Genomic DNA, 57,671 nt, shown 5'->3' with positions numbered 1-57,671 from the left:
AGGAATGGGGTTTTCGAAAGTGAGATTTGTTTCAAAAATTCTTTTGCTAGCTTAAGGGTATTTTCTTCCACAAGCATCTTATTTTTTGATAACTTAGCATTTGGTTATCCCATGGCTGACGGACTAAATAATGAATAAACAGGAAGAAAAGAGACTATTTGATCAAATTCGGCAAAGCGATGAAAAAGCCTTTGAAATAATTTTCAATACCTATTACGCGTCGCTATGTCTATTTGCAAATCAATTTTTTAAGGATAACGAGAAAGCCGAAGAAATTGTCCAGGACTTTTTTGTGAAATTTTGGAGCAAAAGGCAAAAATTGTCGATCGACTCATCGATTAAGAACTACTTGTTTCGATCCGTCAAAAATCACTGTTTAAATCAACTTCAGCACGAAAAAATTAAGGATAAGCATGTTCAATTTGTCCAGGAAAACTTCGACCAGGAGATCAATGAATCAGATTATTTTTTAGAAGTAGGTCTGTCTGAAAAGATCGCCGAAAGCATCGAATCCTTGCCTGAAAAACGACGTAACATTTTTAAACTAAGTCGGGAAGAAGGGTTAAAGTATCAGGAAATAGCCGATCAACTAGGTATTTCAATTAAAACAGTGGAAGCTCAAATGGGGCTGGCTTTAAAGCAACTGCGGGCAAAGCTCGACGATTATAAAGACTATTGGATTGGCTTGGTCATTTTTAGAATTGACCAAAAGTAATTAAGGGTAATTCGGTGCAGCCTTGTCTTGTAAATGATGGGAACAAACAAAAACATATTGCAGAAGGATTGGGAGCAGCTTGCCCGACAACTTTACGAGGAACCGGCAAATCCGGGAAAGGAAGATGTCGAATCCATTCTCGTTGAAGAAGCAGAGAAAAAGCGAATCGCTGAATTGTCTGGAAAAGTTGATCTTTATTTTAAAATCAAGCAATACAATACACCAAAGGCTTACGCAAAGGTGAACACACAAATTCATAGGCGAAAAGCCAGATCAGGGTCTAGAATAGTAACTCTTCGAACTCTAAAAATTGCTGCAGCCCTAGTGTTTGCGTTGTTTGTCGTCTCAACCGCTTATTACGTTGGAAAACAGCAGCTTTCCGGGCAAAATTTAGCCGAGATTAAAGTGGACGACAGCGGACTTTCACAAGTTGAATTGGCTGATGGAACGATTGTGACGCTGAATCGAGATTCAAAGATAAATTATCCCGATCAGTTCGGAAGTAGCAAAAGAGAAGTTTCTATTGAAGGAGAAGCCTTTTTCGAAGTAACACCTGATCCCAGCAAGCCCTTTATCATTCGTGCCGGTGAAGCAACTATTCGTGTTCTGGGAACGAGCTTTACGGTTAATGCTTACCCGGGCAATGATAGGATTGAAGTTATTGTTGCTACAGGGAAAGTGCAGTTTTCAAAAAATGATGTGGATCAGGCTATGAACCGGCTACTTCTTAATCCCGGAGAGAAGGGAACCTTCGAAAATAGGAGTAAACAGCTGATCAAAAGCTTAAATGCCGATCCAAACTATCTGGCGTGGAAAACACGGTCGTTTGTTTTTAGTGAGACTTCATTGAAGGAAGTCATCAGCCAGCTGAATAAAGTGTACCGTGTTCAAATTGAATTGAACGACCTCAGTCTAAACGACCTGCTTTTAAATGCTCACTTTGAAAAGGAACCACTGGATTTCATTCTGAAAGTTATCTCAGAGACCCATGGATTGTCGGTTTCCAGAACTGGTGAGCATTATTTATTGAAGAAAGAAGCCTAATCGTTAAAAACAAATTAAGCCATGAATACAACACGAATAAAAGTCGGTGCTTCAATTTTCATATTGATTCTACTGATCATATATTTTCCTTCACGAGTATACGCACAGGAAGAAAAGCAAGGAGATCCGATTCTGGATCAGAATATCAGTCTTTATGCTGAAAATGAATCACTGTCTAAAGTAATCGAGCAAATATGCGACTACTTCGACCTGGACTATTCATACAACTCGGAATTACTTGAAGGAAAGAATATTACTTTGAATGTTTCGAACAAGCCGATTCGTGATGTTTTGGAAAAGCTCATGAAAGATTTCTATCTCATTTTCGAAATAGAAAACAATCTTCTGGTTGTACGCGATTATGTTCCGCTTCGGGAATCTGTCGATTATGAGAAAAGGATAAAATTTCAACCAAGCAAAAACCGTTTTGAATTTACAGACCGGGGACGCAAATCAGTCACGTTTGAGTTTAAATCTGCCAGCAATCTGATTATTATTCCAGTCAACATCAACGATTCGGACACTCTGAACTTTATTCTGGATACCGGCGTTCGGTTGCCGATTATTACAGAACTGCCTTATGTGAATAAGCTTAACCTGAATATGATGAAGCCCGTGAAAATAAGGGGACTTGGAGAAGGAGAAGGTCTCACCGCATATCGATCAGGAAATAATACGATGAAAATAGGTGGGTTAGTGGCCTGGAACCAGGAAGTACAAATGGTGATTAATGACAATTTTCAGATCTCTCAAATACTGGGTATCCCGGTACACGGACTCATTGGCTTCGACTTGTTCAAGGATTTTGTTGTTGAAATAGACTATGACAATCAGAAAATTACAGTAATCCAGCCGGAGCGTTATCGTGATCGGGTTCGAAACAAAGATATTGTGATGCCTTTACACTTTGAGCACAACAAACCTTTTGTGAGGACAACTATTATGACGGATGACAATGAGGAAGTACCGGTTAAGCTACTCGTTGATACTGGAGCCAGCGATGCCATCTGGCTTTCAACCAAGTCTGATCATCGGATTGATATTCCCAGTAAACATATTGAGACTTTTCTTGGCAGAGGATTAAGTGGTGATCTATATGGAACGAAAGGACGGATTGGCGGAATCTGGGTTGGCCCACTGGTACTAACAGCGCCAATCGTATCTTTCCCGCAAAATGATATGATTGAAGAGTTAATTGTGGCAAACGATAGAAACGGCACACTCGGAGCTGAAATCTTACGGCGGTTTTTTGTGACGCTGGATTACCCGAACCATCAGTTGAAATTACGACCAACAAGTAAAGTGAAGTCCGACTTTAACTACAATATGAGTGGCTTAGATGTTTCAAGCCCCATGCCCGGATTACCTATTTATACGATTGATAATATCCGCAACGGATCGCCGGGTTATCGTGCAGGCTTGAAAGAAAACGATCAAATTATATCGTTGAATAATACAAGCCATAAATCTTTGTCTTTAAATGATATAAATCTTATCTTTCAAAGCAAAGAAGATCGGAAAATTAAGATGAAGGTGTTGAGGGAGGGGACTGAAATACAAACCAGTTTTCATTTAGAAAAAATCTTTTAGTGAGAAATAGTATCCTGTTTGTTTCCTTGCTTTTCGTGTTGCTGCCATTTGCATTGAATGCGCAGGAGAAGCAAGATAACTGCCCGGATATCAACGTCTCGATTCAGATTAAAGACGGAAAATTAATCGATCTGTTTGATCAAATTTCTACTTTAACAGGAGTCTACTTTTCCTATGACCCCAGTTTGGTTGATACCGACCAACCGATCTCAATTGAGGCGAAAAATCAAACGATTGATCAAGTCCTGAGAGCTGTTTTTTCGGATCGATTTTCATTTCGACTTCTAAAAAATCAACTCATCATTACTGTTAATCAACAAGAAGATGGAAGTGGGGATCCAACAGCAAGCATCAAGTCGGGTTTTAAACTAAGTGGAAAGCTAACCGATCGGCAAACACATCAATCAATTCCGTACGCCAGTATTTCAGTGTCCGGACATCCGTTTGGAACCATTTCGAATGGCGATGGGGAATTTCGAATAACAATTCCCAGCGAGTATAAGTCTGAAAAGCTGGTTTTTTCTTGCCTGGGATACAGTCAGCACCTGATTTCGCTGGATACGCTTATGCAAAGTGAATTGGATATTCAACTAACACCGATAAATGTTCAGTTAAAAGAAGTAAAAGTAACAGCGATTGATCCGGTGGATGTGATGGATAAGTTAATCGAAAATATTGAAACGAATTATGCCACTTCGCAACAACTAATGACCTCGTTTTATCGTGAGGTGTTGAAGCAAAATGATGACTACATCAATGTTTCGGAAGCAGTGATGGATATTCTAAAATCGTCTTACGGCAACACCTTACGGCAAGACAATATTCGCTACCTGAAAGGGCGAAAAACGAAGGAAGCCAGACCTTCAGTGCTCATGGTAGATTTTAAAATGCAAGGAGGCCCGTATTACATTACCAAACTTGATGTTGTGAAAACCAGAGATTCGTTCATCGATCCGGAGTTCAGAGAATATTATAAATACAAAGTCGACCGGGTAATTCTGTATCGCGGACGACCAACTGTTGTAATTCAGTTTGAACCTGATGGTCGATTTGACTACCTGACCTATGAGGGAGAGCTTTACATTGATCGGGAAAGCTATGCGCTTGTTTATGCTGCGTTTAGTTTGAGTAGAAATGGTAAGAAAGTAGCTCGGAAATCCTTAATTCGTAAAAAGCCGAGGGGGTTCAACGTTCGCCCCATCGAATTGAATTATAGGGTTTCATATAAAAATCATAATGATCGCTGGTATTTTAATGCCGCTCAGGCATCTGTCAAGTTTCATGTAAAAAGCCGTCGCGATAAAATCAATTCGGTCTTTCACAGTATTTCCGATTTGTTAGTGACCGATTATCGGGAAACCAACCTGAAGCGTTTTAGCCGACATGAAAATTTTAACTCCTCTGAAATTTTCAGTGAGATTATTACTGATTACGATGAAGATTTTTGGGGTGACTACAATATAATAAAACCGACAGAAGATCTTCGGAACGCCTTGAAAAAGGAACCCGCAAAAGAAAGTTCTTTTCATACCAATCAACCAACCAATCAATTAACTTCACAAAAAAGCATGCCATGAAAGCCAGATTATTAGCCATATGTTTTTTCTTATTTTCATTGTCAGCATTTTCGCAAAGCCCCTTGATCAACGAGATTGCTCAAAAGTTGAATGACTATTACCAATTCTATCCGAAGGAAAAGATTCAGTTAACCACAGATAAGGATGTATATGCTCCGGAGGAAATTGTTTGGTTTTCAACCGTGATTACCAATAGCGCGGGGCAATTAGCTAAACCCACCAGCCCGAAATATCATGTAGCGTTGTATTCCAGCAATGGAGTGCTGATTAGTAGTGATACTTACCAGACTAAAGCCGGGGTAATGAAAGGTGATTTGCTAATTCCCAGTGGTTTGGCTGAGGGCAAGTATGCTTTGGTGGCATACACCGACCTGATTTCGAAAGCCAATGAGGCCTTTTGTAAATTGATATCCGTTAACCCAAGAGACAAAGACGCTGTTCGTGTGATCGAAACAGAACGACCACCATTTTTGGTTCCGGGCAGGTCGTTTAATTATTCATTTTTGGTTGAAGAAATGGACGGCTCACCTTTTAAAAAGGAGAAGTTAGAATATGAGCTGTTCGATGGCGATAAGCTAATTTTAGATGATAAAGTAAAGTCGGATGGATCTGGAAAAGTAAGCTTGGAAATAACAATTCCTCAGAAAAATTATTCATCGCCATTAAGTATGAAAATATTCAGCAAAAGGAATGAGCTGAATTATTCGACTATTCTGCCTGTCAAAAATCAAAAAATGGATATTCAGTTTTTTCCTGAAGGAGGAACACTAATTGCCGGAACACAGCAAAAAATGGGGTTTACGGTATTCGATGAAATGGGAAATCCGCTATCAATCACCGGTGATATTTTAGATCAGGATGGGAGCAAAGTACAGACGATAAAAACCTTGCTCCCGGGGTATGGAATCTCTTCAATAACTGCAGAAAGGGGGCAAAAGTACAGTCTGAAGTTGACAAGTGCCTTGGGCGAAAATCAATTGTTTCCGCTACCTGATGCACAAGATGGGCTGATGATGACAATTACAAAAACTGATCAGGAATTTATTTACGCTAATCTCGTGCAAACTGACGATCAATCCAGCATGCTTTATTTGGTTGCCAATCAGAGAGGTTCTGTTGTTTGGGCCTCCGAACTTGAGATGAGTGGGCCGGCACGCCTAAAAATCCCTAAAGAACAATTTCCTGAGGGGATCAGCCTGATTTCGGTATTTGATGAAAATCAACAGGTGCTTGCTCGCCGAATGATTTTTATTGATCGGGAGGATGACACCCATATTGAACTTTCGACCCCGGATCATCTAAAAGCGGGGGAGGTTTTCAAATTTGGACTGAAAGCAAATGTTCCCGAAGATGCCGATTTGCCGATCGTAAACCTGTCGATTAGTTCGATGCAGGAGAAGCTGAATTGGCCTTATAAATGGAACAACTGGCTATTGGTCAACTCCGATTTGGAGAAGGTAATTCCTAATTTGGAGACTCTGATGTCGAAGGAAAACATTGAATCGACCATGAATCATATTTTAGTAGCCAACCAGCTCAAAAATTTCAACTGGGATGAGGTGTTGAATTTCGACCCGGAGCGGGAACAAACGAAGTATCATCAATCCGGACTTTCCGGGCAGGTTGTGAATCAGGAAAATGAACCTGTTCCCAATGCAAAGGTCAGCTTTCTGAATTCACAAAACATGAAGATTCTTCACTTATCAACTGATGAGAACGGTGAATTTTATCAGCAAGCGATTGAGTCGGATCAACTGGACAACTTTGTGATAAAAGCTATGGGGCCAGATGGAAACGAGAACTTAAGGGTGAGGTTTGAAAAGTCTTTATCTGAAGAGATTAAAGTATATGTAATCAATTTTATTCAATCGAATGCTGATCTGGCGCCTGCACAATACAGCAGTGAATTTTATCGAGACAATACGTTTCTATTTTCAGAAAAAGCAGAAGCTCCCAAGCAAAAAACAGAGCCGGCTTATAAAAAATACTTACAATCAGCAACCTCATTGCTGGACGTAATAAAAATGATCAAATCGTTTCGGCTTGATGGTGATTTGATTATTTTCCCGGGTGGAACCAATTCCCTCATGGCGCAGGATGGAGCGTTGATTGTTATTGATGGACAAAAGATGGGAACCAGCGCAAGCGTACTTAATACCGTTAGTCCGTTGGATGTAGAGTCAATTAATATTTCTACCAATCCAGTTGATATTCAACGCCACACAGGACTGAATTCAGTTGGGGTAATTGAGATTGAAACCAAAAGAGGCAAAAGTATAGAAGTTGCTGAACGGGAAGACGTTGAAGATATTCATCAAAACGGTTATCGTGTTGCGCGGGATTTCTGGTTGAAAAAGTCTGAAAAACCAATCATGCAGCCAACCACCCTGTTCTGGAGCCCGGCAGTTCGCATCAACCCTTCCGGCCAGTCCGAATTTGAAGTAATGGCTAGCCAGGTAGTTGGGAAATTTATTATTCAGGCTGACCTGATTGATTTGGATGGAAAGGTGACCAGTGTTTCCAAGGTGATTGAAATTATGCCAAAATAAAGGCGGAGCTAAATCATTAATCCAGTTTTTGTTGAAATAAGAGCACGTTAGGAAATAGCTGGCGCCGAGCGCTTAACAAGCAAGGAGAGATTTTGGAAGGTCAACAAAAAAAGAAAGTTTCTGGAGGATTAAGGAAGCAGATTCTTCTTTCATCGCTTGCGTTTTAATTCTAGTCAGACTCACCCCTGAGTTCATCTCAATCCTGCGGATTACTCTGACTTTTATATTATCCATAGTCTTTTCGCTCGCTATAAACTATCAACCCAACTTCAACCCTTTATTGAAGTTGGGTTTTTTCTTTCCCATACCGTCTGGCGACAATGCTAATGTAGAAGAGTTGAAAGGCGTGATAGATCATTACCGGGACTAAAAATAAGCTGCCGAATGACGATCCGGCAAACAGCACTGCAGCCATGACCGAGCCATGAACCAGTGATTTTTTCGACCCGCAAAACAGAACCGTAATTTGGTCTTCCCGGCCAAAATGAAAAGCTTTCATCAACAACTTCGTTCCTTCGAAAACGAAAAAGAACAGGGCGACGACACTAGCGCCTAAAATCAATAACTCGTGCACTTTTATGCTGGTAAAAACGCCATTCAAAAAAGAATCGCTAAAGCTCCGATACACAATGGTTAGGATAACCGACTTATCGAACAAGCTAAAATAACGTTTATTGCGGATGGCCCAATTCCCCCACCAACGATGTAAGAATAGTCCGATGCAGACCGGAATAAGGATTTGCATGACCAAATCGCCAATCACTTCGGCAAAAGCAAAGGCATCGCTTTGCTTCTCCATAAACAAGCCAACCCACAGCGGTGTGATGATAATGCCAATAATGCCGGAGATACTGGCATTGAAAATAGCACTCGGTATGTTTCCTTCAGCCAGAGAGACCATGACCACTGAAGACGACACTGTAGAAGGCAAAGCAGCCAGAAAGAACACAGCCAGCCAGAGAATTTCGTTTTCAGTACCTGCCAACAGCGGACGAAAAGCAAGCACCACCAAAGGAAATACGATAAAGGTGATGGATTGAATTAACAAATGTAAACGCCAGTTACTGAGATCCTTTTTCAGTTTTTCGGGACTCAATCGTAAGCCATAAAAGAAAAACAAGAGTGAAATGCCATATCGGATCACTACCTTCAACTCAATAGCACTTCCCTCGCTTCCAATTCCGGGAATCAGCCAGGCGAGCAGAATCATCAAAACGATGCCTGCGATAAATCCGTCGGGGAAAAAGCGTTTGAAGTTTTGAAAGCGACTGTTTGCCATAAAATGTCCATTCGTTCGAGCAAAACAAAGATGGCTAATTTCCGCAAGAAGCAGCAAAACATTAAGAAATATTAATAAACATCACAATGGGTTTCGCTGTTGTTTCAATACTTTTGTGTCCCTTACATCAGATCAATTTTATGGATTTTACGAAGATGACCCGATACCAGCCCAAAATGGAATACCGCCGTTTTGGCAAAACCGAGAAGGAATTAAGTGTGATCACCCTGGGAGGCATGCGCTTTAAACATGGCTGGAGCGATCCGCGCCATGAGATCCCTACTGATACGCTTGCTCAGGTGACCAAAACAGTGAAACTCGCGCTAGAGCAAGGCATCAACCTGATTGAGACTGCATATGGGTATAAAAAAAGTGAGACTGCTTTTGGGATTGTATTGAATGAAGAACTGAAGGTAAAACGTGACTCCTATTACCTGATGACCAAAGGAAACGCAAATACCGCAGAGGAGATGCGCACACTGGTGAATGAGCAATTAGAAACTCTGCAAACGGATTATTTCGACTTTTATGGCTGGCATGGCATCAATACCATGGATCTGCAGGAAACCGCCTGTGCTCCCGGTGGGCCGGTTGAGGAACTGCTAAAAATGAAGGAAGAAGGCATAATCGGACATGTTGGGTTTAGTACGCACGGACCTTTGGATGTCATTTTGAAAACCATTGAAACTGATCTGTTCGATTTTGTTAACCTGCATTATTATTACTTTTTCCAACGCAATAAGCCGGCTATCGATTTGGCCGCAGCAAAAGATATGGGAGTATTCATCATTTCACCCAACGACAAAGGAGGACAACTGTTTAATCCACCGCAAAAGCTGACTGATCTCACCGCTCCGTTGCACCCCATTCAGTGGAACGCCCGATTTTGTTTGAGCAATCCGAACGTTCACACCCTATCGTTTGGCATTACCGAACCTGAGCACTTTAACCCGATCAATGGAATCTTCCCGGCATTGGCTCCACTATCTGAAGCTGATGCGAACATTAAACAAAAGCTGGATGAGCAAGTGCGGTCTGATCCGTATGCTCACTACGAAGGCTACGAAATGCTGGGCGATCCGTCGGGCCTCAACATTCCAGAAATATTACGCTTTCGGAAGCTCTGGAAATGCTACGACATGAAAGACTTTGGATTTTATCGGTACAATATGTTTCAGGAAAAAGACCACTGGTTTCCGGGAAATTTTCCCACCTCAGAAAACCTAAAGCAAATTGATAACAGCAAGTGCCCGGATGAAATTCCGCTTATTGAGTTAATTGAGGAAACACATGCCGGCCTGTATAAACCGAAAGAAAAGAAAGCGTAAACATCCGACTTTTGCCTTGCGGTTGTCAATGGCATTTTTTTACTCATTTTTATCGAGGAGTCAGTCAGGACTTTCGAACGCCATGCAACCGTACTTGGATAGTACATATCCAAAAAATCTTGTTTCACCCGGTCTTTTGACTTTTGATCCTTAAAGCCGAATTGAGCTCCCTGATTTCAATAATAGTTTTCAGTAAAGGTTCAAGTGCAGCGAATTGAGGCTCCAATCTTTTGCCTCCATAATAAATCCCTACCTCGTATTCGTATTGCCCTTGCAATGCTGCCTGACGCAGAATTGGGAGCGACTCTTTAATTATTTTATAGATGGCATTCAAGTGAAAAAAGCGGTATTGTAGTTTATCGATTGACAACTTTCCTTTTGGGATTAGCAGATTCGACATTTTGGAATAACCCGAATTAATGCTTTGATACAGCATTGGACTAATTACACAGTTTCTGTTTAAGTCGATATTGTTTTCGGTTACTTTCCTGAAGTACTTAAATCCATAAGGATTGAGACCGTGAATAAATACGACCCCCAGCTCATTGAGCGATAGTCTGCTCAGAATCTTATCAATGAACATGAGTTGAATAGCGCTACCGGTAAACCCTTCAATTCCGTGAAGTCCTGAAGTAAGAACCAGCAATTTTCGGGGTTGCTTCTTTTTCAATAAAAGACTGTTAGTTTTATAGCCAGAAACTGGATTGTATGTTAAAAACTATTCAAAATCATTATAAATTACAAAAAATATTGACATATAGTCTATCCTGATTGGCATGTAAACTTCTGCAACAAATAGAACCGCACTGTTGCTAAATAGCCTATATCGACTGGGATTAAGTAACATTTCGACAATTACCTTAACTGGCCAAACTCAAGCATAACGATTCAAATCCAAGCTAAAGACCATGCTCTTTTTAACAACTGTAAAAATCAAACTACTAATCACGATCACAACAGCTTGGCAATGTTTGCGTTTGTTTGTAGATTCGTACTCCGATTTGACAAGCACATTGCTTAATTTGATTATGCGGAATAATTCTTCGACGTGAAAAGGGATCCGTCAACCGAATTTTATCCAAAACGAAAAGGCGGTGTGAAATACAATACGCGAACAGTACAGATATTATTTAATAAATTATGAAATCGATTTTATTTATCGTTATTTCCTTATTCTGTCTTTCATTTACGAAAACAGAGGAGAAGAAAGAAATCAATAGCGCAAGTGATAATAAATCCGGGTATTACATCCTTGTCGAGGATTATACCGACCGGACAAACCACAAGTATCTGGTTGAATCGAAAGACTCCGTAGATGTCATCTTTAATAACTTCTTTGAATCTCAGCTTGCCCTTGGAAAGATCAACTATCCGATTTCAATTGATAATGGACAAACTAGCTTTTTTGTGGCTCGCGTGAAGCTTTTCGAATCGAGAAATGGAAAGACAAAGTTTAAGCATCTGAAGTATCCAAAGATATATAACAAACGGAAGCAAGAGGATTCAAACAAACGGGAACAACAGGATCCAACAGAGTTTTAGTATTTCTTTTTTGTTGTTGCGAAGTTCTATTTCAACCTACCATTCATCTAAATTATTTCGTATTTAAGCTTGTAAAGCCAGCCTTTTCATTTGCTGTGAAACGTTGACTTCACTCCTGATCTGTATATAAGCAGCCACGAAGGCTTGGCAGGGTACTTATTTTTCAATTCGACTGATCATATCGTTTTTAACAGATTTTGGCTTAGATATTGTTGATTTTTGAATCTCATGCTAAACTTGTCACAATAAAATATTTCATGTTGATTTTGGAAACAGTTGCGGATGGATCAGTTTTGTATTGTTTGGCAGCAAGTGTTTTAAGTGTTAGTTTGGCAGCGAAATTATTAGCTTTTAAAAGGACAAACTTAATTCATTTCAAACTAATATTATTATGGAAAAACTGAGTATATCGAAGATAATAGTTCTTGCTATTGCCATTATTTTGGCCGGATATTTTATTGGCAATATGCATAAAAATGGGATTCAATCGAACAGGCATGTTGAGGTGAAAGGCTTATCGGAACGCGAGGTTGAGGCTGATCTGGCTGTTTGGCCAATTCAAATTACACTCACCGGCAATGATTTAAAGCTGTTGAAAACTGAAATTGAAGATCAGAAAAAACAGGTTCAACAGTTTTTTGTCGATCATGGTTTTACAGCTGAAGAGCTGAGCATGGGATCGACCAATATTGATGATTCCCGTGCGCAAATGTACGGTGGCAACATGCAAAACCGCCAATATCGATATATTGTGAAAACCGAATTTACGGTGCGAACCGACGATGTTAGTCGGTTGCAGGCAGCATTAAGCGAATCTCTCTCATTGATATCGAAAGGAATTGTAATTGGATCGAAAAATACCTGGAGACCAGTGGAGTTTATTTTCACTAAATTGAATGAAATTAAACCGTCAATGATCGAGGAAGCCACAAAGAATGCCCGCGAAGTAGCCGAGAAGTTTGCCATGGACTCGAACTCAAAAGTTGGTAAAATTAAAACCGCTCGTCAGGGTTTATTTACGATTTCAGACCGCGATCAAAACACACCGCATATTAAAATCGTTCGAGTAGTTTCTACCATCGATTATTTTTTGGAAGACTAGCTTTTGAATAATTTGGAAGAGAACCGTGCATGCTTGCCTTCAAAAAAACACTAAATATTCCAATTGGCGCTGAGCGCCATTCCTACTGACTGTAGCCTGACTTTTGCGTAGCCAATATCTTCAAAAGGCAGTTTTAAGTAGGGTTGCAAACTGATGCTGATTTTTGAACTCAGCTGTTGTTGAATGTTTGCCTGAAAATTGAGAACGCTTAGCCAGTGTTGATTCTCGTTAACCAAATGAACATCATCTTGATTTGGACCGTATGGATTAGCATTGGCAAAGTAATATTCTTCGCGAAGCATAAGGTAGGAGGAAACTCCTGTGCCCAGACTAACCGTTGTTTTGCCACGATTGAGAATTGCATAATTGATATTGAGCGGAATATCCAACACGCGACAGTCAGCATCTACGGTTTCGCTGTTACTGCCAGATCCATAATTACTATAAGTGCTCAGATCTGCAGCATATACTTTTTTGGCGTACACTGCTCCGGTGCTGAGGCTCCATTTTTCAGATAATCCCAATGAGATTAGCAGACCAAAGTCACCCCCCACTGAACCCTCTCCTAAGGAATTTACACTATTGTAAGCCGGTGCAACCAATAAGCTAAGAGCAACTGATCGGGATGTACTAGCCTTTTTAGCAGATTCCAGCTCATTGGTAGCAAGTAATGGTTCATCTGTTGGTTCTGTCATTTCTTTGTAACGAACGGTATCAGTCTGCGTGAAACTTGCCGGATTTTCTTCGGGTAAAATTACCTCTGGTGTTTCATTGGAATCGGATGGTGTTTCGGAAATAACTTCAGCTATGTCATCAATGACTTTTTCAGACTCTTGGACAGGAGTTATTCTTTCTTCTTGTTTTGAATTCGTAGGTTCTTTGGTTGTTTGCGTTGAAGCTATAAGCTCTTCACCTCGTGGAGAAGAATTAGGTTCTTCTGTCGCTAATTTCGAATTCGTATTTTCTTTTTCAATTTCAGCGGGGGCACTTTCTTTCTGTTGTTCAGTTATTAATGGCTGATTGAAAGATTCCTGACTGGTTGGCCACAGGGTCCATATTGACAGAGCAATTAATAATAAGGCTGCGATTCCGGCAAGAGGTCGCAACCAGATAATGGCTTTTTGCTTTCTCTCAAACCAGATTAGCCGCTTCTCAAGTTCTGACCAGTTAGTTTCCTTATAAACTACCGGATCAAAATCAGGATTTAATCCTGTCCTGAAAAGTTCATCTATGTTTTTCTGATCTCCGGTTTTCATGGTCGTTTTGTATTGGAATAAAGACTACTTCTATACGTAGAAACCCGAATGGATTTCCTCCACAATGTCCATAGCAGAAGCGCAATAATCGACTGTGGTCGTGCCAGCATTTGCTGTAATTTCTGCCTTGCTTTGTAAAGATTCGATCGCGATGTTCCCGCAGTGATGCCCGTCATATTGGCAATCTCTTCGTGTGTATATCCGTCAATAGCGTAAAGGTTAAATACCATTTGATAAGCTGGTGGAAGTTGGCGTATCGTTTCCAGCAAATCTTCGTAGCCCAATTTTCGCTCTACGCTGGCTTCGTGTCTGAAAAAATCAGACTGATCAAGTGTTTCCATTTGTGACCATTTCAAATTTGCCCTGTAATAATCAATGGATGCGTTATGCATTATTCTGCTCAACCAAGTCTTAAACGACCAGTTTTCATCGTACTTATCAATGTTTGTAAATGCTTTAAAAAAGCCATCGTTAACAATTTCAGCAGCTTCTACTTGTTTTTTGGCAAAGCGCAAACAAATCTTCATCGAAAAACCATAAAGCTTTTGATACACCATTTTTTGGCTCTGCCGATCCCGCTTCCGACAGCCATTAATAAGGGGTTTTAAGTCTTCTTCTACCATAACGAGACTATGATATTCGCAATCGACCAGGACATAATGACTTCGTTTTATCCGTACTTTACAAATCAGTCGAAAACATTTGTACTATATTATATACAACAAAGGAAATTCTCATTTGATTTTATAAATTGACTACCAATCGTAGTTTTCATAATTTTCTTTGAGGGTAAACGTACGGGAGATACTGAAACCCCAACGAAATTCACCATCTCCCCAATTGCTGCTCGTGCTTGGGATAAATTGATTTTCGAGAATGGCAGTTGAGTTGGTAAAATCTAAGCTAAATACGTGTCCTCCTGTTTCAATTTCGAGGCCAACACTTAAGGGATTGTAAAACTTAAATTCCTTACTTCCCAAAAAGTAATCTTTACTCTCCTGACTTCTGAAGCTGTGGAAATAGTCAAAAACTACAGCCATCCGCCTACTTACTTTTAAGCGGCCACCAATACCCAATGCAAATAGGTTGTTCATATCCTGATAAGTCACCAAATTCCGGTGAATATAAGTCGGCAAAAGCACCAGCGATAATTGATCGCTGAATTTTCGTGAAAGAATAAGCTGCAACGTATAACTCATTCGATCGCCAAATTTGTCAAAACTTGTATCGGATGTGACAAGATCAGATTCTTCGGTTGCTGAAACTACGCTATTTCCGAAGAGCGTTAGCGAAACGGGAATATGATTGTCCTTGGTTTGCTGGAGGATGCGCAATTTCCCATCCAGAAAAAATAGCTCACGTTGAAACGTACTGGTTCCGTTGGGTGCACCCTTTGTTCTGCCAATACCAACACTCAGTTGATCTGAAATACCGTACTCAAATCCAATCAAAATATCAGTTGAATTGTCCAACCCGTAAAAAGAAGACAGCCCACCAAAGTCTCCGGCAATATCTCCAAATCGGTGTATGACCATAAATTGCAGATCGTATTTGTGAAGCGTTTCATTGGTTCGTGCATTAATAATCCGGGGAGACTTAAATGTTGATATGACCGGATTTGATTTTTCACTCTGCAACGAATCTTTAAACAATTCACTCATATCGGTTTGTGAAAAAACAGGTGTAAAACAGCTAATCAGTAAAAAAACGGTAAACGTGTTTCGCATCATCTTAATTCTATTTTGTTTTGTACTTCGCCGAAACGGTAACTTCTACAACTTCAGCAATATTTTTGATAACAAGTCTGGGGATCTTAATGTTGTGGTCTGCCAGACTCACTCGAAAAGTTGAATGAGTTGTAATCGTTCCCTTGTTGACCTTTATTTCACCGGAAACCGAGTAGTTTTTGGTTACTCCATGAATGTTCAGGTTGCCAGAAACGTTAACCAAATAAGTTCCCTCCTTCGAAAAATTTATCGGATCAACTATTTTCCCATTGAATTCAGCATGAGGGAATTGATCGCTTTCCAGGTAATTTTCGTTAAAGTGTTCCTGCATCAGGCCTTTTTTGAAATCGAACGACTGGATGGCGATCTTAAAATAGACCTCTTTGGTCTTCGGATTGATCGCGGATAAGCCTTGCTCACTTTTAGCATAAATATCTTCCAGCGGAGCTTTCGAAAAAAAACTAATCATGACATCCCTCGAGCTAATCACTTGTGCCTGACTGAACCCACAAGACATCGTGAAAAGTAATGTTGCTATGCCGTATTTTAATGCATACATGATGATTTAGTTTTGGGGAGCACAGTTCTGAATCCAAACGTTTAATGAGTCTCTCACGGCTTGAGGTAATGGGGCATTTCCTTGCGGCATGTCGGCATTGTCGCTAATTACTCTGGTGGCGAAGAAATCAGAATATGCAGTAACTCCACCATAGCTGGTAAAGTTCCCCGGGCCGGGTGAGTTGCCTGCATAATGACATGAAATACAGTACTTGTCAACGATTCCCTTCACGTAATTATCGTAGGTCACATTCATTTCAGGAAATTGCGGTGTGCAATCGGGTGTTTCTTCATTTTCGTCCGGCATTTCAGGAGCCGTTTCATTCGAACATCCAAAATAAATAAGATTAAAACCAAGCATAAGAATTAAAGCTGTTCTTTTCATCCAATTAAAATTGAAAGTTTTTAAAGGTATTGGATGTAACTCCCTCATTTTAATTAGGCTTGGTTGTGAAGCATTCTTGCATGGTCGTTTCATAGCAATGTGTTTTGATGAGTTCATAATTTTAGTCATTTGTATTTTAGCAGGCCTGCACTTATTTTACTAAGCACTGGCCTCTAATTTCTGTTTAATATCCACTTCCACCTCCGCCATTTGATGGATTTGAACTACCCTTTAATAAAGTCGCTAACATTTCGCCGCCGGGATAAGTGCCAGTATGAATCTGCACATATATTTTCCCGGAAGCTAAATCATTGACTTGGCTTGCTGAAAAAGTAGCTACCCCTGAGGTTGTTCCACTGTCTGAGTCTGGGAATCCTGTAATATCAACAATCACGGGCCCATCATCATGAAAATGCATGGCAACAGCATCAGAGCTTAAATCGAACCATGTAACTGTATAGGCAAATTCCCGGGATTCAGAATCAAGTACCCCCGTGACAGTTCCGCTTCCTGAGGTTGAAACATCATCGGTAGACTCGACAAAGCTGCCTGAATAAGTAACGTTAGTCTCCGTCTCAATATCTGATGATTCATCATCATTACAGGAAATAGTAAGAGTAAAAAGTAAGAGAATAATAAAAATGCCCGGAGTGGCATTTCTTCTTAGCATATGATTTCGTGTTTTCATGATTGTAAATTTTAAATTTCATTTAATTTTCAATTGTTAGTTTGCGCAAACAGTAAAAAAAGATCCTTTTCATTAATTGGATACGTTGGGTTATTGCAAAGCGCTGCCTGATAAAATACTTTTTTGTCTTTTTTTTATTGTCGGGTTGACTTGGGCTTGAGTTAGTAAAAGTTTACTGTTGGGGCTGGAAGAAAGTGGTCGCTTTTATGTGTTGTAATCATTTGTTACAAAAAGAGCAGCTTGTAATAATTTTTTAATGGCTCCTCAATTATCAATATAACAGGAGATTAACAAGAATGTACAAGAAGTATTACAAACCTGTAATCGTTAATTTAATCGTTTTGTAATATTTTATTAACCCGTCTGTAATGCAATAGGTATTCATTTGCCATCGAATTCTGTTAAAGGAGTTTAAAGTTTTATCAATCTTAAGTATATGAAAAAAGTCAATCTTTTGTTATTGGCATTGCTCAGCTTTGCTGTAACAGGAATGTCCCAAACGGACGAGTTTAAACCAGGTGGAAAACCATTTATGAAAATATTTAGTAATTATCACAGTACATTTTCTGATGGGGAATCAGCTTCCGCTTTCGAACTGACCAGGTTGTACCTTGGCTACGAGTACAATTTCAGCGAAAACTTTTCAGCAAAAGCAAATCTGGATATCGGTGATCCCGGTGTTGGTAGTTTGGAAATGACTGCCTACGTGAAAAACGCCTATTTAAGATATAAGGCAGACAATTTCACAGTAAATTTTGGTTTGATTTCAACTACGGCTTTTAAAACTCAGGAAAGTGCCTGGGGGTACCGTTACATTGCGAAATCATTTCAAGATGCCTATAAATACAGCTCGAGTGCTGACTTAGGAGTGAGTGTAGCTTATAAATTTAGCGACTACTTGAGTGCCGATGTCATTGTTACCAATGGCGAAGGATACAAAAAATTACAGTCAGACAGTACTTTCCGCACAGGTTTTGGTATTACTGCTAATCCGGTTGAAAAGTTAACTGCACGCATTTATTACGACTTTATTACCGACAACAATACACAATCTTCATTGGCAACTTTTGTTGGCTATGCCGGCGACAATTTTTCATTAGGAGCCGAGTATAATCAACAGTTTAATGTTAAGTATGTTGAGGATCGCGAGTTGAGCGGTACCTCGTTTTACGGAACAATGAAAGCTTCTTCAAAAGTGAAGGTTTTTGCACGTTACGATAATCTATTTTCCAATACTGTTTCTGGTGGTTCTGCCGACTGGAATCTTTCGAAAGATGGTCAGCTATACATCGCTGGTTTGGAGTATGCTCCGGTGAAAGGTATAAAGCTTTCACCTAACTTCCAGGGATGGAGCCCTGCCGATGAAAGTAAGGAATTTAGTGCTTCAATATTTTTGAATTGTGAAATCAAATTTTAATCAATAAATGATTTAATCATGAGAGTATTTTTATCTTTTATTTTGGCTGTTGTGCTTTTTAGTGCTTGCCAAAACTCAGCAAAAAAATCAAGTTCAAGCGGTGAAAATGTTAGTTTAACTGCTGCTGGTGCAACTTTTCCATTGCCATATTACAACCTGGCATTTAAAGACTATACAAAAAAATCAGGAACCTTGGTTACCTATGGTGGTATTGGTTCCGGAGGTGGTATTCGTAGTTTGAAAGACAAAGTAGTTGACTTTGGAGCTACCGATGCTTATTTGAGCGATGACAAATTAGCGGAGATGCCTGGCGAAGTCGTTCATATTCCTACTTGTATGGGAGCCGTTGTAATTGCCTATAATTTACCTGGAGTTGATGAGTTAAAACTATCGGATGTCTTGTTGGAGAAAATTTTCATGGGTGAAATTACAAACTGGAACGATGCCGAATTGAAAGCAAACAACCCGGGAGTAGCTCTTCCAGATCTGGAAATTACTTTTGTGCACCGTTCGGATGGTAGCGGTACCACTTACATTTTCAGCGATTACATGACTAAAGTTAGCAAAAAATGGGCCGACGAAGTAGGGACAGGAAAATCGTTGAAATGGCCTGTTGGAATGGGAGCAAAAGGAAATCCCGGAGTTGCCGGAACAATCAGTCAAGCTGAAGGTGCTGTTGGTTACATCGGTTCTGAATTTGCTTTCGCACAAAAAATTCAAACCGCTAAAGTACAAAACAGCAGCGGCGAATATATTTTGCCAAGCATCGAAAGTATCAGTGCAGCAGCACAAGGAGAAATTCCTGCTGATACTCGTGTCATGTTGACCAATTCATCTGATCCTGCTTCATACCCAATCAGTGGTTTTACCTGGATTATTTTGTACAAAGATCAGGCGTACGACGGGCGCTCAATGGCGCAAGCCAAAGCAACAGTTGAATTCCTTGATTGGATGGTGAGCGAAGAAGCACAAGCACAGGCTGCAAAAGTAAACTATGCTCCACTTCCTGAAGCGGCTGTTCAAAAAGCAAAAGCAATTCTTCGTAGTGTTACTTACGAGGGCAAAACTATTTTGGAGTAGTAATACACCTCTCAAAACTGGAAAATGAATAGTGATAAAATCACAAAGACCGTTTTATTTTCAGTTTCAATATTAATCTTAATGTTGGCTGCAGGTATGCTATACTCCCTGGTAGGAGGTGCCATACCTGCATTCAAGGAATTTGGGTTGAAGTTTATCTTTTCCGGCGAATGGAACCCAACCGAAGGTGAAGAAAAATATGGAGCTTTGCCGTTTATTGTTGGAACACTGATGACTTCCTTTGGCGCCCTGATCCTTTGTTTGCCATTATCATTTTCCACCTCATTATTTTTGGGTGAATATTTTCGTGGCACTCGCGTTGCTCGAATCCTGGGACTTTTAGTTGATTTATTGGCTGGAATCCCGTCTATTGTTTACGGACTTTGGGGCTTTTACGTTCTGCGCCCGGCATTGATAGAAATTGGATTTGGAGGTCGTGGATTTGGTATTTTCACAGCGGCCCTGATTTTGGCTGTTATGATTATCCCTTACGCAACATCGCTGAGCAACGAAATTATCAGCATGGTGCCCAATGATTTAAAGGAAGCGGCCTATTCTCTTGGCGCAACACGTCTGGAGGTGATTACCTCCGTTACTATTCCAAATGCACGGTCGGGAATTGTGGCCGGGTATATTTTGGCTTTTGGTCGCGCATTGGGCGAAACGATGGCTGTAACCATGCTCATTGGTAACACCAACCAAATACCAACAAGCTTTTTCGGAACGGGTAATACCATGGCCAGTGTAATCGCCAATCAATTTGGCGAAGCTGATGGACTAAAACTTAGTTCGTTGATTGCCATTGGTCTGCTTTTATTCCTGATTACCGGAATAATCAATGCTGCCGGGAAACTGATTATTAAAAAGATGAATTAAGCCGCTATGAAATCGACTTTTGCATGGAAGGATCATACCTCGCGACGATTGCTGAAAGACAAAGCAGTTCTTGTTGGTGTTGTTGTTCTTTCACTCATCACCATATCGCCTATTGTCCTCATCATATCGAAATTGGTTGCGGAGGGATATCAGCAGATTAGTCTTGATTTTTTGATAAAAAATACACCGGATACTTTTGAAGCAATGACCGCTGTAGCCAATGGTGAAAAAATACCAGGAGGAATTGCTAATGGTATTGTTGGTACGCTATTGATGGTGACTTTAGCTTCGGCTATTGCCATACCAATTGGTGTATTAACTGGCATTTATTTGTATGAAAATCAGGGAAAGTTTATGGCCAACCTCACCCGAAATATTTCAGATATTTTGCAAGGGGTACCTTCAATTGTTCTTGGTCTGATTTCATACTTGTGGGTGGTAAAGCATATTACTAATGGCTTTTCGGCTTTAGCAGGTAGTGTTTCTTTGGCAATTATGATGTTGCCAATGATTGTGCGCTCAACCGAGGAAACGCTGAAAATGATTCCGCAAACATTAAAAGAAGCTGCACTGGCACTGGGAGTTCCCTACCATAAAGTGATTTTAAAAGTGTTGGTTCCAACTGGATTTAGTGGACTGTCAACCGGAATATTACTTGGGATTTCTCGTATTTTGGGTGAAACAGCTCCCTTGTTGCTTACAGCTTTGGGCAGCTCCATCATCAATCTCGATATTACACAGCCAACCAGTGCTGTTCCCTTGCTGATCTGGGAATTTTACAACGATCCCAATATGATTGGACTAATTTGGAGTTCGTCGCTGTTGTTAATGGCTATTGTATTAATTTTGAACATTGTGTCGAAGCAGATTGCAGGCAAAAGAAACTAGAAAATGACAAACACTATAGCTGAAGTTAAAAAACCGATTCTCTCACTAAAAGATTTATCAATCGCCTATGATAAAAATTATGCGGTGAAAAATGTGTCGGTTGAAATAAAAAAGAATACCGTTACTGCAATCATGGGACCATCGGGCTGTGGTAAGAGTACCTTGCTACGGGCATTAAACCGGATGCACGAATTGTACGAAAATATCAGCACCGAAGGGGAAGCTTTTCTGAATGGGAACAACATTTACGATATGTCGCCCATTAAGTTGAGAAGGCACATGGGCATGGTGTTTCAACGCCCAAATCCGTTCCCAACCATGAGCATCTATGATAATGTAATTGCCGGGTACAAGCTAAATGGTATTCGCACGAAAAAGAAGGAGCGTGACGAGATTGTTGAACGTTCATTACGCGATGTGGCACTTTGGGATGAAGTGAAAGATTCGCTTTTCAAAAAAGGCACTTTCCTGTCGGGAGGACAACAGCAACGCTTGTGTATTGCGAGGGCACTGGCATTTAGCCCCGAAGTAATCTTAATGGATGAGCCAACGTCGGCCCTGGATCCGGTAGCAACTTCAAAGGTTGAAGACTTGCTGGTAAAACTGAAGGAGAATTACACCATTGTGTTGGTTACTCACAATATGTCACAGGCCGCCCGCATCTCTGATTATTCATTATTTATGTATCTTGGAGAGTTGGTGGAGTATGGTAAAACAAAAAACATGTTCACCAATCCGATTGACCCTCGAACAGAAGAATATTTAACAGGTAAATTTGGTTGATAACCAGTTTCGAAAAATTTAAAATTCGGATTATGACGATTAGAAAAGATGATGCACTAAATAATATTGTTGCTGACTTTGAAACACTTTCAAATATTGTTTTAGAGCAACTCGACCAAATAGAGCATGTGATAACTGCCGGAGATATTGTTGTTCCGGACGACGTTTTGAAAAAGATTCGTCAAAATGAAAACGACATTGATAAAAAGGAAGTTAAGCTTAGTGATAAAATCGTAAATACAATCGTTCTTTATCAACCTGTTGCTTCGGAGCTACGACGTATAATTGCGTGCTACCGAATTGTTTTAAGCTTGGAACGGATCGGAGATCTGGTGGTTAATATTTCTAATTTTATTGAGAAAATAAAAACCCCGGAGGTTTATTCCCGTTTGCAGGAAGTTTTGTCAAACATGACTATTTTGAGCATCAAGATGGTTCGGAAATCCTTGCTTTCATTTATCAACGACGATAAGGAGTTTGCCATCTGGACGATTAAAAATGACGTTGTATTTGATGAAATCAATCATAAGCTTTTAAAGAAGATGTTAGCTAAAGCAGACACCGCAGAAAGCAGCAAACATTTACTCATGAGCATTATTACCATTAAGGAAATGATGTCGAACATTGAGCGAATTGCTGATCATGCCACCAATATTGCCGAGGCTGCAATTTATTCCATCGAAGGAAAAGATATCAGACATCATAAAATAGATAAATAAATCATGGATTACACTCCTAAAATACTCGTAGTTGACGATGAAAAGGACCTTCGGGAAATCCTTCAATTTAATTTGTCGAGTGAAGGTTTTGACATCGATGTAGCCGCCTCGGCCGAAGAAGCGTTGACGATGCAGCTGGAAGAATATCACCTGATATTACTGGATGTGATGATGGGAGGAATCTCAGGGTATAAAATGGCAGATATCCTTCGGAAAGAAAGAGAACTGGATGTCCCAATAATTTTTCTGACTGCTAAGGGATCGGAAAATGACCTGCTTACGGGATTTAACGTTGGAGGTGATGATTACATTGTCAAACCCTTTTCAATCAAAGAAGTTGTTGTTCGCATAAAAGCAATTTTGAAACGTGGTAAAAAGACCGAGAAACCCTCAACCATGATTGAATGTGATGGGTTGATGATAGACCTGAACCGAAAGTCAGTTTCAATAGATGACAACCAGATAAGATTAACCCGGAAAGAGTTTGAGATCCTGTCACTTCTCGTTAAAAGCAAGGGGAAATTTATTGCCCGACACGAAATACTGAATCGGATTTGGAGCGACGATGTTATTGTTACCGAGCGGAATGTGGATGTCAACATCGCCCGATTAAGAAAAAAAATTGGCAATTATGGTGCTGCCATTAAAGGGCGATCGGGTTATGGATATTGTTTTGATTATCAGAATTAACCTGACCAATTAAAGACAAATGATTTTGTTTCATTTTAAAAATTAAAACCGTGGTACTTCGACACAGAACATATAAGCAACGCATTTTCATTTACTTTTTTGCAGCATTCTCGTTTTTCATGATTGCCATCCTGGCGTTCCAGTATAACCGGGAAAAGAGATACCGAATTGACGAACTGGAAACATCGCTGGATAACTATGCAGGTTTTACTCATCGTTACATTGAGCATTACGATATCTTGAGCCAGCAGAACTTTGAGCGCCTTGATACCATTAAACACCTGATTCCGGAAAGCAATATCCGGATTACAGTGATTGGCCAGAAAGGGAATGTGATGTACGATAGTTTTGTGCCCGAATATTCAACGATGGAAAACCACTTACACCGCCCCGAAGTACAAAAGGCTTTGTATTCCGATACCGGCGGAAACATCAGGCATTCTGAAACAACCGGGCAGGACTTTTATTATTATGCCCGCTATTATGATGGCTATTTTGTACGATGTGCAGTGGTTTATAATATCGCCATTGAAAACTTTCTGAAAGCCGAGCGGGTATTTATCTTTTTTATGCTTGCTCTTTTTGTCATTATGTGGGGACTCCTTTCGTTGGTTACGCGACGGCTGGGGGAGATAATTAACCGACTACGCGACTTTGCAGTCCGAGCCGGAAAAGATGAAGATATTGATCCGCATTTGGAGTTTGTGGATTCGGAGTTTGGCGATATCCGGCGGCAAATTGTACAAATTTACAATGGCTTGCGCAAAACCAGGCAGGATCTAACAGCCGAAAAAGAACGCCTGTTCAACCACCTAAATGCACTTAACGAAGGGATTGCATTTTTTCTTCCAAATAAAGAAAAGATTCTGGCCAATAGCCATTTCATCCAATACATCAATCTAATTTCTGAACGTTCATCCATTTCTGCTGAAATGCTGTTTGAAATAGAAGACTTCAAACCACTGGTTTTTCAAATTGAAAAGTACCTCAGTGATGATATTGTGATCAATCCAAAGGATTTACCTCAGTTTTCGGTTACGATATCCAAAAGCGAAAAATATTATAATGTTCAAAGCATTGTGTTCCCCGATAAGAGTTTTGAGATTTTGATAAGCGATGTAACAAGACCCGAAAAACGTCGATTATTGAAACAACAATTGACGTCGAATATTGCACATGAACTAAAAACTCCTTTGGCTTCTATTAAAGGATACCTTGAAACGATTATCAACAACCAAAGTTTACCAAAGGAAAAACAGGTATATTTTGTGCAACGGGCTTTCATTCAGAGCGAACGACTCAATTCACTACTCAACGATATTTCATTGTTGAATAACATTGAAGATGCCGGTGATTTGTTTGAGTTTAAGCAGGTGCATTTGCGACCCCTGATTAACGATGTGATCGAGAACCTGGAATCGCGCATGAATGAAAAAAACATCGTGATTCAGCTTGCTGTTAATGAAAAAGTGACTGTGTTCGGAAATGATAGTTTGCTGTCCTCTATTTTCCAAAACTTCATTGAGAACTCCATTAATTATGCAGGAGAGAATGCTTCGATTAAGATAAAACAGTACCTGGAAGATGAGAAGTTCTATTACCTGAGCTATTCTGATTCCGGAAAGGGAATTGCAGAGACACACCTTCCAAGAATATTCGAACGTTTTTATCGTGCCGATGAAGGACGAACAAGAGAAAACGGTGGAACCGGATTAGGTTTGTCGATTGTGAAAAATGCTGTTCAACTCCATCGGGGAGAAATTTCGGTTCGGAACAAACCTGAAGGCGGGCTGGAATTCTTATTTTCGTTAGCAAAAGCATAACAACGACTTTAATAGAATTGTAATTCAAAATACAAGCCCCGGCCAATTTATGGTCGGGGTTTTTTGCGTTGTATTTCAGGCTATTATTAATTCTCTTGTTATCCAAATGTAATCCAAGCGTATAAAATCCTTAATCAAGGTGTAACATAATAGCTCGTATTTAGCATCCGAAAACAAGAGCGATCTGTAACAAAAAGGACGGTTCTTTAAATGTGATCTTATGATCTGATTCGGGATTCTGCTAAACCGAATAGCCAATGGCAGCATTTCTCAGCACCGGAATTCTTTGTAATGGTCGTTAAAATTCAACTCAGGAGGTTGATTTTAATTGATAATTGATAACAAATTTATGGGACTTAGGAGATTATTTTTGCTGACCATTCTGGGCGGCGTTTCACTCATTGCAACTGCTCAAACAGGAAAGCTAACCGGAACGGTAACTGATGCAAAAACAAAGGAAACATTAATTGGAGCCACCATCTTTCTCGAAGGCACTACCATTGGAACAATCACCGATTTTGACGGAAACTACATCGTGGATAAAATACCGACAGGTACTTACACGGTGCGCTGTTCGTTTATTTCGTACGAAACAAAATCGGTTGAACAGGTTGAAATAACAGCCGGCGAAACGGTGAAGATTGATTTCATTTTAGGTGAATCAACAGTAGAAATTGGCGATGTAAAAGTGGTTGCAAAAGCAAACCGCGAGTCGGAAGCCATGCTGCTAATGGATCAGAAAGAGGCTTCGGGAATTAAAGAAAGTATTGGTTCAAGACGGTTGTCCACCCTGGGTGTTTCTGATGCTGCTTCGGCCACTTCAAAAATATCGGGAGTCACAAAAAACGAAGGCTCCGGCGATGTTTACATTCGCGGATTGGGCGACAGGTATTTATCAACTACCATGAATGGATTGCCAATACCTTCGGATGATGTAGAGAAAAAGAATATTGATTTAAACCTATTTTCAACCGATATCATTAAGAATGTAGGAATCAATAAAACCTTTTCGGCGGACACCTATGGTGATCAAGCTTCCGGTACTGTTGATGTTAGTTCAAAAACATTCAACGAAAAAATCACACTGGGACTTTCAGCCAAAGCTAATTCTAACGTGATAAAAGACGGTATTTGGAGTGATTTCAGAACAACTCAAAATATGAATGATGTGAGCCTGGGGCTCTATCAACGTACTTATACAACTGAGGCCGCCATCAAACAGCAATCCTGGAATCCGGAACAGCGAGCGATGCCACTCGGATTTGATTTTTCGCTTACTGCCGGAAAGAGATTAAAGTTATTCGATCATGATTTTACTGTTTTTGCAACAGTTGGTCACGAGAACGAATACGAACACCATCAAGGTATATTTAAAAAATACAGATCCAACATATTGAACGATTCGTTTAATGACGCCGAAACCTTCAATACCAAAATAACCACCACCGGGCTGGTGAATCTGGCTTACGAATTTAATAGCGACCACAACCTAAATTTCAACAGTTTGGTAGTTATTAAAACAAATGATGAGCTCTATGAAGCAGGTCGCAATGGCGAAGGATATATTTATGACCAGCTCCCCAAAGACTCCATGGCTTTTGTTCGGGATCAGAACCTGAAACAAACAACGATGCTTGTTAATCAGTTAATGGGGTCGCATAAATTGGACGATAAAAATTTGCTGAAGTGGGCTGTTGGCTACAATTCGGTGAGTGCTGAAGAACCCAATCGAATTCGGAACCAAGTTCATGGCATGGGCGATAATACGTTTCAATTTGCTTATGTCGGGGACTATCAACAGAAAAAATCTTTGCAGGATATCAAAGATTGGGAAGCTAATGGATATTTAAATGATGAGCTGAAGTTTATTGATGAAGATGATAAGAAGTTAAAACTCGACTTCGGTGGAAATTTCCGGATGAAGGAAAGAGACTTCAATTCACTCGCCGTAGGAGTTAGGGGAAAAGGTGTTTCCGTGAGTTCAATTGATAATATGGATGAAGCATTTCATAATGAGAGTCTTTATTCAAGTAGCGATCTTCGGTTGCGAGTTGGAACACCTGATATTTATACAGCCAATTTGAAGGTTTATGCGGCGTACCTGAATACCAATTTCAAACTGAATAAATTGAGTGGAATTGTAGGCTTGAGATATGAGAAGGACGAAATCGATGCGAACTGGGATGTTGCCAATTATGTTGGTAGAAAAGGAAGTCTTTCAAATAGCTACGACAATTTATTTCCCGGATTAAATTTCAAGTACCAATTGGGCGACAAAAGTTCAGTGCGCCTGGCAGCCAGTAAAACGACCACACTACCTGAGTTTAAAGAATTATCTCCATTTGAATATGTTTCGCCAACAGGCCGTGTCACGAAAGGGAATCCTGACTTGAAAAACTCGGTCAACTACAATCTCGATTTGAAATGGGAAATGTTCCCAACTGCAAAAGAGTTGTTTTCAGTAACCAGCTTTTATAAACGAATTCAAGATCCAATTAATCTGGCACAAACAAGAGGGTCGTCCGGTAATTTCATCTTTGAGAATACCGGCAAACAAGCTGATGTTTACGGATTTGAAGTAGAAACAAGGTTGAACTTAATTGCCGCAGAAGGAACAGGAACGCCAGACTTAAACCTGAGTTTGAATGCCACAAAAATGTGGTTCACTCAGGATTTGCTGGAAGAGTTTCAATACAACAGCAAAACAGAGACTGATTTGCAAGGTGCTGCCGGTTTTATTGCAAACGGAACCCTAAGTTACTCTGATAATAAAGAAAACGAATTTGTCGCTACACTAAGTGGCAACTACTCATCGGATAAAATATTGGCCTTGGGTGCACCTGAAGATTTTGCAAACAGCGCCACCTATTTTAATAATGAGATCGTCGAAAAAGGATTCGCCACTGTCGATCTTGTACTTAGCAAAAAAATATCAAAAACTGTTTCGTTGAAATTTTCAGGCAAGAACCTGCTAAATCCTAAAATTGAACAGACACAGGAAATAGTACCCTTGACAGGAAATCCGTCCAACGAAGTAGTCAGCTCTTATAAAAAAGGGATAGCCCTTAGTTTAGGTGTAAAAATAGATTTGAACAAATAACTAGAAAATTGAAAAAAATGAAAAAGTTAGGAATTAAAATTTTAGGACTTGCGATTTTAGCAACTGTAGGATTTACAAGTTGTGATAACGGTGATGATCCGATTCCACCGGTAGATGGAGTGCTTGAAGCTTTATCAAACGGTGAAATGAATGGTACACTTCCAGAGAGTGTGACTCTTAATTCGGCTATAAGTTATGACTTGTCCGGATCGTTTATCGTACCTGACGGAATGACTTTGACCATTCCTGCCGGAACGAATATTGTTGCCGACAATGGTGGAACTGATGTTTATATTGCCGTATTAAAAGGTGGTAAAATCGATATCCAGGGAACAACAAGTAGCCCTGTCGTGATGTCGTCATCAACTGGTAATCCCGGAGACTGGGGTGGTTTAACCATTTGTGGAAAAGCGACAACAACAGCAGGAATTGATGCTGAAGCAGAAGTCGGTGGTTTCATCTACGGTGGAACTGAAGATGCTGATAATTCAGGCTCAATTAAAAACCTGGTAATTATTGGCACTGGTGCTCAGATTAATGAGGAATCTCAATATAACGGCGTTTCTTTTTACGCTGTAGGCTCAGGTACAACTATCGAAGATGTTGCCGTTATCAATGGGTCTGATGATGGTGTTGAGTTTTTTGGAGGAACAGTTTCTGTGAAAAACCTGTTCTTGCAAAACAACGAAGACGATGCAATCGACTGGACTGAAGGTTGGAGCGGAACAGTAGACAATGCCTATGTTGAACATACCATTGCAGGATTTTCTACGGTTATTGAAGGAGACAAAGCAAACAACAATCCTAAAATCAATAACCTGACTGCTGTTTCTACAGTTGGTGGAACAGCTCTTCAATTCAAAAAAGAGTCAGGTATGACAATTACCGGCTTATCTTTAACAGGATACGCGAAAAGTATCGACATGAAAGATGATGGCCCATTGGCCAACGTTATTATCGATGGAGAAACAGCTGATCCGACAAAAAGCTACAATGCTCCTGCAACAGTGGATCCAACAGCTTGGGGATGGGTTGATGCGGAATTAGCGGAAATTGTAGAACTGAATGGAAGCGTTGACTCCGATGTTACTCTTGATTCAGATAAAACTTACCGTTTAACCGGTTCTTACATTGTTCAGGATGGCGCATCTCTTACGATCCCTGCAGGAACAAAAATTCATGCTGATAACGGTGGTACTGATGTTTATATCGCGGTATTGATGGGAGGCCAGATTTTTATCAACGGAACTGCAGAGGAGCCTGTTGTAATTGCTTCAGACCTAAGTCTTCCTGGCGACTGGGGAGGTTTAACCATTTGTGGTAAAGCGACAACAAGTGCCGGTGTAAATGTAACAGCTGAAGTTGGTGATTTTACGTACGGCGGTGCCGAAGATACAGATGATTCAGGAGACATTACCTACCTGGTAATTAAAGGAACCGGTGCTCAGATCAACACTGAGTCTCAATACAATGGCGTTTCATTGTATTCTGTAGGGTCTGGTACAAAAATAGAGAACGTTGCAGTGATCAACGGCTCTGATGATGGTATTGAATTTTTTGGAGGAACAGCTTCTGTTACCAATATCTACTTAGAAAACAACGAAGACGACGCTGTAGACTGGACAGAAGGCTGGAATGGAGGCGTAACGAATACCTACATTTCTCATACTATTGCAGGATTCTCTACCGCTTTTGAAGGTGATAAAGTGAACAACAACCCACAATTCACCAATGTAACAGCGATCTCAACAGTTGGTGGTACTGCGTTACAATTCAAAAAAGAGTCGGGTGCAACCATTACGAACCTTTACCTGGAAGGTTACGATAAAAACATCGATATGAAAGATAATGGTGCTTTGACGAACGTTCAAATCGATGGAGCTGATGCGAACACAACATCAGCGTATGACGCTGGTACTAAAGTTGACATCTCTGGATGGAGCTGGATCAGCGCAACATTGTAAACAAACACAATAGATAACAATATTGAAGTGTAAGCAGGCTTCAATTCCCGTAAATTTGTGAAGTTCTGAGTCAATTGACTCAGAACTTTTCTCTGTTTAATTAAACTTTAATCTTTCTGTAATTCTTGCGTAATCGCTATCCACTACATTTGATTCGAACAAAAACAAAATAAGATGAAAGCTTTATTATTTACGGTTTTATTTTCGGTTCTGGTGTCTTTCTCTTTTGCTGCTCAAAAGGAGACAAAGGAAGAAAGTAAAACAGAAATAACTGCACTAAGTTTAAGCGGACAAGTTGTGGATAAAATAAGCCATGAAGCTTTAGTGGGAGTTAAAGTTTGTTTAGAAGGAACTGAGAAAGTTGCTTACACTGATTTTGATGGAAATTACCAATTTAAAGGTATTGAAGCCGGACAATACAATTTAACCGCTTCTTATATTTCCTACGAAGAATCAAAAATTGAAAATATTCAACTAAGTCTCAAAAAAAGTGAGGTAAATATTAGTTTAGAAGTAGTCGACTAAATGTTTACCTGCTTATTATATACTTAAGATTGACACCGCTTCTGAGAGCAGAAGCGGTTTTTTCTGTTCGACAAATTACCTGATAACCCTTCTTCCCAATTGTAAAAAAAAAGCACCGTGTTTATCCGAAACACGGTGCTTTTTATGTAATTGAAAGTTTTGACAAAAATCGTTGTTGCGTACTCAAAAGGATAGCTCGCGATGTGAATTGAAAACGACCTTGCAACTCAACTACTCTCCTGTCAATAGCCGTTCACTCATCGATTCAGCCCAGTCAATCAAAGTCTTTCTTTCTTGTTCTGAAAGTCTTGCTTTGGGATGAATCAAGGTGTATGATTTCAAAGGCATTTCCCCTTCTTCAACCTCCTTTGCGATGTCTTCCATCGTTCCAATCTTATCCAAAATGTCCATTGTTCCCCAGTCTGAAAGATTTAACTCACTTTTCCCTTCATGAATATGATTGTTTATAAAAAATGAAACGGGTGCCACCTGATGATACCAGAGATAATTGGTTTGATCTGAATGGCAGTCCAGACAGGCATTGGTTAATATCGCTGAAACTTCTGCCGGTACTTGCTCTTGCTTTAGCAGATGATTCGTCTCGATTCCACCTTCATTTTTTTCGGGCTGAATGAACTGGATAACAATCAAAGCAACAACAACTACGACAAGGAGAACTTTCAGTATTTTACGCATGATAAATGAGTTTTCAAGAGTGAATTTACCAATTTTATTGACTCAATAAGGATTTACTTTGTTCTTTGACCCACACGATTAGAAGCTCTTTCTGATCGTCAGAGAGCGCCTTATCCGGTTTGTGTTCTAAAAATTTTTCAGGTGGCATTTCATTTTTAGTAAGAACCTCCTTAATGTCTTTCAGAGCACCTAGTTGCTTTACAGTCGAGAGCTCATGCCAGGTTTTAAAGTCCAAATCTTTTTTGGCATCATCATTCCTCGAGTCGGTATTGTGACAACCAAAACACGAGTTCTTAACGACAGCTTTTACTTCTTCAGACATCTGGATGGTCTTCTCATTCGGCTCTTCTTTTTCGGAGGCGGAAGAAGTAAATGCGAAAGATAATGCGATTAAAAGCAGACCTAGAGATAAATTCAGTTTTTTCATAATTGATTATTTCGATGATTTATAAGTCGAAAACATCGGACAGGCCATAATGGTTGAAAAATTTGCTTGAATAATTGTTAAAGGTAGTATTAGGCACTAAAAAAACCGGACAAATCAATGTCCGGTTTTAATCAAGTTCGTATTTCGTTTTTAATTTTTCAATCCACTTCGTTCCAACAGGGCATCAACAGTTGGTTTCTGTCCTTTAAACCGAACGTATAAATCCATTGGATTTTCGCTTCCTCCTTTTTCGAGGATATTTGTACGGAATGCATCAGCCGTTTCTTTGTCGAAGATTCCATTCGCCTTAAATGCTGCGAAAGCATCAGCATCGAGCACCTCAGCCCATTTGTAGCTGTAATACCCGGCCGAGTAGCCACCGGCAAAAATATGCGAAAATGATGTGCTCATCAGGCTTCCGTCAACCGGAGGAAATAGTTCGGTTGGTGTCATGGCTTTTGTTTCAATTTCGGCAACTGGTTGACTCAAAGGTTCGGTTGCATTATAATAAGCCATATCCAACAAGCCAAAGCTCAGTTGCCGCTCCGAGATGTACCCTGACTGGAAGTTTTTAGCAGCCACAATTTTTTCGATTAATTCAGCGGGAATCTTTTCTCCGGTTTCATAATTTACAGCAAAGCGATCGAGCCACTCTTTTTCGTAAGCCCAGTTTTCGTGCATTTGTGAGGGCAGCTCCACAAAGTCCCAGAATACGTTGGTGCCCGACGTGCTTTCGTATTGGCACTTGCTCAGCATGCCGTGCAAGCCATGTCCAAACTCGTGTAAAAAGGTTGTTAGCTCATCAAAGGTAAGCAGCGATGGCTTGGTTTCTGTTGGCTTGGTAAAGTTGGTTACGATACTTATATGGGGTCGAATATCTTCGTCTCCTTCAATCCACTGGCCACGAAAATCGGTCATCCAGGCTCCGGAACGTTTGCCATCGCGAGGGAAAAAGTCCATGTACAGCACTGACACAAAGTTTCCTTCAGCATCAAACACTTCATAGGCTTTTACGTCAGGATGATAAACTGGTATTTCTTTGTTTTCCTTCAGTTCTAAACCGTACAAAGTATTCGCCAAATTAAATACACCATCAATCACATTTTCAAGCTTGAAATAAGGTTTTACTTCTTCCTCATTAAACCCATAACGAGCTTTTTTCAGTTTTTCTGAATAGTAGCCCCAGTCCCAACGTTGCAGCTCCCCAGTAAAACCTTCAGATTTGGCAAACTCCACCACTTCATCGAAATCCTTTTCGGCAGCAGGACGTGAAGCCTGATGTAGTTCATCGATAAACGCTAATACGCGATCAGGCGTTTCGGCCATGCGGCGCTGTAGCGTGTAATCGGCGTGCGATTGATAACCTAACAATTTAGCCTTCTCTAATTTCAGATCAACAATTTTTTGAATGATTTCCTTGTTGTCGTATTTGTTGCCCTTGTTGGCCTTCGTTGAAAATGCCCGGAACATTTTTTCGCGTAAATCGCGGTTGTCAGCATATTTCATAAACGGAATGTAGCTCGGATATTGAAGCGTAAAAATCCAGCCTTCCTTATCTTTTGATTTGGCTGTATGAGCAGCGGCTTCTTTGGCAAATTCAGGTAAGCCGGTCAATTTGCTTTCATCGGTAATGTGCAGTTCAAAGGCATTGGTTTCGGCCAATACATTTTCCGAAAATGTTAAGCCCAACTTGGATAGTTCTCCTGTAATTTCTCTGTAGCGGGCTTTGTCCTCTGCGTTCAGATTAGCCCCGCTGCGTACAAATCCGAGGTACGAATTTTCCAGCAGTGTTTCCTGTTCCGGATTTAGATCCAACTGATCTTTTTGCTCATAAACGACTTTTACACGGGCAAATAAATCCGGGTTTAGCGAAATGTCATTGCCGAATTCCGAAAGCATGGGAGCTACCTCCTGTGCGATTTTTTGAATCTCGTCGTTGGTTTCGGCTGAGTTCAGGTTGAAGAAAATCTTTCGGATTGTTGATAACCGATCGCCCGATTTTGACATCGCCACTACGGTGTTCTCAAAAGTAGGAGCCTTCGGATTGTCAATGATTGCTTGTACTTCGGCGCGGGATTCCTCAATGGCTACTTTAAAAGCCGGTAAAAAGTGCTCGTTTTCAATTTTATCAAATGGAGCTGTTTGATGAATATTCTCAAATGTTTTCAATAGCGGATTTTCAGTTGTTTCTGCTTTTGTTGTCATCATAATTACTAAGACTAAAAGGGTAGTTAAAACCCCATAATTTGTTTTCATTTTTTATTGCGTTAAAGTTTTCAGTAAATAAAGTTGTAAAGGATCTGTTGTAAGTTGCAACCAAATATTACAGAAAACTTTAAGAATAGTTCAATTCCTTGGTTTTTTCTTTTTGCGTTTCTTCTTCTTTTGCACCGACCAGCCAAATTTGCCAATGGCTTCACCTAGTTCAAAATAATGACCATGCGAGTAACAAATGGGATTGGCCTTTTTTAAGCTGAAGGCCCCGGTTTTCGGATCGATGTATTGTTCGTCGGCAATCACATTCACCACCTCGGAGATAAACATGTCGTGGGTCCCCAATGGAATAATGTCTTTAACTTTGCATTCGATGCTGATGGGTGCCTCTTCAATGATGGGAACCTGAACCACGCTTGCGGGAGCAGGCGTTAAGCCCATTTCCTTCCACTTGTCAAACTTTTTGCCCGACCGAACACCACACCAGTCGGTAGCACGGGCAAGTTCCGCCGTCGTTAGGTTGATCACATATTCACCTGTTCGTTTAATAATTTCGTACGAATGGCGACTCGGCCTTATTGAAATATAACACATGGGAGGATCGCTACAGATCGTGCCAGTCCAGGCAATGGTAATCAGGTTTTGTTCCTCCGGCGTCACCCCGCAGCTCACCAAAACGGCTGGCAGTGGGTACACCATTGTTCCGGGTTTCCAATTCACTTTTGCCATGTATTCAGTTTTTAATTTCGAGTTTCGAGTTTGCGCGAGTGGCAAAGGTAAGAAAGTAGGGGGATCGCGAAAGTGGAAAGTTGATCGATAAATCCCATTTGCTTTCTCTGATGGGGAGAGAATTAAAAAGCCAGCTTTCCATTGGAAAGCCGGCTTAAGTGGACAGTCAGTAACTAAGCTACTCTTTCTCCTTCTTGTCCAGTATTTTCTCGATTTCATCCATTGCTTTGTTCATGGCGGCAATGGCCTTGTCGAATGGTTCGTTGCTGGTCATGTCAACTCCGGCATTTTTTAGCAACTGGATTGGATAGTCCGATCCACCGGCTGACAAAAAATCCATATAATTTTTCAGGGCTTGCTTGTCGCCACTCATTACTTTTTCAGCCAACGAAATAGAAGCTGTAAATGAGGTGCTATATTGGTAAACGTAAAAGTTATAGTAGAAATGAGGGATAAATGCCCATTCCATATTGATATAGTCGTTTACATAGCAAACTTCCTCTTCGTGCCCATAATATCGATTTACAATATCGGTATAAATTTCCGAAAACGTTTCTCCGGTTAGTGGTTTTCCTTTTTCTCCTTCTTCGTGTATCTTCAATTCAAATTCAGCAAATTGAGTTTGACGGAATAAGGTACCTTTAAAACGATCGAGCCAATTCATTAACAAAGACAATTTAACATCATCATCTTCAACTTTGTTCATCATGTAGTTGAACAGCAGAACTTCGTTGAAGGTAGAAGCTACTTCGGCAACAAAAGTGGTGTAGTCGGCCGTAGGGTACGGCTGTGTTTTATTCGAAAAGTAGCTCTGCATGGTGTGTCCCAACTCGTGCGCCAGGGTACTCACATCTTCATAAAGGTCGTTGTAGTTTAGTAATATAAAAGGATGCCCATCGTAAAAAGCCCCATTTGAATAAGCTCCTGATCGCTTTCCGGGAGTCGGATAAACATCAATCCAGCGCTCGTCGATTGCCTTTTTTACGGTGTTGGTGTATTCGTCACCCATCGGTTTTAAGGCATCCAAAATAATAGCAGTTCCTTCGTCGTAGCTGTAGTTTAAATCAACGTCCTTGACAACCGGTGCATATAAATCCAGGTACTTCAGCGTATCCACATCCATCATGCGTTTTTTGATTTTCAGGTAACGGTGAAAAGCCGGGAGGTTTTTATTCACGTTGTCGACCAACGAATGATAAACATCAACCGAAATGTTGTTGGGATAAAGCGATGCTTCAAGCGACGAATCGTAATGGCGTGCCCGGGCATTGAAAATATCAGCTTTGACATTACCGTTGAGAATTTCGCCGTAGGTACCTTGAAATCTGGCATAATTGTTCCAGTAGGCATCAAATACAATTTCGCGGTCAGCTCGGTTGTCCGAAGCCCGGTAGCGACTGTATTCTGCACTTCCAATTTCCAGCTGCGTACCATCCGAAAGTGTTACTTCAGGCTTCGGCATTTCGGCATTCGAAAAGGTTCCGAAAACAGCTTGTGGTACCGAGGTCACTGTTCCTGAAAGTGCCATGATGCGTTCTTCTTTTTCACTCAGTGAGTGCGCTTTGGTACGGAACATATTTTCCAAAGGCATGCGGTACACTTCCAGTTTAGGCTCCGATTTGATATAGGATTCAATGGTTTTCCAGTCGGTCTCTAAAATCTCCGGTTCGATGAAAGCCGCTTTTGCACCAAAGGTGGAAAACAAGGACTGCAATTCCTGTTTCATGCCGTTATATTTCATATCGCGCATGTCCAGGTCAGAATTCATCCCGGCATAGAGGTAAATTTTTGAAGCCTCTTTTGACAGCTCGCTGTTAAATGTGAGAACCTTTAACAGGTTTTCGGGCGACTGTGTAATTGTTCCTTTAAATTTCTCGACCTCATCCAGTTTTTTGGTCAAATTTTCAACTGCTGCCCTCCAGGCCTCGTCTGATTCAAAAAGGTCGGTTAAACTCCATTTGTATTGGTCAGCGATTTTATCGCGGGTTTTCTGTGCATAGCTGTTGGCGCTTGTTACAACAACCAACAGAGCTGCAAAAAACAGTGCTGTTTTCAAGTTAATTCTCTTCATATGGCTAAAAGTTGTAAAGTTTCTAACACAATAGGTATTTATCTGACGAAATTATTACAAATAAAAAGCTTAAAAAAAGACGAAATTCATGTTTTGACGTTGCATCAAATCGTTCCAAAATGATCTTTCCCTATTCTGAATTCGACGAATGTGTTTGGTGTCGGGCTATTTGATGAGGTGAAGTAGCGGAACGATATCATCTTACATCTTAACCCGAAACTTGTACATCAAGTCCGGCTGCTTTCACACGGCTGGCAATTTGATTCAGTTGTTCCAACGATACTTTTTCCAATCCTTCAGCGGGCGTATCGCGGGCAACGGTATAAATCATAACCTGTTTGGGTTGAATGTCGTTCAGAACTTTTAGCCAGGCCGACAATTCTTCCTCGGTGGTGTTGTCTACGGTTTGTCCTTTGAATGTACCTCGCAAAAACATGGTTTGAATGATGGCATGCCGCCCAAATCGCTTCAGCTGTTCAATGGTTCGCCCAAGATCAAAGGAGCCAACCGGGCAGTCGAGTAATTCAACCGTTTCCGGAATCGCCGAATCCAGTTTCAGGATGTTATCTTTTATTTTGAGGAGCGCTTGAAAGACGGGCTCCCGATGAATCATGGTGGAATTGGAAAGTACAGCAATGCGGCAGTTGGGAGCAAACTGATTGCGCAAGGCTATGGTGTCGTCAATAATCTCCGGGAACCTGGGGTGAAGTGTGGGCTCGCCATTTCCGGCAAAAGTAATTACATCGGGCAATTGCCCTTCCTTTAGCATGTTTTTTAGCTTTTGTTCCAAACGGTCGGCAACCAACTCGCGACTTGGCAATTCGGCTTTCTTTTCGCGCTTTTCGGGGTTCCAGCCACACTCACAGTAAATGCAATCGAACGAGCACACTTTGCTGTCGGTAGGTAGCAGGTTTATGCCAAGCGAAACCCCCAACCGACGACTTTTTACCGGGCCAAAAATAACTTCATCAAACAGAAAGGTTGCCATGCTGTAATTTTTCAGCGAAAATACGGATTTAAAGTTTGGGTTTGAAATCTTGCCCAAAGAATTGAACCCAAACAATGGTCATGTTGGATCATCTAATTAAAATAATTTTGACATTCTTGTTTCTTGCATAATAATCGTCCTTTGTAACCCGTCAATTTTGCTTTACAATGCTCGTTTTTTGCTAAACTCTAATATGAAAAAGCTACTGTTATATTAGAATAAACTAAGTGCTTGTAGTTATAAATTTTGTATTCGCCATGAAATGTTTTTTTATATCTTGCAACAAGTTTAGCATAAAACGCTCGAATCAACAACATTTAAGCCGAATCATGTCAAAGTCAGTTAGAACCAAAAAGAACAATAAGATTGACAAAAAAGTATGGGACAAAATCTTCATAATTGTCTACATTTTGATACTCGTAGTATCTTTTTTCAAAACCTACGATCGTGTTTTTGATAAAAAAATTAATCTTGGAGGAGATAATGCTGCCTATTATATTTTAGGTAACGCAATCGAAAGCGGACAAGGCTTCACCAACATTCATACAAAAGAGAAAGTAGCACACAACCATTTTCCACCGGGTTATCCAGCAGTTATAGCAGCGGTATCAACCATTTTTACCAACGATATTCTATTTATTAAGAAAGTAAACGGTTTCTTTCTGCTTGCATCAATCGGACTGCTGTTTTTAATACTGTATCAGCTTTCAGGCAGCATTCATGTTGCCTTTATCACCAGTTTGATTTCCTTATTGAATTATCACCTGTTGAGCTATTCGGTTATCATGATGAGTGAGATTCCCTTTCTGTTCTTTTCACTACTTTCAATTTGGCTGGTTACAAAACTCAATCTGGATAAAGTATTTTATAAGAATCCCTTATTTCTGCTGCTTCTGGTCACTATCCCTATCACGTATTATATTCGGTCAACTGGATTAGCTTTAGTAATTGGTATTGTTGCATATTTGGCCTTTAAAAAGAAATGGGCCTATATTGCAACGCTGGTTCTTGGGTTTTTGCTGTCCATTCTACCCTGGTATCTGAGAAACATGCAGCTAGGCGGCAATGCCTATGCGAAACAATTAATTCGGAAAAATCCTTATCGCCCGGAGCTTGGACAGATGGAATTTGGAGATTGGTTCACAAGATTCTGGCACAATCTGGAGCGCTATATCACACGTGAAATTCCATCAGGGACATTCAATTTTATACCAAATGCAAACTACAAAGAGGCCATCTCAAGCACCGAATGGATGATCGGGCTTGTTCTAGTCGCCTTCATGTTATTTGGACTTTTTCGAACGAAGAAGTACTTCAACCTCATTTTCTTCTATCTTGCTTCCTACTTCGGGATTTTGCTTTTGTGGCCAGAAGTTTGGTACGGGGTTCGGTTTATGCTTCCACTAATTCCTCTGTTTACCTTTTTATTTATTCATGGCATCATTGAATTGCTGACGCTGACTGCTCAAAAATTCTTAAAACTGAAAAGGCCACAGGTTGTCCAAATAGCGGTTGTTATTCTTATTCTGATCAGCAGTAGTTCATATGCTTCAAAAGCTGTTGATTTATTGGAAAAGAAAGCGAAAAGCAAATATCCGGACAAGTATAAAAACTATTTCGAACTTGCTGAATGGGTTAAAGCAAATGCACCAGATAGTTCAGTAACCTGCTGCCGCAAAGGACAGTTGTTTTTTCTTTTTTCGAACAAATATGTTACCGGCTACAAAAACACGCTAGACACCGAGGAACAAATTGAGTTTTTGAAAAGTAAAGGTACCGACTATGTCATTTTAGATCAACTCGGCTATTCTTCAACAGGACGCTACCTGCTTCCTGCGATAAAAAAATACCCGTTGAAATTCAAAGTGATAAAACAAGTAAAAAAACCGGATACTTACTTAATGAAATTTCAACCGGAACAGGGTTATTGGGGCGAATGGAAGGATGACAAACGAGAAGGGAAAGGGACTTTTGTTTGGGAAAACGAACAACGATTTGTTGGAGAATTTAAAAACAATTTGAGAAACGGCAAGGGCATACTCTTCTACCCAAACGGCAATCAACTTGAAGGAACGTGGGTGAATGACACGCTTGATGGAGCCGTTACTTTAAAGTCGAAAGATGGTAAAATAATCGAACAGAGTATTTTTGAGAATAATCAGAAAGTACGGGTTCTCAACCAGAAATAAAACATATTCGTTCTTCCCCGTCTAAAATGACATGGGGTACATTAAATCGCTAAAAAAATCCGGGTTGATATCAGCCCGGATTTTCTTCTATCTTTCGATTTGCTAGATACCAAAACTGGCCTTTATCTGATCAATATAGTCGAGTTTTTCCCAGGTAAATAGTTCCACTTCCTTCTCGATCTTTCCTAAATACGGAGACTCAAATGTTTTTACCTTAATCTCTGGAGTGCGTCCCATATGCCCATAGGCTGCTGTTTCCTGATAAATCGGGTTACGCAATTTCAAGCGTTGCTCGATCGCTGCCGGCCGCAGGTCAAAAATTTCCTTTACCTTTTGGGCAATGGTACCATCATCTAATTGCACGTTGGCTGTTCCGTAGGTATTCACAAAAATCCCTACCGGATGAGCCACTCCAATCGCATAGGCCAGCTGAACCAAAATCTCATCGGCAATCCCGGCTGCCACCAGGTTTTTAGCCATATGGCGCGAAGCATAAGCTGCAGAACGGTCAACTTTTGAGGGATCCTTACCCGAGAAAGCACCACCGCCGTGTGCCCCTTTACCACCATAAGTATCCACAATAATTTTGCGCCCGGTTAGTCCGGTATCGCCATGAGGACCTCCAATTACGAACTTACCGGTTGGGTTGACATGGTAAATAATGTCGTTGCCAAACAGCGCTTTCACCCGCTCAGGCAATTGAGCAATTACACGCGGCATCAGGATACTGATCACATCTTCCTTGATTTTTGCCAACATCGGTTCGTCTTCGTCAAACTCATCATGCTGAGTTGAAACGACGATGGTATCCACCCGTTTTGGTGAGTTATCATCGTTGTATTCGATGGTGACCTGCGATTTTGAATCGGGGCGCAAATAGGTCATGTCCTTTCCGTTGCGACGGACAGCAGCCAATTCCTTCAAAATGCGGTGTGATAGCTCCAGTGCAAGCGGCATGTAATCGTCTGTTTCTTTGCTGGCATAACCAAACATCATGCCCTGGTCGCCAGCTCCCTGGTCCATCTTATCTGTTTTATCAACTCCACGATTAATATCCGGGCTTTGCTCATGTATTGCAGTTAACACCCCACATGAATCCCCGTCGAAGCGATAGGCTGCCTTGGTGTAACCAATCTGGTTGATCACTTTTCGGGCAGTTTCCTGCACGTCAACATAGGTTTTCGATTTTACCTCGCCGGCCAATACAACCTGTCCGGTAGTTACCAGGGTTTCGATGGCCACTTTCGAATCCGGATCAAAAGCCAGAAATTCATCCAACAAGGCATCTGAAATCTGGTCAGAAACTTTATCCGGGTGTCCCTCGGATACCGATTCACTTGTAAATAAATAACTCATATTTTTAAGTCTATTAAATAAACAATTGTAAGCTCAGGCAAAACTGCCGGGCTAATAGTTACCTGTGAAATAAGATGGAGATTGAATGAATGCGGTCGTGTTAAAGCGATTGCTTTAGCATTTTTTTAACGTGGTTGCAATCAATCTCAAATTTTTCCACTAGGCTGGCTACAAATGTACAATCTTTTTTTCGGATACAAAACAAGCCGGATTCAACAGGCTACGCGGGCTTTTCCCCTCTCTTCCAGAAGAGAGGGGACGAGTTCAGAGCAATCCGAAAGGATTGAGATGAATTCAGGGGAGAGTCTGACATGCAGCATCGCCCCGGCTTTTCGCTTTCTGAAATCCCAAAAGCAACGGATCGACGATTAAAAACTTCAAGCAGGTAGATTTCGGTTAAATGGGATGATGAACCCATGTCAATTAAGTCAGGATGGTAAATACAAACTAACAGAGTACTCTATCCGGTACTTGTTCGGATTCAATAAAAATGAACTAATCATCCATCCCGGGAGTTAGTAGTGTTGAAACCAAAAAACAAATTGAATGAAGTATTTCGTAAAAATAAACGATGTAAAATCGACCGGGGAGCTGGAAGGGGCCTGGAATAATGACGACTATAAGGAATTGCTGATAAGATTTGAGTATCCTGATTCGGATCAATTAAAACCAGCAGAATTGGAGGAATACCTTTTTATGGCCATTTCCGACTTTGAACCAAACGAAGCGGCTGCCATTCTGCTTGACTACAAACTTTCGGATGTCCTCGCCGAAGGACAGATTGATAATCTTTCGCACGAAATGCTACGGGTAAAAGTCTTTGAAAATTATTCGGAGATTGATCTTCACCACGATTTATTCAACATTAACCAGTTGCTTTACAAGGCCTACAACGGAAAGTTCCCACAGGGCAAGGTAAACATCATCCAATTCGAAATTACGGGTCAAAACAATGACCCGGAGGAGATCACAAAAGAAACCGCATTGAAAGCACTAAGTTATGGTCTTTCAGAAAGCAATTTACTTAACCGCTTACTAGGCGACCAACTGGAGGGCCGGACATCCTTTCCGGAGGCTGACGGAATTGTGTGGGACTTACAAAACAAGGGAGATCATGTTTATTCGATGACGATTTCAGAAAAATGGCTGTCCAAAAATGATTTCACAAAAACAGAATATGAATGCACTGTGCAGCCGTTTGTAGACCCCGATGAAGAAGAATAAACCGCAATAAGAACAAGACGATAGCTAGTAGACTTTAGATCCAAGAATAAAGAACCAAGAGCCAAGACGGTGAGATAGCAGTAATCTGTTTCGGACAATACTGGAGCAAGTCGCCAGCAGATCCTGAAACGAGTTCAGGAAGACGAGCATTCAAATGGGACAGTTAAGTCCCCCACTTCGCCATTAGGAGAAAAGGAACTGGGGTTTTGGGCAACACCCCAACACCTGCAAAAGAAATGGAGCTGGCCTCCTTTCGAACTTTAGCTTTCTTGAATGGTTTAAACGACTATCGGGCTGAAATTCAAGTTCGATTGATTTAACCGATTGGCTGTATGCTACAAATTGCAACTTTTGTTTTGTTCACTTTAATAATGAATCCTATGGTACTGGTTGACTTTTCGGTTTCGGAAAACAACGATTTACAAGCGTGGTTTGTGGTAAACGATGGCGTCATGGGTGGGCGGTCAGCATCAACCTTCGACTTAAATGCCGATGGAAACGGACTGTTTAAAGGAACCGTTTCCCTGGAGAACAGCGGCGGGTTTGCATCGGTGCATTACCGTTTCGACCCACTGGAAATAGGGAATGCAAAAACACTGGTTTTGTACTTAAAAGGCGATGGCAAAAGATACCAGGCACGAATTTATGCCAATACCAGCGATCGGTATTCTTACATCGCCTATTTTGAAACATCGGGAGAATGGCAAACCATCGAAATTCCCTTGGCAAGTATGTATCCTTCGTTCCGGGGACGCAAGTTGGATCAGCCAAATTTTGCTGCTACACGTATCGAAGAAATTGCCTTGCTAATCGGCAACAAAAAGGCCGAAAGTTTTCAATTGGAGATGAAGAAGATCCTAATGAAATAAGCAGTATCGAATTGCAAGCAAAAAAGAAAACGGATTGGCACTCCACCTCATCCGGAATATCGGTTATTCTACCTCAAACACTTCGAGCGACCAACGATCCCGATAGGCCTCATTGGCATTGCGCCTGAGGGCATACAATTCTTTTCCCTGGCTGTTGACAAACACATACCACACCTCGAGCTCTGCTTCGCTGAGGTTCCCGAACTCATCCACTTCGTAAGGCGAGAGAGGGTAGCTGTTTAACCGGTTCAGGTTGGTCGCATCAAATTGCTCAATAAGCCCTGTTTCCTGCTGACTGTAGTTTTTATAGACTGACGTTCCTTCTGCGACAAACAAACTGTTGGTTGATTCTGATTCGTCGAACGAACTAATGAAATTCATTCGCGTGTTCAGCTCGCCGTAAAGATCGAAAGTTGCAATCGGCTCCCATTTTGTGGTATAGGCCGGTATAAAATAGACTTTCCCCCGCGTGGTCAGCATGTGTTGGCCGTTTTGCATGGGCCAGAAACGTTGCAGGTCTTCATGCCAATACGCGATGGTGTCCTTCGGCAAGCCCTGGCTGATATCAAAGAGCAAGACACCGGTGGGCGACACCGATGTGCGGCTCGCTAACAGATAGGGCTGATCCTTAACCCTCATGAGCCACGTTCCGCCATAAAAATGGTGCGACGGATGACTACTTGACTGCGTTATTTCACCCGTTTCCAGGTTCAGGTTGCGAAGGTTATCGAAGTCGCTGCCCGATGGCGAAATGTAACACCAGCCATTGTCACCTGCTGCCAGGTCGAAGGGAACACAGTTTAGCGTGTAGGTTTTTTCTAGGGACAACGCCTGAATGTTAACCACTGAAAGATAGGCGACCGTGTAGCCTACCAATAGTTTCCCATCCGGTGTCAGCTCCAGGCATTGGGGGCTTTTATCCAGTTCCATGGTTGAAGGAAGATCGAGTTGGGTATTGCGTATGAGCAACTGGTTTGGACTTTTCGTGGCAATCACCAGTAAATCGCCGCTTTTATCATACAAGGCATCCGTAACGATTCCCTTTATTGGCGAAACCCGACCATTATTGGCGATAGGAGGTTCCTGTCCGCCATTGCCATTTCCCCCGTTACCGATGGTATCGGTGGATTGATCAAAATGGCCATACAACACTTCAACCTGGTAGTAGCCAACATCTTCCACCATGATCTCCAGCCACCCGGAATAGTAGTCATCGCCGGTTTGGTATTCCGGCTGGCTCATCGTGTAGAGCAAGGGAATGGCTCCACCCGAAAAGCGGCCCTGCATGGGCTCAATATCCATCCACTTCGGGTGAGTACGAATGTAATAGTGACGATCGCCTGCTTCGGGAAGGTGGAACGAGATCGATCCTTGTGGTTGTTGCGACGAAATAACCAGCGGCTCATTGATCGTGTAGTAGATCAGTTCGTCGTTTTTCAGAAAGTCGTTGTTGCAGCTTCCGGCCAACAAGGCCAGAATGACAATTAAAAAGAAACGGGTTAATGATTTCATCCTTGGGCAGTTTAAAAGTAATAACGAAGGCCGGCTGACAGATCAAACGACGAGATACTTTGAATTTCTTCATCCTCCAGCTCGTACGTGCCGGTGCTGGTGCCGTTGTCGTATTTCACCTTGCTGAGGCTGGACACAAATGTACTCAGACTGATACCTACCGACAGGCGGGGTGCCACAAAGTATTCCAGTCCCAGTTCCGAAAGGCCGCCAAAAGCCTTACCGGTCATCAGCACGTTGGTCTCCAGCAGGGTGGCTTCATCTCGGTAGATGGCTATTCCCAGGGAGATAGATCCCGAGAAACGCAGCTGGTGATCGCGCGACAACGAATACTCGGTGTACAGCGAAGGCCCCACAAAATTGACGTACATCGTTTCCTTCAGCGGACCATGATACAGGGTCACGCCATCCTGCGGATCAAAGGTAGCCCAAACATCCGCTGTCGACTTGAAGAAGCGATACTGCAAACCCACCGCCAGATCCTGCTGCAGGTAGTAGTGGAGGGAGGCCGACGACTGCCATCCCCACAGGATTTGGTCGAAGTAATCGTCAATCTCAGCCTGCCGCAGCCCCTGCATTCTGAGGCTTTCCCGCCCGGGGTCGGTGTCGCCCAGCATATAGCCTAAGCCGCCCGAGGCAGCCACCCGCCAGCGGTAGGGCTCCCGGTTGACAATTTCACCAATCTTGCTCCCTTCTTCATAAATGACTTCTCTGGCTTCCGAGCGGTTAATTTTTCCTTTTGTTTTTACCCCGTTTTGTTCAACGGTGAAGCGGATATGGTGTGCATTTTGTGCCGTGATGGTACAGGAAATAGTATCCTTTTTCCAGGTAACAATGCGGTCCTGGGCTTGCCCCGGAAACGCAAGAAATAGCAACAAAACCAGTAAGAACAAGCTGGTGTGTTTCATGACATAAGTTGTTGTTGGTTAAACATTCGTGCGCTCAAATATAAGAAAAGATGGATCGGTTGATGCAGCCGCTGCTATTTTTTTTATGTTATTCGGAATTAGTCTGAATTAATCGACTACAGGAGCCCGATTATCCTGCTCAATCGGGTGTTGACAGCCAGATCGAGCCAACGAATAACAGCATCCTGCCAACCCGCCCGTAAAAACTTCACTATCTTTAGAACATGGATGTGCATGATCCCAAAACCAGAAGCTATAACATGAGCCGCATCAAGGGAAAAGATACCAAACCCGAAATGTTGGTGCGGAAATACCTTTTTGCCAAAGGCTTTCGGTATCGGTTGCATGTCAAAGACCTCCCCGGAAAGCCAGACATTGTACTACCCAAATACAAAACCGTCATCTTTGTCAATGGCTGCTTCTGGCATGGACACAAAGGTTGCCGCTACTTTACCCTCCCTAAAACCAATACTGAATGGTGGCTCAATAAAATTAAAGACACCCAGCGCCGCGACAAGGAAAAAGAAATAGAATTGAATGTAGCCGGTTGGCGGGTGATCATTGTTTGGGAGTGTGAGCTGAAAACTGAGCAGCGCCAAGAAAGCCTCCATAAATTAATCTGTCAAATCAAAGAGCGCTGAATTTGAACAGCTTTTTTTTGCTTACGGGTTTAAAATCCTATGTTCATGTGCAATAATTTGAAAAATGTAAAATGTGACTCATAGTCGGTTGACTAAAAAGTCACACTCTCCTACCTTCATCAACCATGAAAGCACAGGAAGTTTTTGGAAGAAAAATCCGATTTCACCGCAACCAATTGGGTCTGTCTCAGGAAGAACTGGCATTTAAGGCCGGGCTTGACAGAACCTACATTGCGAGTGTTGAAAATGGCAAGCGCAATGTTTCCATTGAAACAATTCATAAATTTCTTTCGGCTTTGCAAATTTCTTTCAGTGATTTTTTCGCTGATGTTAAAGAACTCTAACAGACCAAATGTCAATACCAGTTATCGATATTTTTGCAGGCCCGGGAGGACTTGGAGAGGGATTTTCCAATGTTTTGGATAAAAAAGGGAAACGAATCTTTAAAATAAAGTTGTCCATTGAGATGGATGAGTTTGCCCATAAAACGCTTGAGCTACGTAGTTTCTACCGACAGTTTCCGGCTGGGGAAGCACCAGAAGAATATTACAACTTCATCAGAAACTATAAGCCCTCACAGGACAAAATACTGCGAGAGGAACTGTTCGCAAAATTCCCGGAACAAAAAGCCAAAATAAAAGAGGAAGCATGGCAATGCACTTTAGGTGATGAGCAGTTTCCTCCTGAATTAGTGGATGCCCGGATCAAAAAAGCTTTGGGGAGAAATAAGGATTGGTTGTTAATCGGTGGCCCTCCTTGTCAGGCCTATTCGCTCGTTGGCAGATCGAGAAACAGAGGATTATCAGAAGACGATCACCGGGTTTTTCTTTATCGCGAATACCTTCGCATCATCGCCGTCCATCATCCCGCCGTTTTTGTAATGGAAAACGTGAAAGGGTTGTTGTCGGCGAAACTGGATGGTGACCGGATTTTTGAATGGATAAAAAAAGACTTGAAAAATCCGGGAAATCTTTTTCCAGGAAAGAATGCTCCAAGATACAGAATCTACTCCTTTGTTAAACCACCCGATGATTATGAAGGTGACGATCCGATTTATTTCAAAGATGAAGATTATCTGATAAGAACTGAAAGTTATGGGGTGCCACAAAACCGGCATCGGGTGATAATTTTAGGTATCCGGGAAGATTTGGGTGAAATTAGTTACGATCCACTGGAAAAAATGGATCACGTTAAACTAAAAGATGTCATTGGAGAATTACCAAAATTAAGAAGCGGTATTGGAAGAGAAATAGCCGGGAGTAAGCCGAACGGAAAGAATATCTACAAAAAAATAGAGGACAGCGAAGCCGCTTGGGATGGCATTGTTGTTGAAAGTTTACGAAAGGTTGAAAAAGAATTGGGTACGAAAACCATTACCTTGGAAAAGCTGAATGGTTTAACCACGGGCGAAAATTTTAAAAAGGTTGTTCTTTTGGAACCCAAGAACCCGCTTCGAGAGTGGTATCATGATGCCCGTTTGAGGGGTATTTTAAACCACGAAACCCGAACCCACCTGAAAGAAGATTTGGGACGATACTTGTTTTCATCCCTTTATCTGCAATTGAATAAAGATTTTCCAAAGCTCAGGGACTATCCGGAGTGGCTACTTCCAAACCATAAAAATGCTGCAGGCGGGAAATTTGCTGACCGTTTCCGAACCCAACGTCCCGATCAACCTGCAACAACAGTTACGAGCCATATATCAAAAGATGGGCATTATTTTATTCATTATGACCCTGCTCAATGCCGCAGCTTAACGGTTCGGGAAGCAGCACGAATTCAGACTTTCCCGGATAATTATTTTTTCTGTGGACCAAGAACCCAACAATACCATCAGGTGGGGAATGCTGTTCCTCCTTATCTAGCTAAACAGCTAGGGGAGATAGTCAAACTGATTTTACTATAAATACAACCATGAACTCAACTAACTACCAGACAACTAAAGCAGAACCAGACGCAAGTTCTATGATTGAGACTTTCCGGGCAATTGGCTATTCAATGGAAACAGCAATTGCGGACATAATGGATAATTCTATATCCGCCGGGGCAAAGAATATATGGCTAAACTATGATTGGAAAGGAGAAAACACAATAATCCGAATAAAAGATGATGGATACGGTATGAATGGCGAAGAATTAATTCAAGCCATGAGACCAGGTAGTCGACACCCGCTAGAAGAAAGGTCCTCGAAAGACCTAGGAAGATTTGGACTTGGATTGAAAACAGCATCCTTTTCTCAAACAAGGAAGTTTTCGGTTTTATCAAAAAAAGAGGGTTACAATCCAGTTTATTGGGCATGGGATTTAGATCATGTTAATAAGGTCAGTTCTTGGGAATTAATCCAATATATACCTAGTTCTGATCTATTTCCTGAAATTGAATCAATGAACTCAGGTACGTCAGTAATTTGGTATTGTCTTGACAGAACATTAAAAGGAACGGTATCTGATGATAAAGAGGCAATGGGGAAATTTATGGAAATTATGGAAAAGGTGAAATTTCACTTAGAAATGGTCTTTCATAGATTCATTGAGCAAGGTAAAATTATCATTTGGGTTCAAGACAGAAAAGTGGAAGCTTGGGATCCTTTTTTAAAAGGGAAAAAGGGGCTGCAAATATCTTCGGAAGAATTCTTTGGAGACAACATGGTAAATGTTAAAGGTTATGTATTACCCCATAAAAGCAAATTAACTGAGCAAGAATTTAAAAGAGCAGCTGGACCCAAGGGGTGGAATGAACAGCAAGGGTTTTATATATATCGGAATCAAAGATTATTAGTAGCAGGAGATTGGTTAGGAATGTTTCAGAAAGAAGAACACAACAAACTATGCCGAATACTAATTGATTTACCCAACACAATAGATGATAAATGGCAAATAGATATTAAAAAATCTGTTGCCCGCCCTCCAATAAAGGTGCGCAGCCAATTAAAAGCATATGCAAAGAGTACAAGAAGCAATGCTGTGGAAGTTTATCGGTATAAAGGTAAAGTTCTTAAACGTAAATATAAAAGCACATTCATACCTGTTTGGCAAGACGAGAAAAGACGTGGTAAACTTTGTTATAAAATAAATAGAGAACACCCTGTAATTAGTAGCCTTACAGACAATCCTACGAAAGTAGAATTAAATAGACTTCTCCATTTGTTAGAGGAAACGGTACCTATCTCTTCAATTACTATTAAAGAAGCTCTTGATAAGGAAAACTATATAACTCCTTTTGAAAATATCGGGCATAATCAACTAAAAGAGATGATATCAGAAATGGTAACGCAGCTCACTTTACAAGGAAAATCATTAGAGGATGCTACTTCCATTATTTTAACAATTGAACCATTCGATCAATATCCAGAATATGTATGCAAATTAATTGACCATATATGATAAGTGACGCCATAAAACAAGCCCAGTTTTTAATTCGATTAAAGTCAAAAGGTGATTTTTTAACACCTGATACACTAGAAAGTGTAGCATTGGATACTTTGAAAATTTTCCCTGATGTCGATAAAGAGTTATTGAAAAAGCATTTGATGCACCAATATTCAATTTTTCAGGAAAAATCAGAAACAATAACTAAAGATTATACCCCATGGATTAAACAAACAAAATCAGAGATTTCTTTGAACTTCTGGCCTCGTTATCAGCAATATCTAGAGGAATATAAAAATTTTCCAACTAAAACTTTACTTGAAATTGATAATACCACTGATGATACTCTGGATCATTTACATAACCCTAGGTCAAAAGATAATTTTGATAAAAGAGGGATGGTAGTCGGACATGTTCAGTCTGGAAAAACTGCAAATTTTTCAGGGTTAATTTGTAAAGCTGCGGATGTTGGATATAAATTTATTATTGTTCTGGCTGGAATTCATAATAGCCTTAGGGCTCAGACTCAGGTAAGAATTGATGAAAGTGTTCTGGGGTATGACAATCAACATTACAAGACCAACAAGGAGATGAAGTATGTTGGAGTAGGTAATTTTATTGAAAGCCGATCAAAAGCCGTAGCTCATTCAATTACAACCTCTCAAAGTGATTTTAATACTACGACTGCAAATTCAATAGGGATCAATTTTGATACTAATGAGCCAATTATTGCTGTAGTTAAAAAGAATGCTTCGATATTGCAAAAACTTACACAGTGGTTAGAATCACAAGCTACAGAAATAGAAGATGGCAAGAAACTAATATCAAACAAACCACTTTTAATAATCGATGATGAGGCTGACAATGCATCATTAAATACAAACAAGGAAGATTTAGACCCTACGCGTATTAATAGCCAAATTAGAAATATACTTAAGCTATTTAAGAAAAAATCCTATGTAGGTTATACTGCAACTCCTTTTGCAAATGTATTTGTACAACTAAATGAAGATGATTTATTTCCTCGAAACTTTATTACAAACTTAAAGGCTCCATCTAACTATATTGGACCTGATAAGATATTTGGTTTTGAATCTGATAGTTATGACGAAAGGAGTACTTTATCTATTATAAACAAGATTTCTGATTACGAAGATTTACTACCTGACGGTCACAAAAAAGAAGACCCGTTACCCAATATTTTACCTACATCACTTAAAACAGCGATTAAATGTTTCATTATAACATGTGCAATAAGACGTTGCAGAGGTCAGGTAGATGTGCACAACTCAATGCTAGTGCATGTTTCAAGGTTTCAGATTTGGCAATCGAAAGTTAAGGAGCTTGTTGAGGAAGAATTTAATTTTTACAGAAGAGGTATTGAGCAGAATAATAAAGACGTATTAGATGAAATAAGGCGAGCTTTCGAACTCGACGGGAATGGTTATAAGTCATATAGAACTGTAACAAATGAGATTTTAGAGTCAGAATTAAGAGAAATTGACCCATATATTGAAACCGTTGACTGGCTAGAAGTTGAGAAAGAGTTACATCCTGCAGCAACTAAAATATTAGTAAAAGAGATACATGGAGGTGCAAAGGATACCTTAGATTATTTCGATAATTGTGGGGTGTCAGTTATTGCTATTGGAGGTAACAAATTATCTCGAGGTTTAACATTAGAAGGACTTTCGATAAGTTATTACTTACGGTCTTCAAAAATGTATGACACCCTAATGCAAATGGGGCGTTGGTTCGGTTACCGCCCGGGCTATGTGGATTTGTGCAGATTGTTTACTGCCGAGCATTTGGTAAACTGGTTTAGCCACATAACAAAGGCTTCGGAAGAGTTAAGAAGGGAATTTAATTATATGACGAAGGTCGCTGGTTCAACACCTGAACAATATGCTTTAAGGGTTAGAACTCACCCTGAAAATGTTTTACAGATTTCAGCACGTAACAAAATTCGCAAAGCAATTCAAGTCGAGTTGAGTTGGGCTGGTCGCTTGATTCAGTCATACGAATTAGAGAAAAACTCGAATACCATTTTGAATAATTTTAATGCATATGAAAAATTTGTTAGCAAGTTAGGGGATCAATACACTTTATCCGGGAACAATAAGGTGTGGTACAATATACCTGCTTCAGATATAAGAGAATTTCTGCACAACTTTAAGGTACCCCCCGGTGTGCTATCATCCTCTCCAGGAAATTTGAGTCGCTATATTGACGAGGCGAATACGCAAGGAGAGCTTACAGAATGGCGACTAGGATTAATGAGTAGGAATAAATCAAGTACGTCAAGTGACGTTGGACATCATACAATAGGTTGGTTTAGTCGTAAAAATCAAAATGAACCAAATAGTAGTGTCTACTATGTAAACAAAAGCAATATTACCTCTAGACCTGACGAGTTTATTGATATGGGTGCAACTGAAAAACAATTATACCTTGAAAAGAACATAGCCAGATGGAAAGAGTCTAGTTCTAACAAGCCAAAGCCAACAAACCCCAATGGTGAAACAGTTAGAAATGAGTTTCGAAAACCTGATAAACCGCTTATGCTTCTGTATCTCTTAAATCCTGAAGAGGCAGGGCTAACAGATGAGGTTAACCCTTTTGTGGGATTTGCCATTAGTTTTCCAGGTAGTGATAAGCTGGAATCGGTAAGTTTTGCGATTCATGCGGACCAAATACCCAACTTTGATTTTGAGGTAAAAGATGAAGACTATGAGGACGAAGATTGAAAATATCTGGGACACATTTTATGAGTCTGACTTAAAAAAATTTGGTATTCTACACAGAAGGTATTCTGTTGAGATGATTCCGGATGGTTTCATTGCAATGAGATTCCCTGATAGAACAAGGTGTATTGCATTTAGAATTTCTTGTGAAAAACAAAAAATTGATAAACTCAATGATTTAATAGAAATAAAATGTGAGATTCTTAAAGATGAAACTCAACCCGATAAGTATTTGCTTGTATTTACTCTATTGGATAATACACTGATTTCCATTTTTGCTGTATTGTGTGAAGACCTTTTCCAATCAGTTTTTCGGACTGATAAAGAGGATGAACTTATTCAAAGCCTAAAAAACAGATTTATCAAATGGAAAGAGCTGTTTTCCATAGCTAAAGGCGGAGGCTTATCTGATGAATTACAAATAGGTCTATATGGTGAGTTGACGATGTTAAAGAAATTGATAGAAGTCACACACAAAAATTCAAAAAGTCTTTCTATTTGGACTGGGCCAGAAGCCGGTATTCGTGATTTTGAGAATGGCTCATGCGCATTGGAGGTAAAAACTTCACATGGTCACAATCATCAGAAAATAAAAATAAGTTCTGAACGACAACTAGATACTAACTTACTCGACAAATTATTTCTTTTCCATTTATCATTCGAAAAACGAAATTCTTCCGAAAATACACTGAACCATCTAATAGAGAAATTATTTTCGATATTAAATGATGACGAGGAAGCGAAACAAGATTTCAAACGCAAGCTTCATCTGACAGGTTGGTTTGAACATCAAAAAGAACTTTACTCTAATACCTCATATTTTGTTCGGAATGAGAATTTTTATCATGTAGCAAACAATTTTCCACGCATTGAAGAGAATGAACTTAGAAAGGGAGTGGGAGATCTTAAGTACTCTATAATTCTTTCATCCGATACCGAACCATACACAACTAACTTGAATACCATTATCCAAAACTTTGATTTAAAATGACATTGCAATCATTTCACAAAGAATTATTACAAGAAATAAAGACAACACAGCTTGCTGAAGAAGAAGGTGGCATGCAGGAACAAATTTTCACACAAATTGCGATTGATCTCCTTTCAGAAGCTGGAGAAACTGAAAATGCCCGTTTATGTTTTGACCGTAAAGAAGACTCTTTAGGAAGAACCATGCATAAACTAAATGGCTATGCTCTTTCTGAAAACTATGAAACATTGGATTTATTTGTTTCTGGATTCAGATCGAACGACGAAATCGTAACTATTAATAAACAAGAAACTGAAACCTTGGTCAATCAAGTCGAGAAGTTTTTTAGAAATGCAGTGTATAAGGAATACGTAAACGACCTTGAAGAGTCTTCTGAAGTGTTTGACTTAGCCCACACGTTAGCTGAAGTGGAGGAGGTTAAAGAATTTTTATCTCGCGTGAATATTTATGTTCTGTCAAATGCTACTTGTAAGTCGGATATCAATTATAACAAGACCATCAGTGGGTACAGTGTTTTTATACGAGTAATTGATATTGAATATTTATTTAATCTTTCAGATCAATCCCGTGTACCTATTGAGCTAAATTTTAAAGAGTATGGTGATCTTCTTCCTTGTCTAAAAGCACCATGTAACAATGAAGATTATGAATCCTATCTAATATTAATACCAGGTACGATATTGGCCAATGTATATGAAGAATATGGTTCTCGTTTACTAGAGCAGAATGTACGTTCATTCCTTCAGTTTACCGGAAAAATTAACAAAGGGATTAGAGAGACAATAAAGACGAAACCTCATATGTTTCTGGCATATAATAACGGAATTGCTGCAACTGCTGAAAGTGTCGAAATTGTTGAAGATGGAGCCGGGCAAAAGTCAATATCCTGGGCTAAAGATTTTCAAATTGTTAATGGTGGCCAAACTACAGCCTCAATTTATCATACGTGGAAAAAAGATAAAGTGGATGTTAGTCAAATATTTGTACAAACTAAACTTACTGTCGTAAAAAAGCGAGATAATTTCGGAGACATTGTTAACCGTATCGCTGAATACGCAAATACCCAAAATAAGGTATCGGTTTCTGATTTAAGTTCCAACAAACCTTTCCATGTGGAAATGGAGAAAATATCAAGATCAGTATGGGCGCCGCCAACGAACGGCTCTAACATTCAAACCAGGTGGTTTTATGAACGTGCAAGAGGTCAATATAAAAACGCTAGGGCTAAGGAAGGATTAACGCCTAAAAGAAGAAAGGCATTCGATATGCGAAACCCTCGAAGTCAAATGCTTTCAAAAGAGTTATTGGCAAAATATGTCAACAGCTTTGGTGAAGTAACAGAGCGTGGAAAAATTGTAATAGGTCCTCACATTGTTGTACGAGGAAGTCAAAAGAATTATGCTCAGTTTCTAAATTATAACATGCCCAAAAATCCAGATAATATTTTCTTTGAAGATGCTGTAGCAAAGGCTATTGTATTTAAAGGAGCAGAAAGATTATATGGTGTAAAGCCTAATTCAATAGGGGATATGAGGTATATAACAGTTCCTTATGCAATAGCATATCTCCATCATAAAACTTCTGGGCAACTTGATATTTATAAAATATGGCTTTCCCAAACGATAAGTAAAGAGCTTGAGGAAACACTATTTGCGATTCTAGAGTACGTCGAAATATTTATTAAAAATAATGCTCCTGGATCGTTATATGGAGAATGGGCTAAAAAAGAAGAGTGCTGGGAAAAACTTAGAGAAAAAGATTTTGATGTCAATTTTGATAGTATCAAAGGTGATTTGAAGAATCAAAAAAGCCCAAAAAGAAAAAAAATCACTGAAGAAGAAATTGATCAAAAAGTTATACAACAGGAAATATCACTAATTAAATCTGTATCCTTGCAAAAGTGGTCAGAAATAAACAAGATAGGTAATAATATTAATGGTCTAACTTCGCATTTAAAAGATCGCTCACTAAATATTTTATCTACCCTTAAGCAAGGGAAAAAACTTTCTGACAAGCAAAGAGTAGATGCTTTAAAAATCATAGATGTCCTGATAAATAATATTGAAGATTTTTTCGATGATAATGATCCCTATGCCAAAGTAATGGATACTTCAGATGATGGCACTATTGTAATAAATGAAGTTAACCTGAGAAAAATTGTTGAATGGGACACCAAAGCAAAAGTTTTAACACCTAGAGAACTTCAGTATATAGCTAATTTTGCTTATCGTTTGAAAAAGCTAAACTCATTTCACAAAAAAAACATAGAGCGACACATAGACCGGTTATTGAAAGCCGGGTTTAAACTATAATCTCATTTCCTCTTCGTCATCCCGAACTTGTTTCGGAATCGTGAAGTGGAGGATTAGCAGTAAGTTGTAGATCCTGAAATAAATTCAGGAGGACGCTTTCCCTTTTTTTTGCCGTTCGGCGGAAACCACCGATGATACCTGCAAGGAATACATCAGCTATGTGGAGCTCAGCTTTTCGGGAGGAAATGGCATGGCGGTGAAGGAGTCTGACGGGTATGCGTTTTGATCGCAGGAAACACCACAGTTGTCTTCGTTTTTCTCTGGTGTTTCAGGTCGATTTGTTCCGGTTACAAACCGGAACACCCAGCGTTATTTCCTCTGTAAGCCTTGTTTCATAAGGATTTTTGCTGTTTTTGATGTTGGGGATTGTCTTTATCCCCCAGGGGCAAGGCCCGATTCCCAAGGTACTTATTGTTTTCCCCAAGGGGCGAGACATGATCCCCAAGGTACCAGGAGCAATCCCTTTGGGGCGCAAGCTTATCCCCAAGGGACGCACGATAAGTCACAAGGGGAAAAGGATGATCCCCCAAGGGCGAGAGCTTATCCCCTAAGGGTGAAACATGATCCCCTGAGTACGAAAGGCAAGTACTTGAGTTGATAACTGTTTTTTTTAGCTTTTAGCGCATAAAAAAACCGGTCCCAAAAGGGCCCGGCTTTTCATGGATCATTGGGGCATTTCCGGTGTCTGCGTTTTCCGGTCACTGTTCCTGAGTTTTTTGATCTCAAGTACCAGGTTGTTTTTCTTACCCAACAAGCCACTGATCAAATCTACCGTTGCTGAGCCATCGGTATAAGCCAGGTCCAACGTTTCATTTGCCAGCTGGGTGGCATCTTTAGCAGCTGCCATGGCTTCCCGCTGTTTGCCTTCAGCATTGTCGGCTACCTCGAGTTCTTGTTGCAATTGAGCAATTTTTGTTGCCGGGTCAAAACCCTTGTCTGTGAGCAACTGTGAGTTTTGCTCCATGATCACAATCAATTGTGATACAAAATCGCGTTTTTTACTTTCTGTCATTTTTGACATCTTTAAACGTTTTTAATAGTTGTTTGATTATTAAAATCAGGGGTCGCCTGAAAGCTTTCCACGGCACAGGCGGCCTTTTTTTAGTACCGGTTTGATTCTCCGGTAGAACCACTACCGCAGTAATGGTTGAGTAGATCTGTTTTTATTTTTTGCCCGGCAGTGCCGACTTGTTTGTCGATAGCTTTCTCTTTTCCGGTAGCTGTTA

At 40.5% G+C, this 57,671-nt stretch carries 46 protein-coding genes and 1 pseudogene; 29 read left to right on the top strand and 18 right to left on the bottom strand.

Annotated features, from left to right (window positions below):
• Positions 1-130: 130 nt before the first annotated feature.
• From ACTB00_RS13570 to ACTB00_RS13550, 5 genes are read left to right on the top strand one after another with little or no spacing between them, the layout of a single operon-like run.
• On the top strand, positions 131-715 hold the full coding sequence (locus ACTB00_RS13570; protein WP_463300463.1) for an RNA polymerase sigma-70 factor: 585 nt from the start codon (positions 131-133) through the stop codon (positions 713-715).
• A 57-nt stretch (positions 716-772) separates the two neighbouring features.
• Positions 773-1,759, top strand: a complete 987-nt coding sequence (locus tag ACTB00_RS13565) for a FecR family protein (RefSeq protein ID WP_463300462.1) — start codon at positions 773-775, stop codon at positions 1,757-1,759.
• Positions 1,760-1,780: 21 nt separating this feature from the next.
• The gene (locus ACTB00_RS13560; protein WP_463300461.1) at positions 1,781-3,349 is read left to right on the top strand and encodes an aspartyl protease family protein; all 1,569 of its coding nucleotides are present in this window, start codon (positions 1,781-1,783) and stop codon (positions 3,347-3,349) included.
• A complete protein-coding gene (locus ACTB00_RS13555; RefSeq protein WP_463300460.1) occupies positions 3,349-4,926 on the top strand; it encodes a carboxypeptidase-like regulatory domain-containing protein in 1,578 nt (525 codons plus the stop codon). The genes ACTB00_RS13560 and ACTB00_RS13555 overlap by 1 nt, the downstream gene beginning before the upstream one ends.
• On the top strand, positions 4,923-7,475 hold the full coding sequence (locus tag ACTB00_RS13550) for a carboxypeptidase-like regulatory domain-containing protein (protein WP_463300459.1): 2,553 nt from the start codon (positions 4,923-4,925) through the stop codon (positions 7,473-7,475). The genes ACTB00_RS13555 and ACTB00_RS13550 overlap by 4 nt, the downstream gene beginning before the upstream one ends.
• Positions 7,476-7,752: 277 nt before the next feature.
• Here ACTB00_RS13550 and ACTB00_RS13545 read toward each other — a convergent pair whose 3' ends face one another.
• Positions 7,753-8,754 carry a bile acid:sodium symporter family protein gene (locus ACTB00_RS13545; protein ID WP_463300458.1) on the bottom strand — a complete coding sequence of 334 codons (1,002 nt, stop codon included), beginning with the start codon at positions 8,752-8,754 and terminating at the stop codon, positions 7,753-7,755.
• Positions 8,755-8,894: 140 nt separating this feature from the next.
• Between ACTB00_RS13545 and ACTB00_RS13540 the strand changes: the two genes are divergently transcribed.
• Positions 8,895-10,082, top strand: coding sequence for an aldo/keto reductase (locus tag ACTB00_RS13540; protein WP_463300457.1), 1,188 nt, complete (start codon positions 8,895-8,897; stop codon positions 10,080-10,082).
• A 124-nt stretch (positions 10,083-10,206) separates the two neighbouring features.
• Here the strand turns inward: ACTB00_RS13540 and ACTB00_RS13535 are convergent.
• A pseudogene (locus tag ACTB00_RS13535) lies at positions 10,207-10,761 on the bottom strand (M14 family metallopeptidase); the annotation flags it as partial.
• A gap of 461 nt (positions 10,762-11,222) precedes the next feature.
• Between ACTB00_RS13535 and ACTB00_RS13530 the strand changes: the two are divergent.
• Together ACTB00_RS13530 and ACTB00_RS13525 are read left to right on the top strand one after the other, a co-directional pair.
• The gene (locus tag ACTB00_RS13530) at positions 11,223-11,624 is read left to right on the top strand and encodes a hypothetical protein (RefSeq protein WP_463300456.1); all 402 of its coding nucleotides are present in this window, start codon (positions 11,223-11,225) and stop codon (positions 11,622-11,624) included.
• Positions 11,625-12,015: 391 nt separating this feature from the next.
• The gene (locus tag ACTB00_RS13525) at positions 12,016-12,726 is read left to right on the top strand and encodes an SIMPL domain-containing protein (protein WP_463300455.1); all 711 of its coding nucleotides are present in this window, start codon (positions 12,016-12,018) and stop codon (positions 12,724-12,726) included.
• A 50-nt stretch (positions 12,727-12,776) separates the two neighbouring features.
• Here ACTB00_RS13525 and ACTB00_RS13520 read toward each other — a convergent pair whose 3' ends face one another.
• The 6 genes from ACTB00_RS13520 to ACTB00_RS13495 form a co-directional block, all read right to left on the bottom strand.
• Positions 12,777-13,982 carry a porin family protein gene (locus tag ACTB00_RS13520; protein ID WP_463300454.1) on the bottom strand — a complete coding sequence of 402 codons (1,206 nt, stop codon included), beginning with the start codon at positions 13,980-13,982 and terminating at the stop codon, positions 12,777-12,779.
• On the bottom strand, positions 13,979-14,539 hold the full coding sequence (locus ACTB00_RS13515; protein ID WP_463300453.1) for an RNA polymerase sigma factor: 561 nt from the start codon (positions 14,537-14,539) through the stop codon (positions 13,979-13,981). Before ACTB00_RS13515 ends, ACTB00_RS13520 begins: the two co-directional genes overlap by 4 nt.
• 198 nt (positions 14,540-14,737) lie before the next feature.
• Positions 14,738-15,712: a DUF5777 family beta-barrel protein gene (locus ACTB00_RS13510; RefSeq protein WP_463300452.1), complete on the bottom strand. Its 975-nt coding sequence runs from the start codon at positions 15,710-15,712 to the stop codon at positions 14,738-14,740.
• A 7-nt stretch (positions 15,713-15,719) separates the two neighbouring features.
• Entirely contained in the window at positions 15,720-16,268 is a 549-nt protein-coding gene (locus ACTB00_RS13505; protein ID WP_463300451.1) for a YceI family protein, read from the bottom strand.
• A gap of 6 nt (positions 16,269-16,274) precedes the next feature.
• Complete coding sequence (locus ACTB00_RS13500) at positions 16,275-16,652, bottom strand: hypothetical protein (protein WP_463300450.1); 378 nt, start codon at positions 16,650-16,652, stop codon at positions 16,275-16,277.
• Between the two features lie 184 nt (positions 16,653-16,836).
• Positions 16,837-17,340, bottom strand: a complete 504-nt coding sequence (locus ACTB00_RS13495; RefSeq protein WP_463300449.1) for a CHRD domain-containing protein — start codon at positions 17,338-17,340, stop codon at positions 16,837-16,839.
• A gap of 436 nt (positions 17,341-17,776) precedes the next feature.
• On the opposite strand from ACTB00_RS13495, the gene ACTB00_RS13490 reads away from it, so the two are divergent.
• The 11 genes from ACTB00_RS13490 (at position 17,777) to ACTB00_RS13440 (ending at position 31,205) form a co-directional block, all read left to right on the top strand.
• The gene (locus ACTB00_RS13490) at positions 17,777-18,757 is read left to right on the top strand and encodes a porin (RefSeq protein ID WP_463300448.1); all 981 of its coding nucleotides are present in this window, start codon (positions 17,777-17,779) and stop codon (positions 18,755-18,757) included.
• A gap of 18 nt (positions 18,758-18,775) precedes the next feature.
• Positions 18,776-19,837, top strand: coding sequence for a phosphate ABC transporter substrate-binding protein PstS (gene pstS / locus ACTB00_RS13485; RefSeq protein ID WP_463300447.1), 1,062 nt, complete (start codon positions 18,776-18,778; stop codon positions 19,835-19,837).
• 24 nt (positions 19,838-19,861) lie between these two features.
• The gene (pstC, locus tag ACTB00_RS13480) at positions 19,862-20,713 is read left to right on the top strand and encodes a phosphate ABC transporter permease subunit PstC (protein ID WP_159519465.1); all 852 of its coding nucleotides are present in this window, start codon (positions 19,862-19,864) and stop codon (positions 20,711-20,713) included.
• A 6-nt stretch (positions 20,714-20,719) separates the two neighbouring features.
• Positions 20,720-21,601 (top strand): phosphate ABC transporter permease PstA, encoded by an 882-nt coding sequence (gene pstA / locus ACTB00_RS13475; protein ID WP_463300446.1) that lies wholly within the window; start codon positions 20,720-20,722, stop codon positions 21,599-21,601.
• A gap of 3 nt (positions 21,602-21,604) precedes the next feature.
• Positions 21,605-22,384 carry a phosphate ABC transporter ATP-binding protein PstB gene (gene pstB, locus ACTB00_RS13470; protein WP_463300445.1) on the top strand — a complete coding sequence of 260 codons (780 nt, stop codon included), beginning with the start codon at positions 21,605-21,607 and terminating at the stop codon, positions 22,382-22,384.
• Positions 22,385-22,416: 32 nt separating this feature from the next.
• Positions 22,417-23,103 carry a phosphate signaling complex PhoU family protein gene (locus ACTB00_RS13465; protein WP_463300444.1) on the top strand — a complete coding sequence of 229 codons (687 nt, stop codon included), beginning with the start codon at positions 22,417-22,419 and terminating at the stop codon, positions 23,101-23,103.
• A 3-nt stretch (positions 23,104-23,106) separates the two neighbouring features.
• Entirely contained in the window at positions 23,107-23,793 is a 687-nt protein-coding gene (locus tag ACTB00_RS13460; RefSeq protein WP_463300443.1) for a response regulator transcription factor, read from the top strand.
• Positions 23,794-23,843: 50 nt separating this feature from the next.
• Positions 23,844-25,616 carry a sensor histidine kinase gene (locus ACTB00_RS13455; protein ID WP_463300442.1) on the top strand — a complete coding sequence of 591 codons (1,773 nt, stop codon included), beginning with the start codon at positions 23,844-23,846 and terminating at the stop codon, positions 25,614-25,616.
• Positions 25,617-25,965: 349 nt separating this feature from the next.
• The gene (locus ACTB00_RS13450) at positions 25,966-28,716 is read left to right on the top strand and encodes a TonB-dependent receptor (protein ID WP_463300441.1); all 2,751 of its coding nucleotides are present in this window, start codon (positions 25,966-25,968) and stop codon (positions 28,714-28,716) included.
• A gap of 17 nt (positions 28,717-28,733) precedes the next feature.
• Complete coding sequence (locus tag ACTB00_RS13445) at positions 28,734-30,680, top strand: hypothetical protein (protein ID WP_463300440.1); 1,947 nt, start codon at positions 28,734-28,736, stop codon at positions 30,678-30,680.
• A 174-nt stretch (positions 30,681-30,854) separates the two neighbouring features.
• A complete protein-coding gene (locus ACTB00_RS13440) occupies positions 30,855-31,205 on the top strand; it encodes a carboxypeptidase-like regulatory domain-containing protein (RefSeq protein ID WP_463300439.1) in 351 nt (116 codons plus the stop codon).
• Positions 31,206-31,436: 231 nt separating this feature from the next.
• Here the strand turns inward: ACTB00_RS13440 and ACTB00_RS13435 are convergent, their stop codons facing one another.
• From ACTB00_RS13435 to ACTB00_RS13410, 6 genes are all read right to left on the bottom strand, one after another.
• Positions 31,437-31,901 carry a heme-binding domain-containing protein gene (locus tag ACTB00_RS13435; protein ID WP_463300438.1) on the bottom strand — a complete coding sequence of 155 codons (465 nt, stop codon included), beginning with the start codon at positions 31,899-31,901 and terminating at the stop codon, positions 31,437-31,439.
• A gap of 34 nt (positions 31,902-31,935) precedes the next feature.
• Positions 31,936-32,328 (bottom strand): heme-binding domain-containing protein, encoded by a 393-nt coding sequence (locus ACTB00_RS13430; RefSeq protein ID WP_463300437.1) that lies wholly within the window; start codon positions 32,326-32,328, stop codon positions 31,936-31,938.
• 150 nt (positions 32,329-32,478) lie between these two features.
• Positions 32,479-34,584, bottom strand: a complete 2,106-nt coding sequence (locus ACTB00_RS13425; RefSeq protein ID WP_463300436.1) for a M3 family metallopeptidase — start codon at positions 34,582-34,584, stop codon at positions 32,479-32,481.
• Between the two features lie 90 nt (positions 34,585-34,674).
• A complete protein-coding gene (locus ACTB00_RS13420) occupies positions 34,675-35,271 on the bottom strand; it encodes a flavin reductase family protein (RefSeq protein ID WP_463300435.1) in 597 nt (198 codons plus the stop codon).
• A 178-nt stretch (positions 35,272-35,449) separates the two neighbouring features.
• Positions 35,450-37,342 (bottom strand): oligoendopeptidase F, encoded by a 1,893-nt coding sequence (pepF, locus tag ACTB00_RS13415; protein WP_463300434.1) that lies wholly within the window; start codon positions 37,340-37,342, stop codon positions 35,450-35,452.
• A 208-nt stretch (positions 37,343-37,550) separates the two neighbouring features.
• Complete coding sequence (locus ACTB00_RS13410; RefSeq protein ID WP_463300433.1) at positions 37,551-38,330, bottom strand: radical SAM protein; 780 nt, start codon at positions 38,328-38,330, stop codon at positions 37,551-37,553.
• Between the two features lie 410 nt (positions 38,331-38,740).
• On the opposite strand from ACTB00_RS13410, the gene ACTB00_RS13405 reads away from it, so the two are divergent.
• Complete coding sequence (locus ACTB00_RS13405) at positions 38,741-40,519, top strand: hypothetical protein (protein WP_463300432.1); 1,779 nt, start codon at positions 38,741-38,743, stop codon at positions 40,517-40,519.
• A 102-nt stretch (positions 40,520-40,621) separates the two neighbouring features.
• Here the strand turns inward: ACTB00_RS13405 and metK are convergent, their stop codons facing one another.
• Entirely contained in the window at positions 40,622-41,875 is a 1,254-nt protein-coding gene (gene metK / locus ACTB00_RS13400) for a methionine adenosyltransferase (protein WP_463300431.1), read from the bottom strand.
• A 546-nt stretch (positions 41,876-42,421) separates the two neighbouring features.
• On the opposite strand from metK, the gene ACTB00_RS13395 reads away from it, so the two are divergent.
• Together ACTB00_RS13395 and ACTB00_RS13390 are read left to right on the top strand one after the other, a co-directional pair.
• Complete coding sequence (locus ACTB00_RS13395) at positions 42,422-43,099, top strand: hypothetical protein (RefSeq protein WP_463300430.1); 678 nt, start codon at positions 42,422-42,424, stop codon at positions 43,097-43,099.
• 371 nt (positions 43,100-43,470) lie between these two features.
• On the top strand, positions 43,471-43,968 hold the full coding sequence (locus ACTB00_RS13390; protein WP_463300429.1) for a CIA30 family protein: 498 nt from the start codon (positions 43,471-43,473) through the stop codon (positions 43,966-43,968).
• 63 nt (positions 43,969-44,031) lie between these two features.
• Here the strand turns inward: ACTB00_RS13390 and ACTB00_RS13385 are convergent, their stop codons facing one another.
• Both ACTB00_RS13385 and ACTB00_RS13380 read right to left on the bottom strand, forming a co-directional pair.
• Positions 44,032-45,480 (bottom strand): hypothetical protein, encoded by a 1,449-nt coding sequence (locus ACTB00_RS13385; protein WP_463300428.1) that lies wholly within the window; start codon positions 45,478-45,480, stop codon positions 44,032-44,034.
• A gap of 11 nt (positions 45,481-45,491) precedes the next feature.
• Positions 45,492-46,388 (bottom strand): hypothetical protein, encoded by an 897-nt coding sequence (locus ACTB00_RS13380; RefSeq protein WP_463300427.1) that lies wholly within the window; start codon positions 46,386-46,388, stop codon positions 45,492-45,494.
• Positions 46,389-46,612: 224 nt separating this feature from the next.
• Between ACTB00_RS13380 and ACTB00_RS13375 the strand changes: the two genes are divergently transcribed.
• The 7 genes from ACTB00_RS13375 (at position 46,613) to ACTB00_RS13345 (ending at position 56,445) form a co-directional block, all read left to right on the top strand.
• On the top strand, positions 46,613-47,029 hold the full coding sequence (locus ACTB00_RS13375) for a very short patch repair endonuclease (RefSeq protein WP_463300426.1): 417 nt from the start codon (positions 46,613-46,615) through the stop codon (positions 47,027-47,029).
• Positions 47,030-47,154: 125 nt separating this feature from the next.
• Positions 47,155-47,373: a helix-turn-helix domain-containing protein gene (locus ACTB00_RS13370; protein WP_463300425.1), complete on the top strand. Its 219-nt coding sequence runs from the start codon at positions 47,155-47,157 to the stop codon at positions 47,371-47,373.
• An 8-nt stretch (positions 47,374-47,381) separates the two neighbouring features.
• Positions 47,382-48,935: a DNA cytosine methyltransferase gene (locus ACTB00_RS13365; RefSeq protein WP_463300424.1), complete on the top strand. Its 1,554-nt coding sequence runs from the start codon at positions 47,382-47,384 to the stop codon at positions 48,933-48,935.
• Positions 48,936-48,943: 8 nt separating this feature from the next.
• Entirely contained in the window at positions 48,944-50,413 is a 1,470-nt protein-coding gene (locus ACTB00_RS13360; protein ID WP_463300423.1) for an ATP-binding protein, read from the top strand.
• Positions 50,410-53,145, top strand: a complete 2,736-nt coding sequence (locus ACTB00_RS13355; protein WP_463300422.1) for a Z1 domain-containing protein — start codon at positions 50,410-50,412, stop codon at positions 53,143-53,145. The genes ACTB00_RS13360 and ACTB00_RS13355 overlap by 4 nt, the downstream gene beginning before the upstream one ends.
• Positions 53,129-54,133, top strand: coding sequence for a PD-(D/E)XK motif protein (locus ACTB00_RS13350; protein ID WP_463300421.1), 1,005 nt, complete (start codon positions 53,129-53,131; stop codon positions 54,131-54,133). Before ACTB00_RS13355 ends, ACTB00_RS13350 begins: the two co-directional genes overlap by 17 nt.
• A complete protein-coding gene (locus tag ACTB00_RS13345; protein WP_463300420.1) occupies positions 54,130-56,445 on the top strand; it encodes an AIPR family protein in 2,316 nt (771 codons plus the stop codon). The genes ACTB00_RS13350 and ACTB00_RS13345 overlap by 4 nt, the downstream gene beginning before the upstream one ends.
• 664 nt (positions 56,446-57,109) lie before the next feature.
• Here ACTB00_RS13345 and ACTB00_RS13340 read toward each other — a convergent pair.
• Positions 57,110-57,466: a hypothetical protein gene (locus tag ACTB00_RS13340; protein ID WP_463300419.1), complete on the bottom strand. Its 357-nt coding sequence runs from the start codon at positions 57,464-57,466 to the stop codon at positions 57,110-57,112.
• Positions 57,467-57,671 lie beyond the last annotated feature (205 nt).

The organism is Sunxiuqinia sp. (genome assembly GCF_055140945.1).
This window is presented reverse-complemented; position numbering and strand designations above follow the sequence as displayed.

Bases quoted from the DNA above. Each gene is read 5' to 3' on its own strand.
- ACTB00_RS13570 (WP_463300463.1), top strand. From the start codon at position 131: ATGAATAAACAGGAAGAAAAGAGACTATTTGATCAAATTCGGCAAAGC.
- ACTB00_RS13560 (WP_463300461.1), top strand. From the start codon at position 1,781: ATGAATACAACACGAATAAAAGTCGGTGCTTCAATTTTCATATTGATT.
- ACTB00_RS13550 (WP_463300459.1), top strand. From the start codon at position 4,923: ATGAAAGCCAGATTATTAGCCATATGTTTTTTCTTATTTTCATTGTCA.
- ACTB00_RS13545 (WP_463300458.1), bottom strand. From the start codon at position 8,754: ATGGCAAACAGTCGCTTTCAAAACTTCAAACGCTTTTTCCCCGACGGA.
- ACTB00_RS13540 (WP_463300457.1), top strand. From the start codon at position 8,895: ATGGATTTTACGAAGATGACCCGATACCAGCCCAAAATGGAATACCGC.
- ACTB00_RS13530 (WP_463300456.1), top strand. From the start codon at position 11,223: ATGAAATCGATTTTATTTATCGTTATTTCCTTATTCTGTCTTTCATTT.
- ACTB00_RS13525 (WP_463300455.1), top strand. From the start codon at position 12,016: ATGGAAAAACTGAGTATATCGAAGATAATAGTTCTTGCTATTGCCATT.
- ACTB00_RS13520 (WP_463300454.1), bottom strand. From the start codon at position 13,982: ATGAAAACCGGAGATCAGAAAAACATAGATGAACTTTTCAGGACAGGA.
- ACTB00_RS13515 (WP_463300453.1), bottom strand. From the start codon at position 14,539: ATGGTGTATCAAAAGCTTTATGGTTTTTCGATGAAGATTTGTTTGCGC.
- ACTB00_RS13510 (WP_463300452.1), bottom strand. From the start codon at position 15,712: ATGATGCGAAACACGTTTACCGTTTTTTTACTGATTAGCTGTTTTACA.
- ACTB00_RS13505 (WP_463300451.1), bottom strand. From the start codon at position 16,268: ATGTATGCATTAAAATACGGCATAGCAACATTACTTTTCACGATGTCT.
- ACTB00_RS13500 (WP_463300450.1), bottom strand. From the start codon at position 16,652: ATGAAAAGAACAGCTTTAATTCTTATGCTTGGTTTTAATCTTATTTAT.
- ACTB00_RS13495 (WP_463300449.1), bottom strand. From the start codon at position 17,340: ATGAAAACACGAAATCATATGCTAAGAAGAAATGCCACTCCGGGCATT.
- ACTB00_RS13490 (WP_463300448.1), top strand. From the start codon at position 17,777: ATGAAAAAAGTCAATCTTTTGTTATTGGCATTGCTCAGCTTTGCTGTA.
- pstS (WP_463300447.1), top strand. From the start codon at position 18,776: ATGAGAGTATTTTTATCTTTTATTTTGGCTGTTGTGCTTTTTAGTGCT.
- pstC (WP_159519465.1), top strand. From the start codon at position 19,862: ATGAATAGTGATAAAATCACAAAGACCGTTTTATTTTCAGTTTCAATA.
- pstA (WP_463300446.1), top strand. From the start codon at position 20,720: ATGAAATCGACTTTTGCATGGAAGGATCATACCTCGCGACGATTGCTG.
- pstB (WP_463300445.1), top strand. From the start codon at position 21,605: ATGACAAACACTATAGCTGAAGTTAAAAAACCGATTCTCTCACTAAAA.
- ACTB00_RS13465 (WP_463300444.1), top strand. From the start codon at position 22,417: ATGACGATTAGAAAAGATGATGCACTAAATAATATTGTTGCTGACTTT.
- ACTB00_RS13460 (WP_463300443.1), top strand. From the start codon at position 23,107: ATGGATTACACTCCTAAAATACTCGTAGTTGACGATGAAAAGGACCTT.
- ACTB00_RS13450 (WP_463300441.1), top strand. From the start codon at position 25,966: ATGGGACTTAGGAGATTATTTTTGCTGACCATTCTGGGCGGCGTTTCA.
- ACTB00_RS13445 (WP_463300440.1), top strand. From the start codon at position 28,734: ATGAAAAAGTTAGGAATTAAAATTTTAGGACTTGCGATTTTAGCAACT.
- ACTB00_RS13440 (WP_463300439.1), top strand. From the start codon at position 30,855: ATGAAAGCTTTATTATTTACGGTTTTATTTTCGGTTCTGGTGTCTTTC.
- ACTB00_RS13435 (WP_463300438.1), bottom strand. From the start codon at position 31,901: ATGCGTAAAATACTGAAAGTTCTCCTTGTCGTAGTTGTTGTTGCTTTG.
- ACTB00_RS13430 (WP_463300437.1), bottom strand. From the start codon at position 32,328: ATGAAAAAACTGAATTTATCTCTAGGTCTGCTTTTAATCGCATTATCT.
- ACTB00_RS13425 (WP_463300436.1), bottom strand. From the start codon at position 34,584: ATGAAAACAAATTATGGGGTTTTAACTACCCTTTTAGTCTTAGTAATT.
- ACTB00_RS13420 (WP_463300435.1), bottom strand. From the start codon at position 35,271: ATGGCAAAAGTGAATTGGAAACCCGGAACAATGGTGTACCCACTGCCA.
- pepF (WP_463300434.1), bottom strand. From the start codon at position 37,342: ATGAAGAGAATTAACTTGAAAACAGCACTGTTTTTTGCAGCTCTGTTG.
- ACTB00_RS13410 (WP_463300433.1), bottom strand. From the start codon at position 38,330: ATGGCAACCTTTCTGTTTGATGAAGTTATTTTTGGCCCGGTAAAAAGT.
- metK (WP_463300431.1), bottom strand. From the start codon at position 41,875: ATGAGTTATTTATTTACAAGTGAATCGGTATCCGAGGGACACCCGGAT.
- ACTB00_RS13395 (WP_463300430.1), top strand. From the start codon at position 42,422: ATGAAGTATTTCGTAAAAATAAACGATGTAAAATCGACCGGGGAGCTG.
- ACTB00_RS13390 (WP_463300429.1), top strand. From the start codon at position 43,471: ATGAATCCTATGGTACTGGTTGACTTTTCGGTTTCGGAAAACAACGAT.
- ACTB00_RS13385 (WP_463300428.1), bottom strand. From the start codon at position 45,480: ATGAAATCATTAACCCGTTTCTTTTTAATTGTCATTCTGGCCTTGTTG.
- ACTB00_RS13380 (WP_463300427.1), bottom strand. From the start codon at position 46,388: ATGAAACACACCAGCTTGTTCTTACTGGTTTTGTTGCTATTTCTTGCG.
- ACTB00_RS13375 (WP_463300426.1), top strand. From the start codon at position 46,613: ATGGATGTGCATGATCCCAAAACCAGAAGCTATAACATGAGCCGCATC.
- ACTB00_RS13370 (WP_463300425.1), top strand. From the start codon at position 47,155: ATGAAAGCACAGGAAGTTTTTGGAAGAAAAATCCGATTTCACCGCAAC.
- ACTB00_RS13365 (WP_463300424.1), top strand. From the start codon at position 47,382: ATGTCAATACCAGTTATCGATATTTTTGCAGGCCCGGGAGGACTTGGA.
- ACTB00_RS13360 (WP_463300423.1), top strand. From the start codon at position 48,944: ATGAACTCAACTAACTACCAGACAACTAAAGCAGAACCAGACGCAAGT.
- ACTB00_RS13355 (WP_463300422.1), top strand. From the start codon at position 50,410: ATGATAAGTGACGCCATAAAACAAGCCCAGTTTTTAATTCGATTAAAG.
- ACTB00_RS13350 (WP_463300421.1), top strand. From the start codon at position 53,129: ATGAGGACGAAGATTGAAAATATCTGGGACACATTTTATGAGTCTGAC.
- ACTB00_RS13345 (WP_463300420.1), top strand. From the start codon at position 54,130: ATGACATTGCAATCATTTCACAAAGAATTATTACAAGAAATAAAGACA.
- ACTB00_RS13340 (WP_463300419.1), bottom strand. From the start codon at position 57,466: ATGTCAAAAATGACAGAAAGTAAAAAACGCGATTTTGTATCACAATTG.